The organism is Chryseobacterium salviniae, from assembly GCF_035819015.1.
Classification (GTDB): domain Bacteria; phylum Bacteroidota; class Bacteroidia; order Flavobacteriales; family Weeksellaceae; genus Chryseobacterium; species Chryseobacterium salviniae.
The window spans coordinates 1-46,395 of sequence record NZ_JAYLAA010000008.1; the positions used below are offsets into that span (position 1 = coordinate 1).

Genomic DNA, 46,395 nt, shown 5'->3' on the forward strand with positions numbered 1-46,395 from the left:
GTGCAGGCTTCTTTTAATTTGTTAGGAAAGTATTTTTATTTAAGCTTTAAATTCAAGGTCATGATATGAAAGTTTTTCCCCGTTGCTTTATGATCTCMTTTAATATATTTTTGTCATGTTATTCTTTGGTTTACTTGTTAAACTTATATGGTTAGCTTTTCGGGCGGCCGTTTTCAACGGCCGCCCGAAAAGCTTATCTCTCTCAAAAGATAGATTAATTATTTTTCAGAGCAGATATTAATTTTTCTGCCACGCCTTCCGAAGAAGCCGGGTTTTGTCCCGTAATTAGCAATCCGTCCTGAACAACGTGCACTCCCCAGTCGTCTGTCCTGGTGTAATTTCCGCCCGATTTTTTGAGTTCATCTTCTACCAGGAAAGGAACAATATCCGTTAGCTGAACTGCATCTTCTTCACTGTTTGAAAAACCGGTAACATTTTTATCTTTAACAAAAGGATCGCCGTTTTCGAGGACGATGTCTTTAAAAACGCCCGGAGCATGGCAAACCGCAGCTACCGGCTTCTTATTGTAATAGAAATCAAGGATTAGTTGCTGGGAATCTTTATCATAAGCAAGATCCCAAAGCGGGCCGTGGCCTCCCGGATAGAAAACAGCATCAAAATCGGCCGCTTTCTGATCAGTCAGCTTTTCTGTATTGGCGATGATGTTTTGTACTTCTTTATCCTCATAATAACGTTTTGTGGCAGATGTTTGTGCATCCGGATCTTCACTTTTAGGATCAATAGGTGCCTGTCCGCCTTTAGGTGTTGCCACCGTGATATCAAATCCTGCATCTTTTAGCAAATAATAAGGTGCTGCAAATTCTTCTACCCAGAAGCCTGTTTTTTTACCTGTATTTCCCAATTCGTCATGGGAGGTAACTACGAATAGTATTTTCATTATATTTTATGTTTGAATGTTTAAAAAAGAAAATTTAGGTAAGTGTATTTTAAGAACAACAAATTTATCAATTGGAATGTACCTGCTGATTCATATGGTAAAGACACTTACCTATTACAACGCAATAGAAGCATACAACTTTATTGCCAAGTAGTGATAAACCGATATCAAATGTGGTATGCTATCAATAGATTATGAAGGAAAGCCTGTATTTATTTTTTTCTACTGGTTTTTCATTAACAGTTCGATCATGATGATGATCGAAATAAATTTCTTGGAAGACTGGTATTTGGGATTCAGCTGTTCCCGGATCTCACCGAGCGCATTGCTCAGCTTATTGCTCACGGTTTTATTGCTTAAACCTAAAGCTTCAGCAGTTTCATCCACCGACCTGTTTTTGCGGATTCTCATATCGTATACTTTCTGCTCTGTGGCAGGAAGCGTGGATACTACTTCGTCAATCATGGTAAAAAGATCGGTAATTTCATAGTCTTCAAGAATTTCAAAATATTCTGTATCGGTAAGATCTGCTGAATATTCAGTTTCGTCGATACTTATGATTGCTCTTTCTTTTTTATTACTGTTAAAATAATCAATCACTCTGAAATGAAGATGCTTCAGAAAATATCCTTTTGCACTTCCGTTTCCGTCTGTCTGTATGCTATCTGTGTCTTCAAGAATTTTAATCCACAGATTTTGAAGTAATTCTTCTGCCAGTTCCCTGTCTTTAGTCCTTACAAAAACAAAGCGGTACAAATCATCCCAATACCTTTCATAAAGTATCATAAAAGCTGGGCGGTCGCCTGTTTTTACTTTTTTCAATAATATGTGATCCGTCTGATTCATTGGTGCAAAATTACCTAAATGAAAATTAACTTTTTGTGAACTTTGGGGAGTGTAATATTAATTATTTCTGAAAATAAGATGTAAATAATAAATTAAATTTTCACAAATGGTTAAAAAGTAGCACAAATTGTTAACAAGTTGACCCTAATGTGAATGCAATGTTAAATCTATGCTGGGGAAGTTTTCCAATTTCGCTGTTTTATAGATGTAACGGCAAACGTTTATCAGGCATTTATGAAAAACCTACAGTATAAAGAAATTCAGGCATTCGTTTTCAGGCTTTGGGAAAGGGAGGTTACTGAAGAGAAAATTTCAGAGAAAGAAACGGAACTTTTAGAACAATGGAAAACAAGCGTGGAAAAAAATCTGGACAAAAAAAATATTATAGAATCCAGGGAAAAAGTTTTGTTTTATCTGGAACCTTATTTCACACCAACAGCTATTTCACATCATCCGAATATATTTAAAAAATATTTTTTCCAGGCGGCGGCTGCCATCATATTGCTTTTTACAGTAGGAAGTTTTTTCATTTATCATTCGTTCTTTAAGGCAGATGTATATTATGCAGAATCTGCAAATCGAAAAGTACAGCTGGCAGATGGTTCAGTCGTAATACTGCTTCCCGGCTCGCAGCTTACGGTAGAAAAATCTTTTCCGCAGGAAACCCGGATTGTAGATCTGAAGGGGGACGCTGTTTTCACAGTGGCAAAATCGAAAAAGCATCCTTTTATTGTAAATGCTGATGGTTTCAGTACGAAAGTATTAGGTACTGTTTTTAAAATTACACAAACCGGAAACAACAAGACGGTAGATCTTTATGAAGGAAAAGTTGCCGTTTCTTATGTGGGTGCTCCTGTCGCTTTCCTCAAACCTCATCAGAAATGGACCAACTTCGGGGTAGCCCGTACCACAGCCGTCATTTCTTATGAGAAGGAAAAAACATCCCGTAAAACAGTACCGTCTTTAGTATCATTAAGCTTTAACGATGTTATGCTGAAAGAAGTGACTGAGGTTCTTCAGAAAAACTACAGCATCAGCATTATTTATCCTAAAGAATTTGCAGAAAAGAAAATAACCGCCGATTTCACGGGTGGAAGTACCGACGAAAATATTGAAGCGCTTGCTTTCATACTTGGGCTGGAAGTACGGAAAGAAAAGCAGGCCTATATCCTTAATTAAACCAAAATAAATCTAATAATCAGATCAATATAATAAGTAAACACTAACAATGAAAAGTTTGAAATGTAGTTTTACCATTGCGGCAGTATTTTTTTCGGTAGCGGCGGAAGCACAGGAGTTGTCACAAAAAGTGTCGTTTACGGCTCCTGCAGGTAGACCCCTAATCGAAGTGCTGGAAGAATTGGCAGGTAAAACAGGAATGAGACTGGCGTATTCCAAAACAGATATTAAAGACATAAAAATAAAAACAACACAATGCGAAAATATTCCTGTTCAGAATTGTCTTGATAATTTAACCAACGGGCTTCCCGTAATATACCGCCTTCGCGGAGATCTTATTTCGGTAAAGTACAGAGGAACTGAAGTTTCCGTACCGGGAAGCGGAAGGATTTCAGGAAAAATTGTAGATGAAGTAGGAAATCCGGTTGTTGGTGCGGAAATAAGTATCGCAGGCAGAAAAACAGTAACCGATAATAACGGAGATTTTGTGGTAGAGCTTCCTTCCGGAACGTATACCTTAACTGTAAAGTCTCCCAAATACAATTCTTTGCGTGTAGAAAAGCTTCAGGTTAAAGATAATACAACCAATACCGTTTCCTTTGCAATGAGAGCGGTTTCTGATAAAGTTTCAGATATAAAAGAAGTGGTAATTACTGCAACAAGAAAAGCAGATACACAGGCCGGATTATTAACCCAGCAAAAAAAAGCCGCCCAGATGAGCGACGGGATTTCGGCAGAGCAGATTTCAAAAACACCGGATAACGATCTGGGTGCAACGTTGAAAAGAGTAACCGGAGTAACTACAATCGATAACAAATATGTGGTGGTACGATCAATGGGTGAGCGATGGAATACCGCTGCGATGGACGGAATCAACCTTCCGAGTACCGAAGCGTATAACCAGAATTTCTCCTTCGATATTATCCCAAATTCCATGGTGGAAAGTGTGGTAATCAGTAAAACGGCAACACCTGATATGAATGCCAGTTTTGCCGGAGGATTTGTAGAAGTGAGAACGAAGGATATTCCTAATGAAAATTTTACTACGGTAACGTTGGGAACTTCCTATAATGATATTGCCACTTTTAAAGAATTTTTAACCCGAAAAAGAGGAAAATACGATTACTTCGGGTATGATGACGGAACAAGGGATTTCCCAATGGATCTTGAATATACCGACTGGAACAATCCTCTGTTTTTTGAGCAGTCAAAGCGTTTTGTTAATGATAATTTCACCAATTACCGAACAAAGGCAGATTTGAATTCCAATATGCAGCTAGCGTTGGGAAGAAGCTTCAAAATGAAAAATAATAACAAATGGGGACTTGCCGGTGCACTTACCATCAGGAACGAACAAAATAAACTTGATATCGACCACACCGGAAGAGGTAGCTGGCTGGATAATGCAGGGCTTGTCAATAACTGGCAGGAAATGGGAGTAGCACCCGTAAGATTTTTTAATTTTAAAAATAAAGGAGCCTCTTACAGTTATAATTCCACAATTGGAGCAATGCTGAATTTCGGTTTGCAGCTGGGAAAAAACAGAATTTCATTCCGTAACTCTTATACACATATTTATGATCAGACGCTTACAAGAATTACCGGATGGAATGAATACACCGGAGGTACCGGTCAACCGGCAATGGCGGAAAGTTCATACAATTATTTTTATGACGGGATAATTCCCGGTAATGATCCTTCACAGTTGATTAATCTGGACAGACCTTATACGGATAATACAGATTACCCTGTTTACCAGACATTGCTTCAGAATAAATTGGAAGGAAATCACAAGATCAAAGATGTGGAAATCAACTGGTTTGCTGCAAGAACAGGCGTAATTTCAGATACTAAAGATTATACGCAGTACCAGACTTTTTACGATTTTGTGGGAAGTGAAATTTTAACCTATCATCAGGTGTATAATTCAGGGAATAATTTTTCAAGAGGATATATCGGAAACAAAGAAACTGATTACAACTTCGGAGCTTCGGCAAAATGGAAAATGGATGCCGGAAACTTTAAAACCGATGTAAAAGTAGGATATGCCGGTGCCTTGAAAAGCAATACCAACGAGCAGCAGAAATTTTTCCTGAAAGTGGATGAAAACCGTAATGTCCCGAATAATGAAAAAATTTATCTGAAAATGTACGGCTTGCTTGCAGACTGGTTTGATGGTTCACGCTATACACAGGGAGGAATCGGGTGGCAGACTAAACCCCTCTATAAAGATGACAGGTATGAAGGAGAGGTAGATCAGCATGCGCCATACATCATGTTTGACAACCGTTGGAAAAATAAGCTGCGACTTGTATGGGGGCTGCGTGCAGAATATTTTAAATATACACTCATCTCTCAGCAGCTGGATCCGGATGATCCTAAAAATGTTACAAAAACAGCGATTGATGATAAGCCGTGGCAATGGATGCCATCCGCCAACTTTACGTACAGCCCCACCAGTAAAATTAATGTCAGGCTTGCGTATAACAGATCGGTAATCCGTCCGCAGTTTAATGAAAGAACCGGGCTGCCTTATTTCGATCCTGTGGCTAATGGTTTAATTTATAATACCGAGATGACTTCTTCAGTGATCAATAATTATGATTTTAAGTTTGAATGGTTTCCGAATCTGGGAGAAATTATTTCGGCAGGTTTATATTACAAAAATATCGACCGCCCGATAGAGCGGGAAGGTTTTATTTCCAGCGAAGGAAACTTGTTTTTATACAACGGAAACTCGAAAAATGCAAAGCTAACGGGCTTTGAAGTGGAAGTGCGGAAAAGCTTTGGTTTTATAAAAGAAAGTTCCTTCCTTCAACATCTTTTTATCAGCGGGAACTTTACCTATAACTCCACGAAGGTGATCGCTTTTAAAGACCGCTACAAAACCGAAGATACCGATGATACCTATGAAGTGGAAAGGCCATTGTACGGACAGACGCCTTACGCATACAATCTCGGCCTTTTATATGACGGAGACCGCCTGGGAGTGAACTTCCTCTACAATGCCAAAGGCGACCAGTACATTACCGTGGGATATGCCTACATTGGAGAAGAGATTCAGAGGCCTTATGCGGTGGCCGATGCACAGATTTCTTACAAATTATTAAGAGACAGGAATTTAGAGATAAAATTTAATGTCAGGAATCTTTTTAACAGGGTGAAAGAATTTTATAACAATTTCAATTCGTATTCCGTGTTTAAAGGAACCGGAACAGATTATCAGACCGAAAGGGAGGCACTGGAGCTTCTGCCCGGAGCTACCGATAAATATGATAAAGATATAGACAGAGTATTATTCAGGGCTTATAACGGAAGAAATTTCGGGTTGAGCGTGAATTATACCTTCTAAAATAAATGAATATTCAATAAAGAGCTCATTGCAATGTTACAGGTTTTATCCTGATCATTTGAATCAAGTATAGTACTGTGATGCGCACCACGGTATTGATTCAGAACAAAGCTGATATCTTCCCGAATATCAGTAATGGAAAATAGGGAACTCTTCATTATAGCTCCTCATGTAGTGAAGGGTAAAAATAACCAAATCGCAGAAATACAGAGGCGGGTATTTCTAAATATTTAAAAAACCATCAGGTCTGGAAAACTATATATAGGCTTGATCATTCAAAAACTTTAACAATGAGAAAATTAACTTTAATCGCAGTTACAGCTTTATCTCTTACAGCTTGTCAGCATGAAACTTTAGCAGATGCTACTACACCATTTGAAATGCAGTCTGCTTCTGCAGAATATTTAACAGCTTCTTCACTTCCTGTAACAACGGTAAGCGGAGCTATTACAGCAAATACAACATGGAGTGGTGTTATCGAACTTGACGGTATTGTAACCGTAAAAGGTGGTGCTGTACTTACTATTCAGCCGGGAACATTCATCAAAGCAAAACCAAGCGCTACAAATACAGCGACAGGAGTTTTGGTGATTTCAAGAGGAAGCAGTATTGATGCTCAGGGAACTTCTTCTCAGCCAATCGTTTTCACAAGCTACAACTTATTGGATGGTGACGAAAACACAACAGCAAAACCTGGAGATTTCGGAGGAGTAATCATCTTGGGAGCTGCACCTACCAACAAACCTACAACTACTGTAATCGAAGGTTTATCCGGTACAGATTATCAGTACGGAGGTTCTAATGCTTCAGACAACAGCGGTAGTTTGAAGTATGCTCGTATCGAATTTGCAGGATATGACCTTTTTGCTCCTAATTCAGGAAATGAAATCAACGGATTAACTTTAGGAGGAGTAGGAAGCGGTACTACTTTAGATCACATTCAAGTAGCTTACGGTAGAGATGATTCTTTTGAATTCTTCGGAGGTACGGTAAATGCTTCAAACCTTATTTCTTTTGCTTCTGATGATGATAACTTCGATTTCGATTTCGGTTATACAGGAACAATTGACTGTGCTTTAGCTTTAGCAGATCAAAATTCTACACACAGTCTTAGCGGTTCAAATCCTGATTCAAACGGTATCGAGCTTGATAACGACGGAACAGGTTCTTCTGCATCGCCATTCACGCATCCGGTAATCAACAACCTTACCATCGTAGGAGCGGGTACTTCTTCATTCGGTGCTTTGTATGAAAATGCAATTCACGTAAGAAGAAACGGAAAATTAACATTAAATAATGCTACAGTTACCGGGTATCCTGTAGGAGTATTATTAGAAACAGTGAGCAGTGCTCCTGTGAATCTTTCAGATCTTAACTTTACTAATGTGCAGGCTTACGGATATACATTCAACTATGCTTCATTAGTAGGATCTACCAAATCAGCACTTACTGTTCCTGGAGGTACGGCAACTACGCTTAGCGGAGGAATGCCTCAGCCGTTCTTCAACGCAGGTACTGTTGACCTTGGATCAAGAAATTGCGGAAATTTCTTTGCTTCTTGGACTAAATATGATTTCTCAATCATAGAATAATTTTTCAATGCAGGAAACAGTGAAACACTGCTGTTTGCTGCTTTTTTTAAATCTGATAAATATTTTCATAATGAAAAAAACAATTTTATTTTCTATTTTGCTTTTGCCACTAATGGCTTATTCCCAGATTCCTGTATGGGTAAATTCTTTTGATACTCCTGATGATGTTTTGGGATGGACGTTTTACAACGGAAACGGAAACAGCAACCAATGGCAGCAGGGAAATAATATTTATTTAAACGGAACTACCCTTAGTTATGGTACTGCAGGAGTCTTAAGATATTCCATTAGTCTTGTACCTTCCGGCACGGCAGCCAATTTTGCTTCGGAAAATGATTGGGTTATTTCCCCTGAAATTGATTTAACGGGAGCTTCCGGAACCATCACTCTTGCTGCTTATATCAGCAGACAGAGATCAAGCCATACCATTGTAGGAAGAGATCTCTGGATTTTTACCAGCACTCCTCAAAAGCCGGTTCCTACCGTTGCAGATTTTCAGGCAATGACGGTTGACGTAAACGGGAATACCACTAGCAGTCCATACACCATTATCGCCGGAAACACGGCAAATCCTTGGCCTTCTACGGATGTAACACAATCTGCTGAAAGTCTCGTAAATCTTTCAAGCTTTGCAGGGAAGAAAATTTATATCGGTTTCTGGTCAAACAGAATTACTGCCGGACTGAATGTTCAGAATATCAATATCGACGAAATAGGAATTTATGCGACTTCATTTGTTCTTGGGACAAAAGAATCAGCAGCACAAAAAGCGCTTACGAAAGTAATGGAAAATCCTGTTTCAGAATCTTTACAGCTGCAGCTTAATCCTATATTCAAGGAAAATTCGGTTATGGTAACCATTTACAATATGGCAGGACAAAAAGTTCTAATGTCTAAATATTCAAGAAACATTAATGTTACAGCCCTATCTACAGGAACTTATCTTGCAGAAGTATCGGATGGTAAAACTGCCGAAAGACTGAAATTCATTAAAAAATAAAAGATTCCTTTTAAAAAGGAAACCATGAAAACTCGAAGTAAACATTTTCAATTAGATTTTAAAATTAGGTAATTGCCCGATGCCTGATCGGTTTTGGGCAGTTTTTTTAAAAATTGATGATGACTTAATGACAATACAATGAAAAACTTTATAGCACTTTTAGCCTTTACATTATTTTTTTCATGCACAGACAACAGCGCGCTGGAGGCTTATGATAAAGACCAGTTTCCTGCTGAAATTGCAGTGAAAGGATTCTCAAAGCCGGATATCATCCAGATGCGGCTGAATGACCAGCCTGTTTCCATCAACGGTTCCACCTCTTATACCGAAAAGATAGAAACCAAAATCAATTTTGTACTCGATAATGGAGAGACCGATGAACTGGGAATTTACAACCAACAGACCGGAACAAAAATAGCGTCTTACGCTATTAATTATGACAATATAAAAGATTATAAAAACCTCTACTTTTTCAATCTGCCCGGAATTTTCCTGCAGACGTATGCTGTAAAGCCGCAGGTAAATTTAGGAAAAGTAGGTTTCGAATTTATATTTCCCAATCTTGGAGAATTTTCAGGCTCTTCTTTAGAAGGCGTGAAAGGTGTTCTTAAAAGAGAGAACGGAGTCGTGCTTGCCGAGTTTGACAATATCGGGAAAAAAGATTTCACAAATGTAAAAATATATAATTATTTCAGTGCCACAGCGCCTGTTTATCTTGAATTGTACAAGCCCGGAACCACAGAACCTTACACCGGATCTTCCATTATAAAAGCAACCATAAAACAGGATATTGGCGCTAATATGATCGTGCTTCAGGAAAAAATGGAAAACGGAGTACTGGTTATTAAAGGCGATATAGATGTAGCTGATTATTTGTAATGATAAATAGGTATGAAAGACTTTTTGAAAATGCAGTTTTTATGGGTGATGCTTTTGTCGGTTTTCACGGTTTCATGCAACCGTACCGATGATGAAGCACCAAACTTTCCTGAAGGAACCACAGAATATACCAATCTCTGGATTCAGGACAGCATGCGCAGGTATTATTACTGGGCAGACCAAATGCCTGCAAAACCAGATTACCATCTTCCCGTAAAGGATTTTTTTAAAAGTTTATTATCATCCCAAGACCGGTTTTCTTTTATTGTAAATACCACAGATCCCAATACATATCCGAAATCTGTACGGAATTTATTCGGTTTCGATTATGCCATCCTGCAGTTATCAGGCGGTGAGGTAGTTACCGTTATTAAAATGGTTTTAAAAAATTCTCCTGCCTCCAACTCAGGGCTTGAGCGGGGGATGGTTATCAAAAAAATAAACGGACAGGCCATCACCGCTTCCAACGCACAACAACTCACGGAATCTATTTCCGGAAAAACGGTTATTGAACTTACGGTCGGAACCTGGCAGAACGGGTCTGTTATCAATGAAAAAAATGTAACGGTTTATTATGGGTATTCCCTCGAACAGCCGTTATTATCCAGAATTTTTGAGCAGAACGGCAAAAAAACCGGTTATCTTTACATCTATGATTTTCCGGATGGAATGACATCTGCGCTGAACCAGAAATTTAGCGAATTCAAATCTACAGGAATTCAGGAGCTTATATTGGATCTGCGATATAATTACGGTGGTTCAGTTTCTTCGGCAGCAGCACTTTGCGCCATGATCCCACCGGGAATTTCACCAGATTCGCAGTTTATCACATACAAAGGCAACAAAAACGGCGGCGAAGTAAAAAGAACATTTTCGCAACAAATTGCTTACGATCCGGGTTCACTGCCTTTTAATGCTTTGCATGCCAATTCTTTAGGCTTGAATAAAGTATATGTCTTAACTTCAAAAAGTACGGCTTCTGCAGCTGAAATTGTAATTAATAATCTTAAACCTTATATGGAAGTAATCCAGGTGGGAGATGCAACTTTGGGAAAAGATATGGCCGGGTTTCCTATTGAAGATAAAAGAAAGCCGAAAAAAGTTACATGGCAGCTTCATCCTGTTATTTATAAAGTGTTCAATGCGAATGGAGAAGGAGGGTACGTCAACGGAATCAATCCGCAGTTTGCTGTGAACGAATTTAATAATTTACCATTGCTGCCTTTGGGTGATCCTAATGAAACCCTGCTTTTATCTGTTCTGGCTAAAATTTATTCAAAACAGGGAAATACAAATATTGAGGGAAGCAAGGTTGAAGTTTTATTTCAGAGTGATAGTCCTGCTGCAGGATTTTCAGGATTAAATTTTAAATAAAAAACTACGATGCAGGGAATAGAGCCGAAAATCCATACAAGCCTTATCGAACGGATGAAATACTATTCGGATCTTATTAAAAATTCGAAACATGATTCCTGTATTAATCCGGAAGACGCACATCAGATGATGATAGAGCTGAACGAGCTGTATGAAGATTATTTAAACCAAAAAAGAAACCTTGAAAAAAGCATAAAAAAGTACCGGGAATTTTATCAGGGGCAACAAAGATTACTGACTCCCAGAATCCGCCAGTTAAAAAGAATCCGTAAATAATTATTGAACTTTAAAAAGACAAGAGCTCACAACTTTGCAAGCTCCGTGTATTCTTTAATCTTTGTTGAATATCATGAAACGATTTTATCAGCAATGATCCCAGATTTTAAAGACGTAGCAATTCTTTTTCCTGCCGTATCACAGAAGTCAAGCCCGGAATAATCCGGATTGAGGCCTGCAATGTAAGGCACAGTCATGATAAAAAGGTTTTCCGTCACCTTGCCATAATCATCCAATGCCTGGAAGTAATCGTTGATATTCAGTCCGTCCACACGCAGGTAATAGTTATCAGGATCGATTTTGAGAATTTTTTTATTGTCTTCTTCAAACTGCAATTTTCCTGTTTTGGTATCTTTAAACTTAAGATAGCCTGAACTTATCAATCCCTCATCGCGAAGCGTTCTGAAAGGAATATCATTGAACTGTACCGGCTGCTGCCCGACTGCATCAATATACATTCTGAAATGATCTGATTTTTCATCTCCCGTATGATGATCGGTATAATGATAAATTGCCCCTTCTTCCTGATGAGGTTCTACATGGCTTTCATCATCTACACTTACAAGGCTGATAAGTCCCTGATTATATAAAGCAATTATTTCCTTATATGAAGACTGGGGTAATGAAGCGATAATCACCGAAATAAGCGGCAGCAAAGTTTTTTTCATCCTGATCATATCTTCCGCAGAAAAATGTTTAGCCGGATAATTAATCGCATAGCTGAATGCCGAAAGCGTTTCTTTCCATGCGATGGTCTGGTGCCTTTCGATTGATTTTTGTGCTTCGTAATATTCGGCTTTAAAAAGCTCGAAACTGTCTAGTTCCTCCCGTAAAGTCAGCATTTTTTCTACAAACTGCTCTATCGTGAGATCTTTAATTTCATTATAGAATTTTTCATTTTTCTTACGCAACGGCTGCTTGAAATTACGCTCGAACACATAATTCAAATCTACAAAACCACCATTTTTTTCTTTATATTCAAAGATTTCTTCCTGAGACATAATCCAGCCTTCAGAAAAAGCACTTCCTTCCGAATGAAAACGAAGCGCTGGCAAATAGCCTCTTTTCGAAAATAAGGTAAGGCAAAAATTATTGCTTTTTTCATGTAAAGTATAGGTTATCTCATCATCTTCTTCACTAAATGTTCCGTTAAGCCTTGCCAATGTTTTAATGGCATCAACGGCTGTGAGAGATGTCCCGCGTATGGCAATGGGGTAGTTGGTAGCGGCGGAAAATTTTGAAGGCGGATAAGGAGAATCATACCAGCCATTTTTATTTCCTTCATATTTTTTAGGCCAGTGATGTCCCGTACAAATTATAGTTGCCGAGCATTCATAAATTTCATTTCCGGAGGTAACGATTTCAAAAATATGATCTTTTTTACGAATATCCGTAACGGTTGTTTCGGTGAGCACTTTCACTGCAACGCCCATTTTTCTTGCAGTATTCAGCAGTATTTTGAACTGCTCTTCCATATAATCTCCCAGGATTAATCGGGGAATTACTTTATATTCATTAATATTGCGGTAATCTGAGAAATCCGGATGATTCGGGTAAGGTTTTCTCTGGATAAATGATAAGAAAGTTTCAGGAAGTTCCGGAAGCTCGTTGGCAGAAACATTGGCGACGTGCTCTCCGGCTGCGCCTTCTTTGCTGTAGGGCATTCCAGCACCTATTCTTGCGCTTTTTTCAAAAACATATAATGTTTGGGGATATATATTTTCGGAGATCAGGTGTTTAACAGCGAATAATGCTGCAGGACCTCCCCCGACAATTCCGATACTGTCGATTTTTTCCATATCTATTTTTCTGTTTTGCAGTGATGATGCAATATTAAAACCACCTATTAATTTTTCAGCGTTGGTTTTATGATTGCAGTCATCTTAGTTCAAAGCGTATGCCAGTACCTGGGTAGGGTGTAAAGTGTGGTATATTTTAATAGAATAAAAAAACGGTGGAATGCTTACATCATCTTCGAAAATTCTTCAGCGAAAAGCTTTACCTGAAGCGGCCTTTTCTTTTTATCCACTTCAAGACTGTTGTAAAATCCGGTTTTTACAATTATCATCTGCTTTTCGGGAATCATAATAATAAACTGCCCTAAAAACCCATAGAAAAACCTGTACTGTAAAGAATCTTCATCATCTGCCCAAATCGTAAAACCGAATGCATCGTTTAATTTTGTAGGCACAAGCATTCTTTTGCAATATTCTTCACTAAGGATTGGTATTCCTTTCCAGTTTCCGTTTTGCAGTACCAACTGTCCGATTTTAGCAAAATCTCTTGGCGTTGCATGGATGCAGCAGAACGCTTTTTCAACTCCTTTTTTATCAATGCTCCATTTTGCCGGAGATTCCATGCCGAGAGGCTTCCATATTTTTTCTGAAAGATAGGCGGCAAGATCTTTCCGGGTAACCTTCCTTAATGCCAGACCCAGAAGCTGTGCGGCCACACTCTGGTATTCATATTTCTGGCCGGGCATTTCTTTACATTCTATTTCAAAAGCCTGCTTCGCAAGATCTTCAACGAAATATTGCTTTGAATTTTCGGAAAAAGGGTGGTGGTATTCCTCCTTCCAATCCAATCCGGCCTGCATCGTCATGAGATGGTATAAAGTAAGGTGCTTACCATACCTGCTGGTTTTGTAAGATGGAAAAATTGACGAAAGAAGCTGGTGTTCCGACTGTATATAGCCGTCCTCAATGGCACATCCTACAAGCATTGAAAGTATGCCTTTAGCCATTGAAAAAGAATTCATTAAAGATGAGGCATTGTGATCTTTCCAGTATTCTTCATGAATGATTTCTTTATTTCGGATAACCAAGAGGGAAGAAGCTCTTGTTTTTTTAAGCTCTTTTAAAATAGCTTCCGGAATTGTATGGGTATTGTATAAGGTTGATTTTTTCCAGGTTTCGGGGTTTTCGTTCGGGATACTTCTGGAAGAAAATTTTTCTGCATCATCAACTGACGGTGTTATGGGGCCTTTTTTGATGTTCAGGGCAAACGCTTTAAATATAAAATGGTAACCGGAAAGATATACCACAGCAACACATGCTGATATTGCGGCAAGGAATACAGTCAGAATTTTTTTCATATTGATTTTAAAATGCAGTCGGTTGAGATTCTGTGCTAACCGGATGATAATTCCGGATTACGATGACACAATTCTCCTGATTTCATTCAAAGGCTGTGCCGACAATATTTAAAGGTTCTGAATCTGATGTTTAATAAATAAATTTTAAAGCATGTTAAATCTATAATTTATTTTAATATTAGTGATTAAGCCTGAACTTTCTGAAAATCTTACTATTAAATTCAAGAATGAACAAGTTTATTTACTTTAGAAAATGAAGTATTATTCTTTGATGATTTTTTCTGTACGTGATTTGCCGTATTGAAAGGCTTCTTCTGCTTCCTGATATAAAATTTTCATGGAAACCTGAAAGCCGTTCATCATAAAATAAGTTACCTTGCTCTCTGTATCAAAACTTAGAAAAGTAATATGATCAGCATTAATAATTAAAGGACCACCGGAAACTTTTGCACCGTCAATAGAATTGGGCCTGCTGATTCTGATAATGCTTGAAGCTTTAATGTAGATTAATCCTTCCTCCGTTGTTTTTATGGTATAAGACACCTCAATTTTTTTTGCTAATGTATTAAAACATTGGATAAAAAATAATAATTGTGGTATGTAAAGCATGTTGAGATAAGCATAACCATTTACGGTGACAATGTTAAAATTTCAGGATTTTTGAATTTTATTTTCTGTACGATAAATTTTAGGAGATTTGTTGGTGGCAGATTTGAAATATTTTCCGAAATGTGAATTATCGGTAAATCCAAGTTCGTAAGAAATTTCAGTAACGGATAGATTGGTATGAAGCAGCAGCCTTTCTGCTTCCAGAATCACCCTGTTTTTTATAAACTGACCTGCACTGAGGGCAAGATGCTGTTTAATAAGCGCATTTAAATAGTTCGGGCTTAGGTTTAACTTTTCAGCGTAAGGGGCGGTTGTTTTCAGGTCTTTGTAAAATTCATTCACCAATTCTGAAAAATTTGCCACAGTTTCTTTTTTGTGATCGGCAGGCAGGCTGCTCTCTTTCATTTTAGATGCTCTTACGTATCTCAATATAAATATTTTGAGCTGCATACAAATGATTTCTTTGGTAAACATCCTGTTTCCTCCGTATTCTTTTCTGATGATATAAAACTGCTGCCAGAATTCTGCCACAGATGATGCGTGGAGATCTATCACCTGTGGCATTTCCGCCATCCTGGTGTCGCTTCTGATAAGCTTATTGCCGGTATACACATAATTGTAAAAGGATTTTGTGAACAGCACAACATAACCTTCCGGTTCAGATGAAGGATTAAAATAATACACCTGATTGTAATTCATGAAAAGCAGCCGGTCTTTTTTCAGCTCGTAGATCTGGTCGTCAATAATTACCGAACCGTTTGCTTCTTTGAATATGAAAATGGAATAAAACCGGTTTCGCAAATGTTTTTCAGCATCAATTCTGCCGAATAGCTCATTAACAGGAAGAACCAGCACTTCATTTTTAAGAGGGTGCACTTTCTCCAGATGATACATTTGCAGCGTTTTGATGTACTGTTTCACGATGTATGCTTTCCGTTTATTAATCAATTTAAATACCGAAAACCTGTTAAATATTAAACTTCTGCTTTTTCAGATCTTTTCTTCAATTTGGAGGTATTAATAACTTTTTTGTCTACATAATCTGAATTCATGGCACGCAGGACGGCCAGATAGCTCACCCCAAAGTTTAATTCATCGCCCACTTTTAAGTTTATTTTAGCATCGCTAATATCCAGAATCATCATATCCGAGCTTGCTCCCAGCACTTCAATTCCTTTGGTAAGAGGATGTACCTGCTTTACATCAATATCAAGAACACCAAGATCTACAATTGCCCTCACAGAAGTTTTGCCTCTGTCTTTATCGTCATATTCCGGGCTTTCGCCTGTAAGGTTTTTACCCACTTTTCCGGTGGGAACCATCGGTTTTTCAATCATTTCGATTACCTCGGCAGTCAGCGTAAAAACATCTGTATGCAATCCTTTAATATAACCATCATTAAAAACATCGGTCCCGAAGAAAAGGCTTTCGCCAACCCTGAAATGATTGATTTCTTCGGGAACATTACCTGTGCTGATTAAAGGAATCGTGACAGATGATCCTGCACTGATATAGGGGATTTTTCTTTTAAAAAGCTTCTCTGTGTTGGTTCTGTAGCTTACAAGTCGGTTTAATTTTTCCTGATCGGGAAGAATCCCGTTAAGGCATTTAAGGTTTGTTCCGATCCCTGTTACTTCAATGTTGGGGAACTTTAAAACTTCAGCATAGAAATCAGGAAGAGAATCTGCCATGATGCCTTCACGCAGTTCGCCCATTTCTATCATAATGACAATTCTGTGGATTTTATTTTGCTTAAAAGCTTCTTCAGACAATGCTTTTATGGTTTCAAGCTCCGAATTAAAGCTTACATCCGCATATTTTACAATGCTTGCTGCAAGACGTTTTGCAGGAGGCTTGATGTAAACGGTTTTGGTTTCAGGGGAGAGTTCTTTAATTTTTTTCAGATTGCTGAGACGTGAATCGCAGATATCCGTATCTACTACAGAAAGCAGGCTTTTCAGAAAAGCTTCGTTTCCGCAGAGAAGTTTGGCAACAACGGCCCATTCTATTTCGTGCCTGTCAAAAAGATGATGTAAGAAATCATAATTCTGTTTAAGCTTTTGTGTATTTAGAGTGATATAAGACATATTATTTTTTTAATCGCATTTCAAGATATTTGCTTTTGAATCCAAGTTTTTCATAGAGCAGACGGGCGGGGTTGTCACTTTCACAGTGAAGCGCAATATCTCCTTCGGTAGCTTCAATAACTCTCTGCATCATGTTTTTCCCGATTCCCTGTCCTCTGGATTCTTTATCGGTGGCGATATATACCAGAATGTTCTCGGGAATATAGCCGCTCATGCCGGTTTTGTTAACAACGCAGACTCCTTTAAGTGTTCCTGTCTGCTGATCTGCGGCGGTTACGATTATCCCGCCGGGTTTATTTTCTTTGCCTAAAGCATATGCTATCGCTTTCCTGATATCTGTTTCCGGATCTCCGTATTGGCCGAGATGCTCGAAGAGAAATGCTGTTAACTCTGCAATTTCAGTTGTTTCTGTTGAATGTTTTGGGTTGTATATATGTATTGTTGTCATCTTTTATTATTATCCCGGAAAGGGTAATGTAATATCATAACCTGCCGGTTCCGGGCCCTGTGCAGGCGTATCTTCGTCTTTAAAAAAAAGCAGTGGAACAGAAGTGTTATTGATAATCTGCTTGAAAAAATTCTCCGAAAAAAATGATTTCCAGCTTTCTTCATCCTGATAATTAAGGATGATCAGGTCAAACTCAGCGTCTTTGGACGCTTTGGATATTTCCACAGCTTTGTCATTGCTTACGGTGAACGAAGTATAATGCTCTGTTTCGCTCCCTTTCAGGGATTCCCGTATTTTTATAAACTCTTTTCGTATGCTGGTAAAATTTTCATTGCCAGAAATTCCGAAAAGGCTGATAAATCCTTTATTCTTTTCGGCAATCAGTTTTGAGATTTCCATCTTTTCCTTCAGCTTTTCAAGAACACGAACCGGTACCAGGATTCTCTCAAATTTGTAATTCTTTGAGCCTTGCGGCATCATCAGAACCGAGCAGTTCACTCCTTTAAGAATTTGGTAGGAGGAAGATCCCAAGATAAGTTCACGCAGTCCTTGTTTTCCTGATGTTCCGGTAATGACAATGTCTACCGATTCTTCTTCTACGATTTTATTGATGCTGTTGGTAATGATATCTGTTCCTATTTTCTTTAAAAAGATAATATCATTATAGCTATGCTGCAGAGAATTTTTAATTAATTCAAGGCTGTTTTCCGCTTCAGCATGCTGCCTATTTACTGTATCTTCTCCTACCATCTGCCTGCCTGTACGGTCTGTAATGAAAAAATTCATAACATTATGAAACAGGATGACACGGGCATTATGACGTTTTGCCATATGTACGGCGAGAATGGTAGCGCTATCAGTCTTTTCTGTGAAATCAATAGCAACAAGTATTGTTTTTATTTTGGTGTGTTTTTCCATATCAATTGTGATTAAGAGTACAAAATTACGGCCAAGCAAAGAGATAGCATGTCACGAATTATCGCTTTTATGGTATATTTTACTTTTTGTAGTTGTTTTATAAATTTTATGATTTTATTGAATAAAATTATTTGTTTAATTAAATCTTAAAAAAATTAAAAAAAATATTGATCCAAAATAAAATTAGCTAAAAGTGGAGTTATTTTTTATCATTAAAGTAATATTTTCATTTTATGGATCTTTTTATATTTTAATTGAATGGTTGTCAGTATTTTGGGTAATATAAAGAAATTCTTAATTCTGAAAGTACTGGAAATGTAAGAATTCTAAAATTGTGAATTTATTAATTTCTCTGCCGAATTCTGATTTTATTTTTTTATTAAAGTTCTTAGATCTGAATATATTTTACTAAATTTGACTTCAATATGCGGTGATATAAAAATTACGGAGAAATTATGTTCATTAAATAATAGGAAATAAGAAGTAAATATTATATTTTTACTATGTCTAAATTAAGCGGTAAAAAACTTATCTTTAGATGCTAAAAATTATTTTTACTATGAACATAAAATTATTATTATCCGGAATCTTATTATTGTCCATTTTAGCGGCTTGTTCGGATAGGTATGAAGAAGGGAACTCATACCTGCAGGCAAGTGAAAGCCCCCAGGCTTTAAAAACTGAAAGCAAACAGCGAGGCGAAGCAGCTAAAAAAACAGATTCAACGAAAACCAAGGAAATTATCGATGCACCACAAGCAATCCCAGCAGACATCTCCACAGAACAAGGAACATCTGATACAGGAGAAACAATTGATCCGACAAAACCAGACAGGCCTAAGTAAGCTCATTATTGAGATTACGGCTTCTGCTTTTGTCATTATTTCAGCTATATTGCCATTTCTAAACAATATAGTTGGTTATTTCATGGATGTAACTGTGCAATTGGATAATAACGCCGGAGTAAGAAGTCTCGATCTCGATTCTGCTATTTACTTTTTGTCGATACCGGTTTGTATGATACTGTTGGCACTGGGCGGTTTGTTCAGAGCAAACAGGTTTACTTTTTATGCAGCCCTTATATCGGGATATTTTCACTTAAGCACATATGTGAAATTTGTGTTCTTCAATCAGAATAAAATTTCCGCAATTGCAGATGCTGCCATTATATGCCTGCTGCTGGTGATTATTGTCCTTGTATTTCTGCTGGATAGGTATTACAGGAAAATTTATCTCCTTGATAAATTTAATAACAGTACGCTTGAAAGATTTTCTTCCATATTATTTAAACGTTTAGGAAAAAATGAGTAGTCACAGAGAAAGATTAAAGATTCTTGTTGCGCTCTCGGATAAATTATGGGAAGATTATGATAGTGCGGTAATATCTGAAGAGGAGTACATAAGAAAAATGAATTTGGTAAAAAAAGAAATCAATAACGGATTTATTAAAACCCTGGAAGAACTGGAAGTATTTACCAATGAACTCGGGTATCTCGTTATGTCTGTTCCTACAAAGAGTTTTATCTACGGTTCAGAAAAGATTATCATTAATAAAAACTAAATTATTTGGCAGATATTTTCATTGCCGAAAGTATTTCATTCAACATTTTATTTTGTTCTGAAATAGCTTTGCTGTATTTCTTTTCAATTTTACTGATCTGGCTTTGCAGAAACATCAATGTTTTGTCCTGAGCGTTGTATTGGGCAAAAAGATTCGCAAGCAGGTCTCCAATCTTATCATTAATATCATTAGTATAAAGATCATCATTCTGATGGTCTTTTTTGTTTTCTGCAGTTAGCAAATCACCCTCGCCCGTAATAAGCCAAACCAGATTATCATTAAGTTCCGGATAGACTCTCAAAATCCGGGCAAGCTTATCTACACCCAAGTCACTTTTAAGCCCGGCACCTTTAAAATTGGATGCCGAAATCCCAGTTTCTCTATAAAAAGTTTCCTTTTTAATGTTGTTTGTTTCTAAAAAAATTAAAATTCTTTCTTTGGTGGTCTGAATTTTGTCCATAATTATTTTTTATAGTCGGAATTTAGTCTATATTTGCAAATATAAAACAAAATTATAGAATAATAATACAAATGAAAAATTATATGCAATCGGCGAATGACTATTATCGTCATTTTATACATCCCAGGGATTTCATCGAATTCCAGTCAGGATTTTTTATTTCCGAAGGCATTTTCAGGATATCAGGTGAAACACAAATCCACTGGCTTTTGCAGATCATATGTTTTCAGCAAAAAGAATTAGATGCGCAGCTTATAGAATTCTGGAAGCTGAAAAGAAAAGAAGGATTAGATTATCTGCTGCAGTGCAAAGACAGCTCAGGAAATATCCTCTTTGAAAAAACTTTTATTTCGCCGGATTTTTCATTTGATGAAATTATAATCTGGAAAGTAGGTGCTTACCTTATCCTTCCGGGAGAATATAATGAATTTATAAAACTCATCAGGAATGACGAAACTAACCATGGCTTTAAAAGCCTGGATGAAAATAAGAAAGAATTGAACTAACCCTAAGAATAATTTAATAACTAATTTCATGAGTATTAAGAGAAACAAAAAAAGAAATTCCGTAAATACACTTTACGATTCTTACACATCAACAGAAGAACTGTTTGAATTTAAAGAAGGTTATAAATTAACCAAAGGAATCGTTGATATATCCAACGATGAAGATTGCAGCTGGCTGCTGGAAATCATTCTGGAAGAACAGCCAAAAATCAACTGCGAAACACAGCACTGGCATTTTAAAAGAGTAGAAGGAAATATGTTCAGACTTTATTGCACGGATGAGGATGGTATAATTCTTACCGAAAAAAATGATATTTCTATTCCTTTTTATTTTGATGACCTTTTCTTACTCGTAAAGAAAAACCTTCTTTGCCTTCCGATTGAATCTAAAATGTATGCTTAACAGTGAGCAGGCATTAAAATTTAAACCTAAAATGAATATATATTAAGTGCCGTTACTGAATAACGGCACTTAATTTTTCTGAAGTGTGCGCGGAAAAATATCCCAAAGCACCATTACTGATATTGCTCGGCGGATTTGCCGGCGTAACTCCGCCTCCCGGTCCGCTTCCGGAAAGCTGAAGAAGGGCAGAGTAGAAGGTGTACACTTTGTCATCTATACATTGCATCTCTACATAAATAACATCTCCGGGTACCACTTTTATGTCTCCCGGATCGCTGTCATCATTAGGAAGCAGTAGCGGCCGCTGGTTCAGCAAACCGTTGTTTACATTGTCTGAAAATTCCGAGAAAAATTTCTTCGGGTTATTATTTACAGTATAGATGAAAAGATAACGGTTTCCCAAAACGGCAGGATCTGTAAAAACAGGCAGAAGCGTGTAGCTTGTTTCGCCGGCCACTACAAAAGAATCCTGCAGAAGGCCTTCAAAAGCAACCGGTTGCGGCATCTTACTCTGCGCAACGTATTCAGCGCCTTCTGCTCTCACTTTTAATGTATATGTTCTTCCGGGTTCACCGCTTATTGCAGATGTCCTGTAATTTCCACCGCCTATATACTGCAATACTTCAGAATTTCCTGCATCATCACTCAAGGTTACCTGTGCGCTTTCTACAGCAGGATAATCATTGGCAGAGGTAAAAGAAACCGATTTGGTTATTTTTACAATATATGGACCGGCTTTATCTGTAATATTGCCCTCGATTACAATTTTTCCGCTTTCATTTTCGAGTTCAAGATCAATCTCTTTTTCACACGAAACGGCTGCTGTAAGAGCTACTATGATTAAAAATATTTTTTTCATGTTTAAAACTTAAAATTATAAGTAATATTGGGAACCCATCTGAACAATGAAGTCTGCACAGCTCTGGTGGTTCCCGGGTTATCAGGATTATCCTCGAAATTGATCACATACGCATTTTCACGGCCGTAAACATTATAAATTCCGAAAGACCAGGATCCTTTAAAGCGTTTGTTTGATTCTGGCTCATAAGTTGCGTTAAAATCCATCCGGTGATAAGCCGGCATACGGTCTGCATTTCGTTTGCTGTATTGAAAAACGGTTTGTCCGTTCAATTCATATTTTCCTGTAGGAAAAGTTACTGCATTGCCGGTACTGTATACGAATAACCCGGAAAAAGACCATTTCGGATTGAGCTGATAGGTTGCCACTACCGAAAGATCGTGGGTTTTATCCACTCTTGCATTATACCATTCATTATCATTAATTCCGTCAATTTTTCTTTCTGTTTTCGAGAGGGTATAAGAAATCCATCCGGTGAGTTTTCCACTTTTCTTTTTGGCGATAATCTCAAGCCCGTAGGCTCTCCCTTTACCGAAAAGAAGCTCGCTCTCCACATCAGCTGCAGTATCGAAAGTTATCTGTGCTCCGTTTTTGTAATCAATCTGGTTCTGCATCGATTTATAATACACTTCGGTATTAATCTCATAATTATTATTGCTGAAATTTCTGCTGTAGCCGATGCTTACCTGATCTGCGATTTCCGGCTTCACCGTATAGCTGCTCCCGATCCATTGGTCAGTAGGGTTTCCGCTTCCGCTGTTGCTCAGCAAATGTAAATTTTGGGTATTTCTGGAATACCCTCCTTTTATACTGCTGACTTCATTGATTCGGTAATTGGCCGTAATTCTCGGTTCAGGATTAATATACGTTTTTCCAAGTTTTCCTTTTTCGAGAAATCGGGAATCTGTAAGCACACCATTTTCATAAGTATTGAAAGTATCACCTCCTAAAACAGTAAATAAAGAAAGCCGCACTCCATAGTTCACGGTAAGCTTTTCATTAATCTTAAAATCATCATTAATGTAAAATGCATTTTCCCAGGAATGTCTCGGGTTTCTCGGAAAACTGCTGACACTTGTTCCGGATGCGCTGCTTGGCGTAATGGTGTGATAAATCGACTGTAAACCAAACTTTACGGAATGATTATTTCCCGCAAACCAGGTAAAATCCTGCTTCAGATTCCAGTCTTCAATTTTTGAAGAAAGACCAAATGTATTATTGTTGCTGCTTAAGCTTACATTATAATTGTAATTGCTGAATATAAACGAAGTATTAGAAAATAATTTGCTGCTGATGATGCTGTTCCAGCGGAGTGTAGCAGTCGTATTTCCCCAGTCGGTCGCAAAAGTATCACCCAATCCCAAAACATCCCTCCCGAAATATCCGGATAAATAAAGCCTGTTGTTTTCATTGATCTGGTAGTTGGCCTTTAAATTCAAATCATAAAAATAAAGCTTACTGTCTTTGAAATCATCGGTTGCCTTCAGAAATACATCCGCATACGTTCTTCGTCCTGAAATGATAAAAGAAGATTTTTCTTTCTGAACAGGCCCTTCAACGCTTAACCTGCTGCTAATCAATCCGAGTCCGCCGTTGATGTTGTATTCTTTGTTGTTTCCATCTTTCATTTTAACATCCAGTACGGAAGACAGACGGCCGCCATATTGAGCCGGACTGTTCCCTTTAATTATGCTGGCATCTTTCAGAGCATCACTGTTAAAGGTGCTGAAAAAGCCGAGAAGGTGAGACGCATTATAAACTGCCGCCTCATCTAAAAGGATAAGGTTTTGATCCGTTGCACCGCCCCGCACGCTGAATCCGCTGCTGCCTTCTCCTGTATTTTTGATACCGGGTAACAGCTGAATGGTTTTTAAGATATCTTTTTCACCGAAAAGAACAGGCAGCTTTTCTATATTTTTAATACTTAATGTTTCTGTTCCCATCTGTGCGGAGGTCAGGTTTTTGTCCTTTTTAACTCCGGAGATCACTACCTCCTCAATTTTTGCCACTTTTTCGTCTCCTTCCTGAGCGAGCTGAAGATCCTGCTTTACGTTGTCTTCAACCGTAATGCTCTGCCGGAAATCTTTAAAACCAGGATTTGAGATGATGAGATGATAATTTCCTTTCGGAACTGAAAGAGAATAAAATCCGTAATCATTCGATACAACAGAAATGGTAGGGTCTTCCGCTACTCTCACCGTAACTCCAATCATCAATTCCCCATTCCTAAGATCTTTTATGGTACCGCTTACCGAATATTTTTGTTGTGCAAAAACAGCCGTACTAAAACAAATTGCTGCTGCGGAAGTGGCAATTTTAAAGGATAATATCTGCATTCTGGTTTGATTGATTAGGAATTCTTAAAGTATCTAAAATTACAATTTTTATAGATAACAGCCAACGAATGAGTTTTAACATCGCTTTATTTTTTTTAATAGTTCAGCATAATAACGAAATTTAATTTTCAATAGTGTGCATCGTTTTCAGATTTGTATTATAGGCTATTGCTTTTCACTTAATAGAATTTATTTATAAATAAGCAAACACTTAATTTAAAGGTTATATAGCATATAAATTTAGGTTTCGTTGAATAAATAACATGGTATTAAAGTTTTTTTTACAGATTTAAATTTTAAGTCGATCTTTATAAATAACAATTTTTTCATCATTATTTTTTTCATCATTTCCATTTGCGTAATTTTATTCTCTGGAAACAGAATTTACAATAATATCAAGACAATGAAAGGATATAATTATGGGATGATCGGCCTCGGAGTGATGGGGAGAAATCTTCTCTACAACATTGCTGACAACGGATTCTCAATAGCAGGTTTTGACCTCGACGAGGGAAAAGTGCAACAGCTGAACGGTGACGCCACTTCAGAAATGCAAATCAAAGGAACTGCTTCTTTGGATGAATTTGTAGCTGCGTTGGAAACTCCAAGAAAAATCATCCTTATGGTTCCTGCAGGAATGCCGGTGGATGCCGTTCTGGAGAATATTTCACCATTATTGAGCAAAGGTGATATCGTTATTGATGCAGGAAACTCTTATTTTAAAGATACCGACAGACGTATTTCAGAGATGGCTGCAAAAGGTCTTCACTTTATGGGAATTGGCGTTTCAGGTGGTGAAAAAGGAGCGAGAACAGGGCCAAGCATTATGCCTGGAGGAGATTCTGAAGCATTCAGCCTTCTTAAACCGATGCTTGAAGCTATTGCTGCGAAAGTTGACGGTGAAGCCTGTACTGCCTACATGGGAAAAGGTTCAGCGGGGAACTATGTAAAAATGGTACATAACGGTATTGAATATGCCATCATGCAGCTCATCAGCGAAGCGTACGATCTTCTGAAAAAAGGAGCAAATCTTACCAATAATGAATTATACGAAGTTTTCAGAGACTGGAACAACGGAGAAATGAATTCATTCCTGATAGAAATTACCAGAGATATTTTTAAGCAGAAAGATGATCTTACCGATCAGGATCTTTTGGATCAGATTCTGGATAAAGCCGGTGCAAAAGGAACAGGAAAATGGACCTCGGAACAGGCCATGGAAATTGGAGTTTCCATCCCGACCATTGATATTGCCGTAACATCAAGAATTTTATCGGCTTATAAAGATGAAAGAATCCAGGCTTCGGAGCTGTATGCTGAAAAAGAAATTACCATCCCTGAAGACAAAGAAATATTCATCCGTGAAGTAGGAGAAGCGCTTTACCTTTCCACGCTTATCAGCTATGCACAGGGATTGGCATTACTCATCAAAGCTTCGGAAGAATACGGTTTCGGAATCCCGTTAAAAGATGTGGTGAAAATCTGGAGAGGTGGCTGCATCATCCGATCGCTGCTTCTTGAAAAGTTTTATTCCGCATATACGAAAAACCCTGAATTAACCAACATTTTACTTGATAAAGAAATTTCAGAACTGGTAAAATCTAAAATAAAATCTTTACGTAAAACTGCTGCTTTCGCCGTTTCAAACGGAATTCCTAGCTTAGGCATTCAGACCGCTTTAGGATATTTTGATGCGTATACTACAAAATCATTGCCGGTAAATCTTATTCAGGCACAAAGAGATTATTTCGGGGCACATACATACCAAAGAGTTGACAGAGAAGGGGTTTTCCACACAATTTGGAACAGTACAAAACAATAAAATTGCGGAAAATGAATGAAAATAAAATCCTGAGGCCGACCACGATTATCATCTTCGGAGCCACAGGCGATCTTGCAAAAAGAAAATTGTTCCCGGCATTTTATAATTTATATATTGACGGAAGAATGCCTAAAGGATTCAATATCCTCGCTTTGGGAAGGGCAGAAAATACAGATGAAAATTTTAAAAATTACGTAAAAGAAAATCTTGAACATTTCTCAAGGAAAAAACTTACTCAGGAAGACTGGGCCGGGTTTCAGGCGCATATTACGTATTTCAGACACCAGCTTGACGAAGAAAGTTCTTACGCAGATTTACAGAAAAAACTCAAAGAATTCGATACGGTTTACGGAACCAGGGCCAATCGGTTATTCTATTTATCCATCGGACCTAATTTTATCTCCACGATTTCCAATCACATTAAAAAAAGCGAGCTTGCTTCCGATCCTAAAAAAGACAGGATTATTATCGAAAAACCTTTCGGGCACGATAAACAGTCGGCGATTGAACTGAATCAGCTTCTTTCCGGAACATTTGAAGAAGAGCAAGTTTACAGGATTGATCATTATCTGGGGAAAGAAACCGTACAGAACATTCTGGCCTTCAGGTTCGGAAACTCTATTTTTGAGCCTTTGTGGGATCACAAACATATAGAATCGGTACAGATTACCGTAGCGGAGGAAGTAGGTGTAGAGACAAGAGGCAGCTTCTATGAACAGACCGGGGCACTGCGTGATATGATCCAGAATCATTTGCTGCAGATTCTCTGCATGGTTGCCATGGAACCTCCTGCAACCTTGGAATCCGGAGAAATAAGAGACCGTAAAGTGGATGTCCTGAAATCAATCCGGAGAATTCCCGCCGATAAAGTAGATCATTATGCCGTAAGAGGCCAGTACGGAAAAAATAACATCAATGGTTTTGAAGCTAAAGGTTACCGCCAGGAAAACGGAATTGCCCCGGATTCCAACACGGAAACGTTTGCGGCAGTAAAATTTTATCTGGATAATGAACGTTGGCAGGGTGTTCCTTTCTACGTGCGTACCGGTAAAAAAATGAAAGAAAAGCATTCTTATATTACCATTCAGTTTAAACCGCTCCCGAATTCCACTTTTTCAGATACGCAGCATCGTCTTGCGGCTAACAGGTTGGTTATCAATATTCAGCCGTTAATGGATATCAGGCTGCAGTTTATGGCTAAAAAACCCGGACTTACCCTGTCGCTTGAACCGGTAGAAATGATCTTCGACTATTTCGTATGTCAGGAAGATACTCCGGAAGCATATGAAACGCTATTGCTTGATGCGCTGTTGGGAGACCTTACTTTGTTCATGCGTTCCGATCAGGTGGAAGAAGCCTGGGACGTTGTAAAGACAATACAGGAAGCCTGGGAAAACAATAAAGATGCTTCTTTCCCAAACTATAAAGCCGGAAGCTGGGGCCCCGATGAAAGCTTTACGCTGGTGGAAAGGCAGGGAGATAAGTGGTGGTAACTTTTTAAATAAAGCAAAATGAATATCAGAATATTTGATGATTTGGATACATTATACACGGAAGCAGCAGATTTTTTTGCTGATCTTTCGGAAAAATCAATACGTGAAAAGGGGCGTTTTACCGTTGCACTGAGCGGCGGTTCTTCTCCAAAAGCCATATTTCAATTACTGGCAACAGAAAAATATGCAGGAAAAATTCAGTGGGATAAAATTTATTTTTTCTGGGTTGATGAAAGATGGGTTCCGCTAAATGATGAGAAAAGCAATGCGAGAATGACCTTCGAAACGCTGCTTGATAGAGTTCCTGTTTGTGAAGATCATATTTTTCCGATGTATAAAGCCAATATTACTCCGGAAAAGTACGCTCAGGAATACGAATCTTACATCCGGAATGTACTTGGTGACGAAGGTGTTTTTGATTTTATCCTTCTGGGAATGGGTGATGACGGCCATACAGCTTCGCTGTTTCCGGGTGAAGAAATTCTGAAGGAAAATGAAAGATGGGTCGACGCCTATTATCTGAAACCTCAGGAAATGCACAGAATTACGCTTACTGCACCTGTTATCAACAAAGCGGAAAATATTTTGGCCGTTGCATTCGGAGAATCTAAAAAGCATGCATTGAATGAAATCCTGAACGGAGATTACAACCCTGAATTATACCCGATGCAGCTTATTGAAAAAAAGGAAAATTTCCTTTTCTTTACAGATCATAAAGCAATGGGAAAATAAAAGAGATAAAAAGATGCCATTAGTCCTGCAGAATATTCTGTGGGATTTCTTGTTTTAGCCTAAGAATAAAATGATGAATTCCTATAGATCTTTTATGATCAATAATAGATAATAGATAATAAAAAAATATATTATACTAAGCTAAAAATCTACTACAGTAGAATAAAAATGCACTACAGTGAGATAAAAAACCGGTAAAGTATAATAAACAACTGTTACACTTTTCAAAATAACTCCTATAAGTAGAAAAAATTTAATACTCTGATGGATTTATATGATGTATTTTAATTAAAACAGACCTAATTAAGAAAAAAATCTACCATATAAATATTTAATATTGAGATGTATTATAAATCGTAGCAAAACAATATATTTATCCCATTAATTTAAAAACAAAATATCATGGGAATCTTAAAAGCGTATGTTCCAATTGCTGGTGTACTAAATAACTTCAGAGATTTGAACCTTTTTGAAGCAGAAAATCATTGATACAATGCAGCCTACCTTTCTGCCATGCAAAACAAAACGAATGAAGTGCGGGCAAAAGAAACGGGCGATGCAGTATTGCTCTTACAGAAAAAAACAACTCAGGAACTTTCCTTAAAGTACGTCATTGCATCACGCTCTGCCTTTTTCTTATCCAGCGGAATGAAACCCGACACGGAAATATTCATCCAGAATACTTTTGATGCGATTACCGCAAGAAGTAACGAGCAAAGCGCTCACCAGCAGCAACGGAAAGCTTTTACTTCTGCCAATAAAGGCCTTATAAAGAACAGGTAAAATCTTGGGGGTATAGGGTTCTTCGCAGTACCTCTTTACAGTAGACTTAGTGTTGCACTTTCTTTTTTTGGGGAATAGTTTCCAACCTTTTTTAGAGAAACTGCATCTCTAATGGTAACACGACAAGTTTTGTCGTTTCCGGGGAGTAGCTTTGCAAAAGGAATGATTTATAATAAAAATTTTAGCTAAAAAAATACATGAATGAAGCACAACAAGAACAGTATTTAACAAAAAAATAAGAAAGATCTGAAAAATATGGGGTTTTTACGGATGACTTTATAACATCAAAAAATTATTTTCGCAACTTTAATAACATCAATATGAATAAAATTTATTCCGGAGCAATTTTTCTATGCTCCGTTCTGGGCTTTTCTGCCCAGGAAGTAGTCTGGCAGAAAGACATTAAATCCTCCACCCAGGATTTCCTTTCCCAGGTTACCACGACCATTGACCAGCAATATCTGATAACCGGCAGTTCTATCCAGACCGGAAATAGCATGTCCAAAGCCGGAGGCAAAAGCCATTTGCCAGCAGCCAGCAGCCAGCAGCCCAACAACGGTTACGACTTTCATCTCATAAAGCTCAACCAGCAGGGCGAAGAAGCCTGGGAAAAATATTTCTCGGGGCAGAACCATGATTTTCTGTCTGCAACAGTGAATACACAAGAAGGAGGTTTCCTTCTGGCCGGAACGTCATTCAGCGGAAAAGGGCTGGATAAAAAAGACGATTCCAAAGGCGGAAGTGATTTTTGGCTGATCAGAATTAATGAATTCGGGGATGAATTGTGGCAGAAAACCATTGGCGGGGCTTCGGATGAAGAAGCCAGGGCGGTGATCCAGACGACCGATTTGGGATTCTTTGTGGCAGGAAATGTACAAAATTCTTCACAAGGTTACGGGTCCAAAGATGTTTTGGTCGTTAAATTAGATAAAAACGGAAAAGAATTATCCCAATTGGTATTGGGCGGAAAAGGATTAGATGAAGTAGAAAAAATGATTCCTACAAAGGACGGTGGTGCTTTGCTCGGGGCGTATTCCAGAAGTAAATCCTCCCCCAGCTCTTCCAAAGGAGGGGAGCAAGACCATTCAGCCCAACATTCAAAATCACTTTCCGGTTATGCAAAGTCTACCGAAAATTTTGGTGAAGGCGATTATTGGATTATCAAACTTTCAAAAGACGGGAAAGTGGAATGGGAAAAGAATTTCGGCGGAAATGGTGATGATCATCTAAGAACTTTGGCTTTAACATCCACAGGTTATTTAATCGGAGGCGAATCCAGATCGGAAAGATCGGGGAATAAAACGGTCGGAATTGAAGAAGGAACCGATTTATGGTTGGTTGCTCTTGATACGAACGGAAATGAGCAGTGGCAGAAATCCTACAACTTCAAGAACAGGGATGTGCTGATGGGAATGAGCGTGATTTCCTCCCCTAACCCCTCCAAAGGAGGGGGATCCGAGAACGTCAAAGGGGTTTTACTCGGAGGTTACACCCAGGCTGAAGGAAGAATAGAAAGTGATGATGAGACCTTCTGGATGCTGTATTTGGATCAGAATGGTAATGAACAGTGGCGAAAGCATGTGAAAGGAGAATCAAGGAAAAGGGAAGAAAGGCTTTCGGATATTAAATTGAACCGGGATGGCTCGATTGTTTTGGCCGGAACCAGTGCAGAGGAATTAGGAAAGGAAAACTGGAAAATTGTAAAGCTGGGTGACAGTCAGATTGACCAGCTGATTGTAAAGCAGGATATTAAAATTTACCCGAATCCGGTGAGTGAGTATGCGTATGTGGAGATTGGAATGGAAGATGGAAGCTGGAAGCTGGGTGACGGAAAGTCCGAGGCAGAAATTGTTGTGTATGATATGGGCGGAAGGCAGCTTCAGAGCCTGAAAACGAAGAATAAAGTCACGAAGATTAATACGCAGAGCCTGGTTCAGGGGGCGTATTTGGTGACCGTGAAAACCAATGATAAAACGGCGAGTGCTAAATTGATTAAAAAATAATACAATGAAAAAAAATATATTATTCGTTTTCACTATTTTGTTCTTATTTATTAACGGACAAAATAATATAGATAAATCCTTACCAGACATTAAACCACCATCTGTAGAAACATACAAATTCAGTATTTATGGTGTCGATTTTAACAATTCTTCTTCAGGAGAGTTTAGTTATAATTTTCCTTTTTATAATGTAGGTAGCAGTATCAGTATACCAGTAAACTTAGCATACAATAGTGGTGTTAAAGTAGACGATATTGGAGGTAATGCTGGTATTTCCTGGCAATTAATCGCAGGTGGAACAATATCAAGAATTGTGAGAGATGAGCAAGATGAAATTTCCTCGTCCGAATGGTTTCCGCAAACTATTGATGAAACGGCAGATGTCAACCAAATTAAAGGAGCAGCTCATCCGGATAACTCTATTGATACAGAATATGATTGGTTTAGTTTTTCGCTTTCTAATGGCCTTTCAGGACAATTCTACATTGATAAAAATTTGAACATTCATTACAATGGTGGCGATGGCTCAAGGTTATCAATAGTAGATAAAACTATAATGGTAACTCAGTATGGTAAAAATCTAGAATTCATTCTGACGGATAATCAAGGGAATAGATATTTTTTTGGAGGTGAAGAAAAATTTATGGAAAGAAGCCGAATTGATTATAAAGGAGCCGATAAATACTATACTTCTGGTTGGTACTTAGCAAAAGTGATTACAAATAAAAATGAAACTATCAATTTTGATTATGCTATTGAAAACACAAGATATTTTAACTCAATGGGAGCGTCTTTTACTGTATCTGAGAGTTGTTGTTCAGTTGGTGTTTACGAAAATAGTGGCATAACAAAAAACAAAACAACAATGTTTTCATTAAAACCGAGGCTTATAGCAATTGATGATGATAAAGTAAAAATTGATTTCATTTATAATAAGCAAAGAAAGGATCTACTTAATGATGATGGGAAATTGCTTACGTCAGTTGTTGTTCTCGCAAAACAAAATGGTGGCACAATCAAAAATTATCAATTAAACTATGATGATGTTAATGCTGGTTCAGTCGTAACCTATTATGGTTTGGCATTATCTGAACAGAGTACAGTTAATCGTCATTTTCTAAAAAGTGTAGAAGATATTATTTCAAAGCAAAAATTTAAATTTGAATATTATTCCAAGGAAAGTATTCCTGCAAGATTTAGCTTAGCTACTGATTTTTATGGTTATTCGAATGGCAAAAGTAATCAGACTCCTTTTGCTAATGTACAGGGACAGGTTCCGAACTATATATTTTCAAAAACTTCAGGTTGGGCTTCAGCCAATAAAGAAGTAGAACCTACGAGAACCTATTTGGGAAATTTAAAAAGGATATATTACCCTACAGGAGGTTATTCTGAAATAACTTATGAGTCAAATAGTTCTATGGAGCCTACCCAAGTAGAAGTTTTTGAAAATGCAGGATTAGATGTAACAAGAAATTGCAATAATCCTAAAACAGTCAGTAAGAAGTTTACTTTTACTTCTAACGGATCACCTATTAGTTACGCTGCATATGCTTCAACAGATTATTCAAACTGTGGACAACCTGATTATCACGAAATACATGCAATTACTATCAGAGATATTACAACAGGACAAAGTGTAAGAAGTCACAACGGAGACTATAATGTTGGTCTTGTTGCTAATAAAAATCTATGTTTTACAGGACTTTCTAGTGACATGAGTTGTCCTGTTCCTACAGTAAGTGGTCATATTTACGAAGTTCAATACTCTGTTACATCATACTTGGGAAGAATAGACGGAACAGTATCTATTGTCTACAATTCACATAATGAAATTCAAAATGTATTGAAGCATTTTGGAGGAAGCAGAGTAAAAAAAATTGAAGAAAATAACATGGAAAATGGCTCGTATACACGTTCATTTTTCTATACAAAATTGGTAGACAGAATATCACAGAGAACAAGCATTGCTAATATAATTCCTCCCAACACCTTTGATTATTTGATAACGAAAAGAAATTGTAAATTAGAATGTGCGGTACAACAACCTCCAACGACCGTTTTTTCTTCAACTCCAATTCCTGTATATCGTTTTTATAAAGATAATATTATTAGTGATTTCAATGACAGATCAAACAAAATATTTTATAAATCAATAACAGAATTAATTAATGGAAACAAAGTCATTGAAAGAAATTATCTGTATGAAGGAGATACAGATGCATCTGTTTATGATCCGCCCATTTTGGATGCTCCTCACAGCAATAGCGGTCAAATAAAACGAGGACTATTACAAAACGAAAAACAATACAGCTTTAAAAACGGCGATTTTGTGATTTTTAAAGAAATAGATAATATTTATTATTTTTCACAAAATTCGATAACATCGTTCATTTTCAGACAAAATTATTCATTTAATAATGGACAAATAATTTATCCTAATGAACAGATTGCCAATATATCATATACTTTCTATAAAAATTATTATGGATATTCTAAATTAATCGAGAGTCTTTCTAAGGAAAATATTGAAGGAAAAATAATGGAGACCAGATTGAATATTGATTACAATAATACTCAACATTTACAACGAAACTTAGAAAAGACAACTTCTCCCGACGGCAGCATCACCCAAACTACCTACCAATATGCCCACGAGAAGAACAACCAAAAGCTCATCAATGCCAATATAATTGGTATTCCTTTGGAGACTACGGTTATAAAAAAGCAGAATGCTTCTGATCAGGGCAAAACCATCTCCAAAACAGAAACAAAGTACGACAATCCGGCCCATTTATTTCCAACCTCTGTGCTTTCGTATGATCTGCGGACTACCGCTTCCACGGAAGTTACCTACGACCAATACGATTCCAAAGGCAACCTGCAGCAATACACCACCAAAGACGGCATCCCTACCGCTATTATCTGGGGCTACAACCAGACCCAGCCGATTGCTAAAATTGTGGGAGCTACCTATGCCCAGGTAAGCAGCCTGGCGGCGGCTACTATTTCAGCTTCGGATTTAGATGCCTCCAATCCTTCCAACGAAGCAGCATTAATTACAGCTTTGGATAATTTCAGGAAAGACAGCACAATGGCAGGGTACCAGATCACAACGTATACGTACGATCCATTGATTGGTGTTACGACCATTACCCCTCCATCAGGAATACGGGAAGTATATATTTACGATGCTGCCAACAGGCTGAAAGAAATCAGAGAAAGTTCCGCCACCGGAAAGCTGTTAAAAGAATTTAAGTACAACTACAAAAACTAAGACTGATGAAAAAAATATTAATCCCCATTGGCGCTTTGCTGATATCCGGTTTATCCCAGGCACAGCTTACCAATACGGAAAACTACGTGTATTCCAAAACCTATTTAGATTATAACGGAACCACGGCTACCAAAACTTCAGAAACCGTACAATATTTTGATGGGTTGGGAAGACCCAAGCAGGTGGTGAATGTAAAAGCTTCCCCAACGGGAAAAGATGTGGTAACCCACATTGAATATGATGGCTTCGGGAGACAGGTAAAAGATTTCCTCCCGGTTCCGCAGCAGGGAACACAAAACGGAGCCATCTACACCTCTCCATTGAGCAATGCCACCCAGCCTGCACTGTACGGCCAAGAGAAAATCTTTTCAGAGAAAATCCTGGAAAGCTCTCCTTTAGACAGGATCTTACAGCAGAAGCAGGTGGGCAATGATTGGAGCAACAAACCGGTACAGTTCGCGTACGATGCCAATACCACAGCAGATGCCGTTAAAAAATACAACTTAGTAACCACTTGGGAAAACGGAGCCACAAAGTCTGGGTTTATCCCAACGACTGCTTACGCTGCTGCGCAGCTGTATAAAAACACGGTAACCGATGAAGACGGCAACCAGACCATCGAATTCAAAAACGGGGAAGGCCAGGTGGTACTCGTAAGAAAGATGCTCAGTGCCACGGAAAAAGCCGACACCTATTATGTATATAACGAATTCAATCAGTTAGCGTATGTCATTCCTCCGCTGGCTGCTGTTTCCGGAGTTACTGATGAGACAACATTAAACAATCTGTGTTACCAGTACCGCTACGACGGCAGGAACCGTTTGGTAGAAAAGAAGCTTCCGGGAAAAGGCTGGGAATATATGCTGTATGATAAGCAGGACAGGCTTATACTTACCCAGGATGCAAATTTAAGAAACGGAGAAGCGTTTCTATCAACAGGGATGGGAGACAATCTTTGGCTGTTTACCAAATATGATAAATTCGGCAGGGTAGCATACACAGGAATTACCCAAGGAGGAAGCCGGGCTTCCCTGCAAAACAGCATCAATTCCGGTACTGCCAACCCGCAAAACGAAAGCAGGACTACAAGTAATCAGTTTTCTGTAAATGCAGACATCCTATACACCAATAACGCATTCCCCACTAATGTCATAAAAGTCCTTTCGGTAAATTATTATGATACATATCCACCGGGAATGCCCGTGGCTATCCCTACCCAGATTTTGGGCCAGGCTGTACTGACACAGGACTCCCAAAACTCCGCCATCAGTACCAAAAGCCTGCCCACTGCTTCGTATATAAAAAACATCGAAAATGACAGCTGGACACAAAACTATACATGGTACGATACCAAAGGAAGAACCATAGGTACCTACAGCCAGAACCACCTGGGCGGTTTTACCAGAACAGAAACCCTGCTGGATTTTGCAGGAATTCCACAGAAGACAGATACTTACCATTCCAGAAACGGCGGCGAGCTGGTACAGGTGAAGGAAAGGTTTGTATATAATGCACAGAACATGCTTCTGAAACATTATCACCAGGTAAACAGCAATCCTGAAGAACTATTGGCAGAAAACAGCTACAATGAAAAAGGGCAGCTTATCAACAAAAAAGTAGGAAACAACCTTCAGAGTATAGATTATGCCTACAATATCCGGGGTTGGATGACCGGGATTAACCCGGAGGCAACCTCATACATGGGAAGCAAGCTTTTTGGGTACGATATCCGGTATCAGAATCCTACCGATGCCTCTTTGTCTCCCAAGAGGTACAACGGGAATATCTCGGAAGTAAATTGGAGAGTATCCTCGAACCAGATCCTGAAAAGATATGCCTACCAGTATGATGGCTTGAACCGCCTTACCCAGGGCATCTTTTTAAATCCGGATTTCTCAATACCACAAAACGATTGGAATAATGAAGAGGTAACCTATGATAAAAATGGCAATATTGAAAACCTTAGCAGAAATGCCAAAAGCTTTTACAGTGACAATGCGGAAAAAATAGATGACCTGGAATACGTTTATTCGGGCAACCGCCTGGTAAAGATAGTAGATCACAGCTTCAATCCTACAGGATATGAAGGAGGCAGTAATGCCATAGGATATGACGAAAACGGGAATATGATCAGTATGCCGGATAAGCAGATTAATCAGATCGGGTACAACTACCTGAATCTCCCCAATTCACTGAATATTGAGAACAATAAGAAAAAACTGTTTCATTTGTATCGAGCAGACGGCTCTAAGCTTAAAAAGATATTAAATTATCTAAAGGATGATGGCAATACCTTTACCACCATTACAGAATACTTAGACGGTTTTCAGTATCTTACGACAATGGGTACAGCACCCAATGAATTTGATCCTATGGAATTTGCCTACGAGCAGGAAGCATTTATAGAGAAAATATTGCAGGAAGAACCCATTGCTGCCCTTCAGTTTTTCCCTACTGCGGAAGGATTTTACGATTATGAAAATAATGAGTATATTTACCAGTACAAAGATCATTTAGGAAACGTAAGGGTGAGCTATAAAAAAGACTCTAATGGCTATGCTGAAATTACCGACCAGAATGATTACTATCCTTTCGGGATGAATATCCTGAGGGAAGAGAAGGCGATTTTTGGGGTAAATAGCCTGTACAATTATAAGTACAACGGAAAGGAGCTACAGGAGACGGGAATGTATGATTACGGCGCAAGATTTTATATGCCCGATATTGGAAGGTGGGGTGTGGTAGATCCATTGGCGGAGAAAATGACACGTCATAGTCCTTACAATTATGCGTTCAACAATCCGATTAGATTCATAGACCCTGATGGAAGATCTGGAAAGGATTGGGTTCAGAACGGGAATCAAATTTTCTTTGATGCATCAGTAAAATCTCAGGAAGATGCTTCTTCTAAATATGGAGATACCGCAAAGCACTTAGGAGAAGGTAGCACATTAACTACAAGAGTAAATGAAGAAGCTGCTACAACATATACATTCCATAATAACGGAACGGTAAGTAGTGATTTAGGAGCTTTAGATAATAGATTTGACCATACAACTCTAGGAGGAACAACTATTATGGCTTCTAATCCTGTAGGTGGTTATGGGGCATTAAATTTCGGAAATGTTGCTACAGGAGCTGTTGTAGAACAAAGTTCAGGGATTGCAAGAGTAGGATCTAATTACAAGCTTTATACTGCTACTCAAACGGGGCGTGTTTTTTATGGTAATCAATATGTAAAAACTATTGGCGTTTCCAAAATTGGAACAGGAATAGGAATTGGTGGAGCTTTAATAGGATTAGGATTGGATGCATATGGAGTTGTACAATATACAAAAAATCCTGCTTCTCCAGAGGCAGTTACACCTACAAAGGCAGCTACAAATACAGGGATGTCAGCGTGGGGAATTTTAGGCGGACCTTATGGAGTTGCTGTAGCTGCTGCTTATAGTGGAGTGGAAGCAATATATCCGGGAGGTGTAGAAGGAGCGATGAATGATAATGCTAAATTCCAGTCAGAATTAGATAACGGAGTGAATAAAGCAGGTCCGAATAGGGTATATATCATTCCAAGAGGTCCAAAATAGTGAAATATGGAGAAAGCTAAAAGATATTATCATTACTTCTATTATAAAATATATTGTTTCATAGATTATACTTCGGAGCAAATGGGAGGGAAATTTTTAACTGATTTAAAAACCGGAATTGCTGTAGGAGCCTTAGAATTTTGGCTGATAATCTCATTTTTAAACTATTACAATATTTATATTGATAGGGATGTCAATTTTTCTAAGAATGTTTATATTATAATAGGTTTGTTTTTAGCATTAATAAAATACTTGATGTTTGTTAGAACTGACGAATGGAAAAGATATTTTGAAAAGTTTGATGCTTTGCCTAGAGAAGTCAATAAAAAAGGCGGTTGGATAGTTTTTGGAATAACAGTATTTATCATTTTGAACTTAATTTTATCCTTTTATCTGATGATGCAAATAGACTGGAGTAAATATAGATAGCAAAATCCCGCTCTCGCGAATTGTAATCCGTGAGCAACAATAAAGAACCCACTGCAATTGCGGTGGGTTTTGTTATTTAGCAAACGCCTGTTTCGTTTTAAAATTTTGGATAATGTTATCTACAAGAAAGAACAGATGTTCTTTGGTTGCAGGATCAAGCTTATCAATATCTTCAATGCGCTTCATTAGTATTTAAGGCAGAGAGAAAAACACAAAGTCAACATAAAAATGCAGAGGAAGGGCGGACAGCTTTCTTAGAAAAGATGTTCGCCTATTTTAAAAATGCTTTGCATAGTTCCAAACCTGCGAGAGAATATATAGAGAAAAGGGGCTTGGAGCCCAGCCAAATTGAAATTGGTTACAACTCGGGACAGTTCCATCACGGGGAAAGAAAAAACGAAGAGTTGATAAATAATGCTTTAGAAACAGGATTATTATTAGATAAAGGACTCATCAACAACAGAACCAAAGAAAAAGCGTATCAGGTTTTTGCCAATAAATGTATTATTTTTCCTTTAAAAAACAGGGAGAATAAAATCGTAAGCATTTACGGAAGAAGCATTTTAGAGAACAAAAACGGTAAACATTTTTATCTAAAAAATAGAAAAGGAATTTATCCAGGCTATCCGAAATCAGACACTAAAAAACTGATATTAACAGAAGCAATCATCGATTGTGCAAGTTTACTCCAGATAAAGCCAATTGCAAATAGCTATTCGCTAATGGCCTGCTTCGGAACCAATGGATTGAATGAGGAGATTTTACAGGCAATAAAAGAACTCAAAGAATTAGAAGAAATTATCTTTTGTTTTGACCAGGATAAAGCGGGGAAAACCGCAGTAGAAAAGTACAGTAATTTGATAATGAATGAATTTGAAAATTTGAAAATTACAAGCGTTGAATTGCCAAACAATGATGTAAATGAGACTTTGCAGTTACATGATGAAAGTATTTTTACAGAATTACTGAGTAATCGGAAAGATATTTTTCTTTCAACTGAAGGAGATTCCTCGATTCCTCGGAATGACAAGCGCACTGTCATTCTGACGAAGGAAGAATCTCCAAAAGCAGAACCCAAAACAGCAGCAGAATTTTTACAACAAAAAGATCTGCTAAAGAATTTAAACCAGCTGATTGAAAAAGCCGGAATTATCGGGGAGGAAAACAGCCGCCTTCTACTCTTTTTAATTACGATAAGTTACTTAAATAAAAGTCCGTTACACGGAATTGTCCAGGGAAGTTCGGGAAGCGGAAAAACGCATATTATCAGCAGAATTGCGGACTTGATGCCACAGGAAGACGTGCTAAGATTTACGAGAATAACCGAATCAAGTTTATACAATTGGGGCGAATTTGATTTATTCCAAAAGATAATAATTATTGAAGATTTAGACGGATTAAAAGAAGATGCTTTGTATGCGCTGAGAGAATTTATCAGCAATCAGGTATTAAGAAGTTCCGTAACCATCAAGGATAAAAAAGGAAACAATAAATCTTCCCATAAAATCGTGAAAGGTCAGTTTAGCAGTTTGAGTGCAACGACAAAAGGCGAAACCTACGAAGACAATATGAGCAGGAGTTTTTTATTGGCAGTCGATGAAAGCAAAGAACAGACACAGAGAATTATCGAATATCAGAACCGCAGAAATGCAGGAGAAATCGACAGGAACGAACAGGAAAAAGCAATCGGTTTTATACAGAAGTTAGTGCGAAATTTAAAGCATTATGAAGTGATAAATCCTTTTGCGACAAAACTCAATCTTCCCGAAAAGGTGCATAAAATAAGGAGATTGAACGAAATGTATCAAGCTGTAATTAAGCAGGTAACATTTATCAATCAATATCAGAGAGAAGTTAAAAACGGTTATCTCATTACAGAAATCGAAGATATAGAACAGGCTACAGAAGTATTGTTCGAGAGTATCGTTTTAAAAGTGGATGAATTAGACGGAAGTTTAAGACAGTTCTACGAAAGACTGAAAAAGTATGTAAAGAATGAGAACCAGGAATTTATTCTAAGAGAAATAAGGCAGGAATTTAACATCAGTAAAACACAGATGTTTAGATATATACAAGCATTGACGGAATTAGATTACATCAAACAAACAGGAGGTTTTTCTAATAAAGGAATAAAATATAAAATCAGCTATTGGGATAATCACCAAAAATTGAGAAGCGAAATTAAAGAGTTTTTGAGTGAACAAATACGACAGTTGAAGAACGCCAGCGGAACACCACAGGAACACAAAAGAAACGCTAAAATATAGGGTTACGACAGAAAGAAATACGATGAATAAAGGATTTACAGAGAAAATAAAATCTTGCGTTCCAAAATTTAAAATATTGAGTAAGCAAAACCATCATACTTAATACAAATGAATGAAGAAACTATATTATTATTTAGAAAAGAATTACAAAATCTAGGCTACTGTAAAACCGTTATAAACTCCTATCCAAAGCAGATTGCAAAGTTTTTAAAATATATCCGGAAAGAAAATTTTGAAGTACAAAGCAAAGACATTTTAGAGTACTATAATTATCTGAAAACAATCATAAGTTCAAGAACGAAAAAGCCATTAAGCGATAATTATCTCCATACTATCTTACTATCTATCAAACTCTATTTTGATTATTTGCAAAGAACCGGAACCATAAAAATCAATCCTTATCAACTGAAAATAAAGCAACCAAAATCAGAAGAAAGAAAAGTATTTACGAAAGAAGAAATTGAAAAGCTATATGCTAAAAGCAGTAAGCTACAAACCATCATATTGCATCTGTGTTATGCGTGTGGACTGAGAAGAAATGAAGCAGGAGAACTGAAAATAAACGATATAGATTTAGAAAATTGTTTACTGTATATCAGAAAAGGAAAAGGTAAGAAACGAAGAGTGATACCATTTACAAAGCAGGTTCAGAAAGATATTAAAGATTTTATTTTTTCATCTGAAGGAAAAGAATATTTATTGAACATTACAGCAACAAGAATCTACGAAGAATTTAAAAGACTACTCAAAAAAGCAGAGTTGAATAATCAAGGATTTACACTTCATTGCCTAAGACATACGATTGCTACACAACTTCTGGAACAGGGAATGGAACTTGAAAAAGTAAGAGATTTTTTAGGACACGAATATTTAGGAACGACCCAAATCTATACAAGAATCAATTATGGAACTGGAAAATTATTTGCACAATGAATTATCTGAAGGAACAATAAAAACCTATCTCTACGAAATAGAAAAGTTCAAAAAGCATTACAGAAATCCTGAGAAAATCGGCTATCAAAATCTAATGGAATATGTAGAATTATTAAGAAAAAACTATAATCCTCAAAGCGTAAAAAGAACCGTTTATGCCATCAAAAAATACTACGATTATTTAGTAGAAACAGGAAAGGTAAAAACCAATATTGCAACCAATATCAAGATAAAAGACGGAAAAGAAAATCCGATACAATTACAGGAACTGCTCACGGAAAAAGAACTGCAAAAGCTTTTAGAACCGAGAGAAGAACGTTATCCGATATTAGAAAAAAGGAATCAAATTATAATGAGTTTACTGGTAAATCAGGCGTTATTGGTTGGAGATATCGAGAAATTAAAGATTGAAGATTTAGATCTGAAAAATGCAAAAATAAAAGTTGAGAAAACAGGAATAACAAACAGCAGAATATTAGATTTAAAAGCAGAACAGATATTGTTGTTCTATCAATATTTACAGGAAGAAAGAGGAAAATTAGAAACGTTCAGAACCGAAACAGAAAACTATTTTTTACTCGGAAAATTAGGAACGAGAATCAGAAAAGAAGACATTAATTATTTGGTCTCAACCTATCAGAAACAGTTTACAAAACGACTGACTTCCACAAGAATCCGACAAAGTGTAATAAAATTAAAATTAGATAACGGAGAAAACTTACGAAAAGTGCAATATTTTGCAGGACACAAACACGCAGATACAACCGAGAAATACAAAGAAACCGGAATCAATGCATTACAAACAGCGATTAATCAGTTCCATCCGCTTGCATTTTGAATTAAATATCCCGCCCTCCGAATAAAAAAGACATTTTCTCCAAAGCTTGCCTGAAGCTTTTCCAACGCTTTAATGCCACAGCAAATTACATAATCAAAATTATACGCAAACCCATCGCCAAACGTTGTTCTCCGTTCCGCTCTGCTCCACTGCGCACAAATCCCTCATTGCCTATAATTTGGGATTATGTAAAATGCTTTCCTTTTGTTTGGGCAAAGCCCGCACAATCCAACGCTTTTAGCCAACGCTTCCCCGAATCTTCCCAGCTCCGAAAAATACCTTTTTCTCCACCGCTGCAACCACCCGAATCAAGGAAAAATGCGCCATCGCTTTTGAAAGTTATCCGTAGAAAATGAAGTTGGTAAAAGAACAGAAATGTGGATTTGTGGAAAAATCCGGACTGAATCCAGGCGCAGTTTTTCCCACAAGTCCACATCTACAACAACAGCGACAATAATACAATTATTTACCCATAAAAAGATAAAGAATGATTACTACTTCTAAAAAAGGAGTTAAAGCTTTTAGAAATTGTGTTATTGATTTTAAAAGTTTAGTAAATATTTTCATAACAAATAAAATTTAATTAATAAAAACAAAGGTAGAGATCGTCAAGCCTCTTATTTTGACAAAATGAAGTGAGTTACTTGCAGATTTTACCCTCATATTTAATTTTTGACAAAAATATAATTGCTGTCAAAAAAAAGTTGTGACGCGCTTTTAAGTCCCTATTTATAAGCAATCCAAAATTTATTTTCTTCAATTGAAATAAAAATCTACACGGAATTTTATTTTTCAACTGAATTAAATTTTTATATTTGAAATAAGCGAGCGAGAGCAGACGATCACAGTGTAAAGCCTCGCGCGAGAAAATCCGGAGTAGGAAGTTTTGGAAAATGTGAGCGGGATTATACAATTATAAGTACAACGGCAAAGAACTGCAGGAGACGGGAATGTATGATTATGGGGCGAGATTCTATATGCCGGATATCGGAAGATGGGGTGTGGTAGACCCTTTAAGCGAAAAATACCGAAGACATTCTACCTATGCTTATGCTGTAAATAATCCTATACGTTTTATTGATCCCGATGGAAGACAAGCTGAAGATAAGATTAAAATTTTTAATAATGGTAAAATAGAAAGAACAAAAGATAATAACACTTATGACACTGTTACTAATGAAAGTGAATCCGAATCTATTCAGATTGCACGATTAAATGTGTCGGAGTCAAATCCTACAGGAGATTCGCAAATTGGAGAAGCTAAAACAGTTCCTTTTACAACACCTGGTCATGATGGCGTTCCAGGAGGAACTGAATTCACGTATTTACAAATTAAAGATAATAATGTAGCTGATCAATTTTTTGAATTTGCAGCGAATAATACTAAAGTTGAATTTGGACAAGATAGGTTTAGTTTCTCTGATGGATACTCTACTAATATTATTGGTACTAATCACTCTACTAATGAAAACGCTAATTCTATTAATGTTTTAAATTTTACTGATATAAGTGAACCTGGATCTTCATCTCGTCATTTTATCAATAATGCAACTCAAGAAGAACGAGTTCATTCACACCCTCCTGGTTCTGAATGGGCTCCTTCAGGATTTAATGCTTATCGTGATAGAAAGACAGGTAAGGTTATAACTGAAACAGGATTAAATGCAGGTGACCGCAAAAATTATGATAATAGAATTAAAAATATGTATCAATATACTCCAGGAGTAGGTTATTTTAGATACAATAATAAGACAGCTACACATACTGGAAATAAGAAAAATTAGAAATATGAAAAATTATTTTTTTTGGATTTGCATGTTAATATTTTTAAGTAGTTGCAAAAATCATATTCAAAGTCAAAAAAAAAGTAATCTTTATCAAACTATTGTTAAAGCATTTATTGAGGATAGAAATTCAGATACAAAGATTGACCCACAAGAAAATATTCTCATAATAGGTGCCAATACAAGTGAAAATATAGATAATGCTTATTGGGTAGATATGGCTTTTGTTAATCCAAAATTATTACAAAATTTTGAGTACAAAAAAGTATATATGATTGATGGTTATAAACTAATTATTGATGAATCATTAAATAAATCAAATAAATTAAATAATTCATTTATAGAAACAAAATATGAAAATTTTAATTTAGCAATTGTCTTAATAGAATATAGTCTTAAAAATTGGCATATTACATTTAATTCTAATAATGAAATTATTCGTATATCTCCAAAAAACAAATCAAAGGAAATTAAAGATTTATTAATAAAAAAAGGAGTGAAATTTAGTAAAGATTTTGATGACTTAGAATAGTTAATGTATCAAAAGAATTTTCTCCCGCTGCGCAAAGTCTCTGACTTTGAATAGATAAAAATAAACCCTCGCATTTTGCGAGGGTTTTTGTTTTATAGTGCAGCTACATTGTTATTAAAGAAGTCTTAAAATTTTTTGGTGGTAAGCATTTCATCTCACAAAACGAATACAACAAACTTTCGCAGCTTCAAACCAAAAAAGTAGGTGGAACAAGCGCAATGGTTCCTTTGCAAACAGTAGATTACACCTATAACATCCGGGGTTGGATGATCGGGATTAACGATCCGAATAATCTGGGAGGTGATCTTTTCGGATATAAAATCAAGTATAATCAAGTGGAAGGACTGCAAACACCCGATACATCAGAAACCTCTTTACAGGTTCTTCCCAAATACAACGGAAATATTGCCGAAGTAGACTGGAAAACAGGAGTAAGCGCCAACGAGTCCCTGAAAAGATACGGATATGTATATGATGGTCTTAACCGTTTATCGGCAGGATTTTATCAGAACGAAACCAATCCTTCTCTGAGGGAATATTACGAAAAAGCAACCTATGACCTGAACGGAAACATTAAAACCATTAAAAGAACCGCCCAAAGAATGGGGGCAACTGCCCTGTTGATCGATAATCTTACCTATGATTACGAAAACAGCAATATGAGCAACAGGTTGCAGAAGGTGAAAGATGCTGTTACCATCGGACAGGGATTCCCTTATAAAGCCACTCCGACTAATATCGGGTATGACGACAACGGGAATATGACTTCTTTTCCGGATAAAAATATTTCATCCATTGAATATAATTATTTAAATTTACCAAAGAAGATCACTCAGAATGTTCAGGTAACAGATTATGTATACCGTGCAGACGGGGTGAAAGTGAAGAAGCTCTTTGGAGGTTTGCAGACGGATTACCTGGATGGCTTCCAGTATAAATCTACCTACCCAAGTGAAACGGATGGTTATATTGACACTTCTGAGCCAACAGAAATAAAATTGAGAATTATTCCAAATCCGGAAGGATATTTTGATGCTTTAAGGAATAAGTATTATTATAATTTTACGGATCATTTGGGGAACATACGTTTAAGCTATAGTGATGCTAATGGAGATGGTATTGTAACAGGAGATATTGTGATTGAAAATTGCCAGACGTTTCCCGATGGCAGTATGGCATGCAACAACTATATTACACCCGGCGAAGCAGAGGGGGTAAACAATTATTATCCTTTTGGGT

At 37.3% G+C, this 46,395-nt stretch carries 37 protein-coding genes and 2 pseudogenes; 27 read left to right on the plus strand and 12 right to left on the minus strand.

The features are described from left to right. Positions 1-214: 214 nt before the first annotated feature. Together SOP96_RS01655 and SOP96_RS01660 are read right to left on the minus strand one after the other, a co-directional pair. On the minus strand, positions 215-898 hold the full coding sequence (locus SOP96_RS01655) for a type 1 glutamine amidotransferase domain-containing protein (RefSeq protein ID WP_326319495.1): 684 nt from the start codon (positions 896-898) through the stop codon (positions 215-217). Positions 899-1,120: 222 nt separating this feature from the next. Beyond that, positions 1,121-1,744, minus strand: a complete 624-nt coding sequence (locus SOP96_RS01660) for an RNA polymerase sigma factor (RefSeq protein WP_326319496.1) — start codon at positions 1,742-1,744, stop codon at positions 1,121-1,123. A gap of 234 nt (positions 1,745-1,978) precedes the next feature. Here SOP96_RS01660 and SOP96_RS01665 point away from each other — a divergent pair, with 234 nt between their 5' ends. From SOP96_RS01665 to SOP96_RS01695, 7 genes are all read left to right on the plus strand, one after another. Then, positions 1,979-2,923, plus strand: a complete 945-nt coding sequence (locus SOP96_RS01665) for a FecR family protein (protein ID WP_326319497.1) — start codon at positions 1,979-1,981, stop codon at positions 2,921-2,923. A 49-nt stretch (positions 2,924-2,972) separates the two neighbouring features. After that, a complete protein-coding gene (locus tag SOP96_RS01670; protein ID WP_326319498.1) occupies positions 2,973-6,275 on the plus strand; it encodes a TonB-dependent receptor in 3,303 nt (1,100 codons plus the stop codon). Positions 6,276-6,565: 290 nt separating this feature from the next. Further along, positions 6,566-7,867: a hypothetical protein gene (locus SOP96_RS01675; protein WP_326319499.1), complete on the plus strand. Its 1,302-nt coding sequence runs from the start codon at positions 6,566-6,568 to the stop codon at positions 7,865-7,867. Between the two features lie 70 nt (positions 7,868-7,937). Continuing rightward, a complete protein-coding gene (locus SOP96_RS01680; protein ID WP_326319500.1) occupies positions 7,938-8,867 on the plus strand; it encodes a T9SS type A sorting domain-containing protein in 930 nt (309 codons plus the stop codon). 138 nt (positions 8,868-9,005) lie between these two features. After that, complete coding sequence (locus SOP96_RS01685) at positions 9,006-9,746, plus strand: hypothetical protein (RefSeq protein ID WP_326319501.1); 741 nt, start codon at positions 9,006-9,008, stop codon at positions 9,744-9,746. 12 nt (positions 9,747-9,758) lie between these two features. Then, positions 9,759-11,120 carry a S41 family peptidase gene (locus SOP96_RS01690; RefSeq protein ID WP_326319502.1) on the plus strand — a complete coding sequence of 454 codons (1,362 nt, stop codon included), beginning with the start codon at positions 9,759-9,761 and terminating at the stop codon, positions 11,118-11,120. Positions 11,121-11,129: 9 nt separating this feature from the next. Further along, positions 11,130-11,396 carry a hypothetical protein gene (locus SOP96_RS01695; RefSeq protein ID WP_326319503.1) on the plus strand — a complete coding sequence of 89 codons (267 nt, stop codon included), beginning with the start codon at positions 11,130-11,132 and terminating at the stop codon, positions 11,394-11,396. A 71-nt stretch (positions 11,397-11,467) separates the two neighbouring features. Here SOP96_RS01695 and SOP96_RS01700 read toward each other — a convergent pair whose 3' ends face one another. From SOP96_RS01700 to SOP96_RS01730, 7 genes are all read right to left on the minus strand, one after another. Further along, positions 11,468-13,195, minus strand: coding sequence for an FAD/NAD(P)-binding protein (locus tag SOP96_RS01700; RefSeq protein ID WP_326319504.1), 1,728 nt, complete (start codon positions 13,193-13,195; stop codon positions 11,468-11,470). 164 nt (positions 13,196-13,359) lie between these two features. Further along, complete coding sequence (locus SOP96_RS01705; RefSeq protein WP_326319505.1) at positions 13,360-14,490, minus strand: serine hydrolase domain-containing protein; 1,131 nt, start codon at positions 14,488-14,490, stop codon at positions 13,360-13,362. 261 nt (positions 14,491-14,751) lie between these two features. After that, positions 14,752-15,033 (minus strand): hypothetical protein, encoded by a 282-nt coding sequence (locus SOP96_RS01710; protein ID WP_326319506.1) that lies wholly within the window; start codon positions 15,031-15,033, stop codon positions 14,752-14,754. A gap of 108 nt (positions 15,034-15,141) precedes the next feature. Then, entirely contained in the window at positions 15,142-16,020 is an 879-nt protein-coding gene (locus SOP96_RS01715) for a helix-turn-helix domain-containing protein (protein WP_326319507.1), read from the minus strand. A 53-nt stretch (positions 16,021-16,073) separates the two neighbouring features. Continuing rightward, positions 16,074-17,186 carry an alanine/ornithine racemase family PLP-dependent enzyme gene (locus SOP96_RS01720; RefSeq protein WP_326319508.1) on the minus strand — a complete coding sequence of 371 codons (1,113 nt, stop codon included), beginning with the start codon at positions 17,184-17,186 and terminating at the stop codon, positions 16,074-16,076. Between the two features lies 1 nt (position 17,187). Further along, entirely contained in the window at positions 17,188-17,634 is a 447-nt protein-coding gene (locus SOP96_RS01725) for a GNAT family N-acetyltransferase (RefSeq protein ID WP_326319509.1), read from the minus strand. Positions 17,635-17,643: 9 nt separating this feature from the next. Beyond that, complete coding sequence (locus SOP96_RS01730) at positions 17,644-18,552, minus strand: universal stress protein (protein WP_326319510.1); 909 nt, start codon at positions 18,550-18,552, stop codon at positions 17,644-17,646. Between the two features lie 559 nt (positions 18,553-19,111). On the opposite strand from SOP96_RS01730, the gene SOP96_RS01735 reads away from it, so the two are divergent. The 3 genes from SOP96_RS01735 to SOP96_RS01745 are packed head-to-tail and all read left to right on the plus strand — an operon-like array spanning position 19,112 to position 20,112. Beyond that, on the plus strand, positions 19,112-19,396 hold the full coding sequence (locus tag SOP96_RS01735; protein WP_326319511.1) for a polymorphic toxin type 50 domain-containing protein: 285 nt from the start codon (positions 19,112-19,114) through the stop codon (positions 19,394-19,396). Continuing rightward, the gene (locus SOP96_RS01740; protein ID WP_326319512.1) at positions 19,299-19,862 is read left to right on the plus strand and encodes a hypothetical protein; all 564 of its coding nucleotides are present in this window, start codon (positions 19,299-19,301) and stop codon (positions 19,860-19,862) included. Before SOP96_RS01735 ends, SOP96_RS01740 begins: the two co-directional genes overlap by 98 nt. Continuing rightward, positions 19,855-20,112: a hypothetical protein gene (locus tag SOP96_RS01745; protein WP_326319513.1), complete on the plus strand. Its 258-nt coding sequence runs from the start codon at positions 19,855-19,857 to the stop codon at positions 20,110-20,112. The genes SOP96_RS01740 and SOP96_RS01745 overlap by 8 nt, the downstream gene beginning before the upstream one ends. Before the next feature lies 1 nt (position 20,113). Here the strand turns inward: SOP96_RS01745 and SOP96_RS01750 are convergent, their stop codons facing one another. Then, positions 20,114-20,572 carry a hypothetical protein gene (locus tag SOP96_RS01750; RefSeq protein ID WP_326319514.1) on the minus strand — a complete coding sequence of 153 codons (459 nt, stop codon included), beginning with the start codon at positions 20,570-20,572 and terminating at the stop codon, positions 20,114-20,116. A gap of 71 nt (positions 20,573-20,643) precedes the next feature. On the opposite strand from SOP96_RS01750, the gene SOP96_RS01755 reads away from it, so the two are divergent. Both SOP96_RS01755 and SOP96_RS01760 read left to right on the plus strand, forming a co-directional pair. Beyond that, complete coding sequence (locus SOP96_RS01755; protein WP_326319515.1) at positions 20,644-21,078, plus strand: DUF6876 family protein; 435 nt, start codon at positions 20,644-20,646, stop codon at positions 21,076-21,078. A 28-nt stretch (positions 21,079-21,106) separates the two neighbouring features. Continuing rightward, positions 21,107-21,481, plus strand: a complete 375-nt coding sequence (locus tag SOP96_RS01760; RefSeq protein ID WP_326319516.1) for a DUF6876 family protein — start codon at positions 21,107-21,109, stop codon at positions 21,479-21,481. 52 nt (positions 21,482-21,533) lie between these two features. Here SOP96_RS01760 and SOP96_RS01765 read toward each other — a convergent pair whose 3' ends face one another. Together SOP96_RS01765 and SOP96_RS01770 are read right to left on the minus strand one after the other, a co-directional pair. Next, positions 21,534-22,340 (minus strand): DUF4249 domain-containing protein, encoded by an 807-nt coding sequence (locus SOP96_RS01765; protein WP_326319517.1) that lies wholly within the window; start codon positions 22,338-22,340, stop codon positions 21,534-21,536. A gap of 2 nt (positions 22,341-22,342) precedes the next feature. After that, the gene (locus tag SOP96_RS01770) at positions 22,343-24,676 is read right to left on the minus strand and encodes a TonB-dependent receptor (protein ID WP_326319518.1); all 2,334 of its coding nucleotides are present in this window, start codon (positions 24,674-24,676) and stop codon (positions 22,343-22,345) included. Positions 24,677-25,079: 403 nt separating this feature from the next. Here SOP96_RS01770 and gndA point away from each other — a divergent pair, with 403 nt between their 5' ends. The 15 genes and pseudogenes from gndA to SOP96_RS01845 form a co-directional block, all read left to right on the plus strand. Then, positions 25,080-26,498, plus strand: a complete 1,419-nt coding sequence (gene gndA / locus SOP96_RS01775) for an NADP-dependent phosphogluconate dehydrogenase (RefSeq protein WP_326319519.1) — start codon at positions 25,080-25,082, stop codon at positions 26,496-26,498. 11 nt (positions 26,499-26,509) lie between these two features. After that, positions 26,510-27,991 carry a glucose-6-phosphate dehydrogenase gene (gene zwf, locus SOP96_RS01780; protein ID WP_326319520.1) on the plus strand — a complete coding sequence of 494 codons (1,482 nt, stop codon included), beginning with the start codon at positions 26,510-26,512 and terminating at the stop codon, positions 27,989-27,991. An 18-nt stretch (positions 27,992-28,009) separates the two neighbouring features. Next, on the plus strand, positions 28,010-28,723 hold the full coding sequence (pgl, locus tag SOP96_RS01785) for a 6-phosphogluconolactonase (RefSeq protein ID WP_326319521.1): 714 nt from the start codon (positions 28,010-28,012) through the stop codon (positions 28,721-28,723). A 513-nt stretch (positions 28,724-29,236) separates the two neighbouring features. Further along, entirely contained in the window at positions 29,237-29,506 is a 270-nt protein-coding gene (locus SOP96_RS01790) for a hypothetical protein (RefSeq protein WP_326319522.1), read from the plus strand. Between the two features lie 320 nt (positions 29,507-29,826). After that, positions 29,827-31,509, plus strand: coding sequence for a T9SS type A sorting domain-containing protein (locus SOP96_RS01795; protein WP_326319523.1), 1,683 nt, complete (start codon positions 29,827-29,829; stop codon positions 31,507-31,509). Between the two features lie 4 nt (positions 31,510-31,513). Next, positions 31,514-34,786: a hypothetical protein gene (locus tag SOP96_RS01800; RefSeq protein ID WP_326319524.1), complete on the plus strand. Its 3,273-nt coding sequence runs from the start codon at positions 31,514-31,516 to the stop codon at positions 34,784-34,786. Between the two features lie 5 nt (positions 34,787-34,791). Continuing rightward, positions 34,792-38,373, plus strand: a complete 3,582-nt coding sequence (locus SOP96_RS01805) for a DUF6443 domain-containing protein (protein ID WP_326319525.1) — start codon at positions 34,792-34,794, stop codon at positions 38,371-38,373. Positions 38,374-38,379: 6 nt separating this feature from the next. After that, a complete protein-coding gene (locus tag SOP96_RS01810; protein ID WP_326319526.1) occupies positions 38,380-38,802 on the plus strand; it encodes a hypothetical protein in 423 nt (140 codons plus the stop codon). Between the two features lie 263 nt (positions 38,803-39,065). Continuing rightward, on the plus strand, positions 39,066-41,069 hold the full coding sequence (locus tag SOP96_RS01815) for a toprim domain-containing protein (protein WP_326319527.1): 2,004 nt from the start codon (positions 39,066-39,068) through the stop codon (positions 41,067-41,069). 108 nt (positions 41,070-41,177) lie between these two features. Beyond that, positions 41,178-42,002, plus strand: a complete 825-nt coding sequence (locus SOP96_RS01820; RefSeq protein ID WP_326319528.1) for a tyrosine-type recombinase/integrase — start codon at positions 41,178-41,180, stop codon at positions 42,000-42,002. Then, positions 41,974-42,840: a tyrosine-type recombinase/integrase gene (locus SOP96_RS01825; RefSeq protein ID WP_326319529.1), complete on the plus strand. Its 867-nt coding sequence runs from the start codon at positions 41,974-41,976 to the stop codon at positions 42,838-42,840. The genes SOP96_RS01820 and SOP96_RS01825 overlap by 29 nt, the downstream gene beginning before the upstream one ends. Positions 42,841-43,748: 908 nt before the next feature. Then, positions 43,749-43,934 (plus strand): annotated as a pseudogene (locus SOP96_RS01830) (RHS repeat-associated core domain-containing protein); the annotation flags it as partial. Positions 43,935-43,973: 39 nt separating this feature from the next. Next, positions 43,974-44,624, plus strand: a complete 651-nt coding sequence (locus SOP96_RS01835) for a JAB-like toxin 1 domain-containing protein (RefSeq protein WP_411911972.1) — start codon at positions 43,974-43,976, stop codon at positions 44,622-44,624. 4 nt (positions 44,625-44,628) lie between these two features. Further along, positions 44,629-45,156: a hypothetical protein gene (locus tag SOP96_RS01840; RefSeq protein ID WP_326319530.1), complete on the plus strand. Its 528-nt coding sequence runs from the start codon at positions 44,629-44,631 to the stop codon at positions 45,154-45,156. A gap of 218 nt (positions 45,157-45,374) precedes the next feature. Next, positions 45,375-46,395, plus strand: a pseudogene (locus SOP96_RS01845) (hypothetical protein); the annotation flags it as partial.

Excerpts from the sequence above, each read along its gene's own strand:
- SOP96_RS01680 (WP_326319500.1), top strand. The coding sequence starts at position 7,938 with ATGAAAAAAACAATTTTATTTTCTATTTTGCTTTTGCCACTAATGGCT.
- SOP96_RS01700 (WP_326319504.1), bottom strand. The coding sequence starts at position 13,195 with ATGGAAAAAATCGACAGTATCGGAATTGTCGGGGGAGGTCCTGCAGCA.
- SOP96_RS01815 (WP_326319527.1), top strand. The coding sequence starts at position 39,066 with ATGTTCGCCTATTTTAAAAATGCTTTGCATAGTTCCAAACCTGCGAGA.
- SOP96_RS01695 (WP_326319503.1), top strand. The coding sequence starts at position 11,130 with ATGCAGGGAATAGAGCCGAAAATCCATACAAGCCTTATCGAACGGATG.
- zwf (WP_326319520.1), top strand. The coding sequence starts at position 26,510 with ATGAATGAAAATAAAATCCTGAGGCCGACCACGATTATCATCTTCGGA.
- SOP96_RS01810 (WP_326319526.1), top strand. The coding sequence starts at position 38,380 with ATGGAGAAAGCTAAAAGATATTATCATTACTTCTATTATAAAATATAT.
- SOP96_RS01800 (WP_326319524.1), top strand. The coding sequence starts at position 31,514 with ATGAAAAAAAATATATTATTCGTTTTCACTATTTTGTTCTTATTTATT.
- pgl (WP_326319521.1), top strand. The coding sequence starts at position 28,010 with ATGAATATCAGAATATTTGATGATTTGGATACATTATACACGGAAGCA.
- SOP96_RS01825 (WP_326319529.1), top strand. The coding sequence starts at position 41,974 with ATGGAACTGGAAAATTATTTGCACAATGAATTATCTGAAGGAACAATA.
- SOP96_RS01660 (WP_326319496.1), bottom strand. The coding sequence starts at position 1,744 with ATGAATCAGACGGATCACATATTATTGAAAAAAGTAAAAACAGGCGAC.
- SOP96_RS01840 (WP_326319530.1), top strand. The coding sequence starts at position 44,629 with ATGAAAAATTATTTTTTTTGGATTTGCATGTTAATATTTTTAAGTAGT.
- SOP96_RS01730 (WP_326319510.1), bottom strand. The coding sequence starts at position 18,552 with ATGGAAAAACACACCAAAATAAAAACAATACTTGTTGCTATTGATTTC.
- SOP96_RS01740 (WP_326319512.1), top strand. The coding sequence starts at position 19,299 with ATGCACCACAAGCAATCCCAGCAGACATCTCCACAGAACAAGGAACAT.
- SOP96_RS01685 (WP_326319501.1), top strand. The coding sequence starts at position 9,006 with ATGAAAAACTTTATAGCACTTTTAGCCTTTACATTATTTTTTTCATGC.
- SOP96_RS01820 (WP_326319528.1), top strand. The coding sequence starts at position 41,178 with ATGAATGAAGAAACTATATTATTATTTAGAAAAGAATTACAAAATCTA.
- gndA (WP_326319519.1), top strand. The coding sequence starts at position 25,080 with ATGAAAGGATATAATTATGGGATGATCGGCCTCGGAGTGATGGGGAGA.
- SOP96_RS01755 (WP_326319515.1), top strand. The coding sequence starts at position 20,644 with ATGAAAAATTATATGCAATCGGCGAATGACTATTATCGTCATTTTATA.
- SOP96_RS01760 (WP_326319516.1), top strand. The coding sequence starts at position 21,107 with ATGAGTATTAAGAGAAACAAAAAAAGAAATTCCGTAAATACACTTTAC.
- SOP96_RS01720 (WP_326319508.1), bottom strand. The coding sequence starts at position 17,186 with ATGTCTTATATCACTCTAAATACACAAAAGCTTAAACAGAATTATGAT.
- SOP96_RS01770 (WP_326319518.1), bottom strand. The coding sequence starts at position 24,676 with ATGCAGATATTATCCTTTAAAATTGCCACTTCCGCAGCAGCAATTTGT.
- SOP96_RS01675 (WP_326319499.1), top strand. The coding sequence starts at position 6,566 with ATGAGAAAATTAACTTTAATCGCAGTTACAGCTTTATCTCTTACAGCT.
- SOP96_RS01655 (WP_326319495.1), bottom strand. The coding sequence starts at position 898 with ATGAAAATACTATTCGTAGTTACCTCCCATGACGAATTGGGAAATACA.
- SOP96_RS01670 (WP_326319498.1), top strand. The coding sequence starts at position 2,973 with ATGAAAAGTTTGAAATGTAGTTTTACCATTGCGGCAGTATTTTTTTCG.
- SOP96_RS01790 (WP_326319522.1), top strand. The coding sequence starts at position 29,237 with ATGCAAAACAAAACGAATGAAGTGCGGGCAAAAGAAACGGGCGATGCA.
- SOP96_RS01795 (WP_326319523.1), top strand. The coding sequence starts at position 29,827 with ATGAATAAAATTTATTCCGGAGCAATTTTTCTATGCTCCGTTCTGGGC.
- SOP96_RS01690 (WP_326319502.1), top strand. The coding sequence starts at position 9,759 with ATGAAAGACTTTTTGAAAATGCAGTTTTTATGGGTGATGCTTTTGTCG.
- SOP96_RS01735 (WP_326319511.1), top strand. The coding sequence starts at position 19,112 with ATGAACATAAAATTATTATTATCCGGAATCTTATTATTGTCCATTTTA.
- SOP96_RS01725 (WP_326319509.1), bottom strand. The coding sequence starts at position 17,634 with ATGACAACAATACATATATACAACCCAAAACATTCAACAGAAACAACT.
- SOP96_RS01665 (WP_326319497.1), top strand. The coding sequence starts at position 1,979 with ATGAAAAACCTACAGTATAAAGAAATTCAGGCATTCGTTTTCAGGCTT.
- SOP96_RS01745 (WP_326319513.1), top strand. The coding sequence starts at position 19,855 with ATGAGTAGTCACAGAGAAAGATTAAAGATTCTTGTTGCGCTCTCGGAT.
- SOP96_RS01705 (WP_326319505.1), bottom strand. The coding sequence starts at position 14,490 with ATGAAAAAAATTCTGACTGTATTCCTTGCCGCAATATCAGCATGTGTT.
- SOP96_RS01750 (WP_326319514.1), bottom strand. The coding sequence starts at position 20,572 with ATGGACAAAATTCAGACCACCAAAGAAAGAATTTTAATTTTTTTAGAA.
- SOP96_RS01765 (WP_326319517.1), bottom strand. The coding sequence starts at position 22,340 with ATGAAAAAAATATTTTTAATCATAGTAGCTCTTACAGCAGCCGTTTCG.
- SOP96_RS01805 (WP_326319525.1), top strand. The coding sequence starts at position 34,792 with ATGAAAAAAATATTAATCCCCATTGGCGCTTTGCTGATATCCGGTTTA.